General features: G+C 71.8%; 57 protein-coding genes and 6 pseudogenes (2 of these 63 only partly in view). 38 read left to right on the top strand and 25 right to left on the bottom strand.

The genetic code is table 11. The features are described 5' to 3' along the window. The 17 genes and pseudogenes from GGE06_RS38285 to GGE06_RS38210 all read left to right on the top strand — a co-directional run. A protein-coding gene (locus tag GGE06_RS38285; RefSeq protein ID WP_220378565.1) for a DUF6328 family protein crosses the window boundary here: on the top strand, positions 1-134 show its end. Its footprint begins 430 nt before the window's first position; the window shows 134 of its 564 coding nt (coding positions 431-564); its start codon lies off the left edge, out of view; it ends in the stop codon at positions 132-134. After that, positions 131-382 carry a hypothetical protein gene (locus tag GGE06_RS38280; RefSeq protein WP_116164792.1) on the top strand — a complete coding sequence of 84 codons (252 nt, stop codon included), beginning with the start codon at positions 131-133 and terminating at the stop codon, positions 380-382. Before GGE06_RS38285 ends, GGE06_RS38280 begins: the two co-directional genes overlap by 4 nt. Next, a complete protein-coding gene (locus tag GGE06_RS38275; RefSeq protein WP_184932973.1) occupies positions 379-1191 on the top strand; it encodes a metallophosphoesterase family protein in 813 nt (270 codons plus the stop codon). Before GGE06_RS38280 ends, GGE06_RS38275 begins: the two co-directional genes overlap by 4 nt. A 71-nt stretch (positions 1192-1262) precedes the next feature. After that, entirely contained in the window at positions 1263-1748 is a 486-nt protein-coding gene (locus GGE06_RS38270; RefSeq protein WP_184932972.1) for a flavin reductase family protein, read from the top strand. 120 nt (positions 1749-1868) lie between these two features. Further along, positions 1869-3047 (top strand): annotated as a pseudogene (locus GGE06_RS38265) (thiamine pyrophosphate-binding protein); the annotation flags it as partial. Continuing rightward, a pseudogene (locus GGE06_RS38260) lies at positions 3041-3613 on the top strand (enolase C-terminal domain-like protein); the annotation flags it as partial. The pseudogenes GGE06_RS38265 and GGE06_RS38260, both read left to right, overlap by 7 nt. Positions 3614-4364: 751 nt before the next feature. Next, positions 4365-4919: pseudogene (locus GGE06_RS44185) on the top strand (glycoside hydrolase family 15 protein); the annotation flags it as partial. Next, positions 4877-5413, top strand: a complete 537-nt coding sequence (locus GGE06_RS44180) for a glycoside hydrolase family 15 protein (protein ID WP_376773640.1) — start codon at positions 4877-4879, stop codon at positions 5411-5413. The pseudogene GGE06_RS44185 and the gene GGE06_RS44180, both read left to right, overlap by 43 nt. 67 nt (positions 5414-5480) lie before the next feature. Then, positions 5481-6437 (top strand): TIGR03557 family F420-dependent LLM class oxidoreductase, encoded by a 957-nt coding sequence (locus GGE06_RS38250; protein WP_116164798.1) that lies wholly within the window; start codon positions 5481-5483, stop codon positions 6435-6437. A gap of 83 nt (positions 6438-6520) precedes the next feature. Beyond that, positions 6521-7564 (top strand): SDR family oxidoreductase, encoded by a 1044-nt coding sequence (locus tag GGE06_RS38245; protein WP_246533004.1) that lies wholly within the window; start codon positions 6521-6523, stop codon positions 7562-7564. Between the two features lie 417 nt (positions 7565-7981). Beyond that, positions 7982-8404: a hypothetical protein gene (locus tag GGE06_RS38240; RefSeq protein WP_184932971.1), complete on the top strand. Its 423-nt coding sequence runs from the start codon at positions 7982-7984 to the stop codon at positions 8402-8404. 29 nt (positions 8405-8433) lie between these two features. After that, positions 8434-8718 carry a monovalent cation/H+ antiporter complex subunit F gene (locus tag GGE06_RS43170; protein ID WP_312883454.1) on the top strand — a complete coding sequence of 95 codons (285 nt, stop codon included), beginning with the start codon at positions 8434-8436 and terminating at the stop codon, positions 8716-8718. A 45-nt stretch (positions 8719-8763) separates the two neighbouring features. Further along, on the top strand, positions 8764-9069 hold the full coding sequence (locus tag GGE06_RS43165) for a monovalent cation/H(+) antiporter subunit G (protein WP_184932969.1): 306 nt from the start codon (positions 8764-8766) through the stop codon (positions 9067-9069). Continuing rightward, positions 9066-9374, top strand: coding sequence for a Na(+)/H(+) antiporter subunit B (locus tag GGE06_RS43160; RefSeq protein WP_116164801.1), 309 nt, complete (start codon positions 9066-9068; stop codon positions 9372-9374). The genes GGE06_RS43165 and GGE06_RS43160 overlap by 4 nt, the downstream gene beginning before the upstream one ends. After that, a complete protein-coding gene (locus tag GGE06_RS38220; protein WP_184932968.1) occupies positions 9371-10123 on the top strand; it encodes an MnhB domain-containing protein in 753 nt (250 codons plus the stop codon). The genes GGE06_RS43160 and GGE06_RS38220 overlap by 4 nt, the downstream gene beginning before the upstream one ends. Further along, positions 10123-10569, top strand: coding sequence for a hypothetical protein (locus tag GGE06_RS38215; protein ID WP_116164805.1), 447 nt, complete (start codon positions 10123-10125; stop codon positions 10567-10569). The genes GGE06_RS38220 and GGE06_RS38215 overlap by 1 nt, the downstream gene beginning before the upstream one ends. A gap of 382 nt (positions 10570-10951) precedes the next feature. Continuing rightward, positions 10952-12055 (top strand): glutamate--cysteine ligase 2, encoded by a 1104-nt coding sequence (locus tag GGE06_RS38210; RefSeq protein ID WP_116164807.1) that lies wholly within the window; start codon positions 10952-10954, stop codon positions 12053-12055. 186 nt (positions 12056-12241) lie between these two features. Here GGE06_RS38210 and GGE06_RS38205 read toward each other — a convergent pair whose 3' ends face one another. The 3 genes from GGE06_RS38205 to GGE06_RS38195 all read right to left on the bottom strand — a co-directional run bounded on the left by GGE06_RS38205 (position 12242) and on the right by GGE06_RS38195 (position 13553). After that, positions 12242-12430, bottom strand: a complete 189-nt coding sequence (locus GGE06_RS38205) for a hypothetical protein (RefSeq protein WP_116164809.1) — start codon at positions 12428-12430, stop codon at positions 12242-12244. Between the two features lie 330 nt (positions 12431-12760). Further along, on the bottom strand, positions 12761-13108 hold the full coding sequence (locus GGE06_RS38200; RefSeq protein WP_281402411.1) for an STAS domain-containing protein: 348 nt from the start codon (positions 13106-13108) through the stop codon (positions 12761-12763). Positions 13109-13223: 115 nt separating this feature from the next. Then, complete coding sequence (locus GGE06_RS38195; protein WP_116164815.1) at positions 13224-13553, bottom strand: MarR family transcriptional regulator; 330 nt, start codon at positions 13551-13553, stop codon at positions 13224-13226. A gap of 126 nt (positions 13554-13679) precedes the next feature. On the opposite strand from GGE06_RS38195, the gene GGE06_RS38190 reads away from it, so the two are divergent. Further along, positions 13680-14054 (top strand): STAS domain-containing protein, encoded by a 375-nt coding sequence (locus GGE06_RS38190; protein WP_184932967.1) that lies wholly within the window; start codon positions 13680-13682, stop codon positions 14052-14054. Positions 14055-14125: 71 nt separating this feature from the next. On the opposite strand, the gene GGE06_RS38185 is transcribed toward GGE06_RS38190, so the two are convergent. The 3 genes and pseudogenes from GGE06_RS38185 to GGE06_RS43590 all read right to left on the bottom strand — a co-directional run. Then, on the bottom strand, positions 14126-14797 hold the full coding sequence (locus tag GGE06_RS38185; protein WP_116164819.1) for a nucleotidyltransferase family protein: 672 nt from the start codon (positions 14795-14797) through the stop codon (positions 14126-14128). 55 nt (positions 14798-14852) lie between these two features. Next, positions 14853-15179: pseudogene (locus tag GGE06_RS43155) on the bottom strand (iron-containing redox enzyme family protein); the annotation flags it as partial. Positions 15180-15411: 232 nt separating this feature from the next. Further along, a pseudogene (locus GGE06_RS43590) lies at positions 15412-15654 on the bottom strand (CDGSH iron-sulfur domain-containing protein); the annotation flags it as partial. 286 nt (positions 15655-15940) lie between these two features. Here GGE06_RS43590 and GGE06_RS38175 point away from each other — a divergent pair. Next, positions 15941-16174 (top strand): hypothetical protein, encoded by a 234-nt coding sequence (locus GGE06_RS38175; RefSeq protein WP_147321166.1) that lies wholly within the window; start codon positions 15941-15943, stop codon positions 16172-16174. Positions 16175-16441: 267 nt separating this feature from the next. On the opposite strand, the gene GGE06_RS38170 is transcribed toward GGE06_RS38175, so the two are convergent. After that, on the bottom strand, positions 16442-17902 hold the full coding sequence (locus GGE06_RS38170; RefSeq protein ID WP_184932966.1) for a catalase: 1461 nt from the start codon (positions 17900-17902) through the stop codon (positions 16442-16444). A gap of 269 nt (positions 17903-18171) precedes the next feature. Here GGE06_RS38170 and GGE06_RS38165 point away from each other — a divergent pair, with 269 nt between their 5' ends. Continuing rightward, positions 18172-18612 carry a VOC family protein gene (locus tag GGE06_RS38165; RefSeq protein ID WP_116164825.1) on the top strand — a complete coding sequence of 147 codons (441 nt, stop codon included), beginning with the start codon at positions 18172-18174 and terminating at the stop codon, positions 18610-18612. A gap of 39 nt (positions 18613-18651) precedes the next feature. Here GGE06_RS38165 and GGE06_RS38160 read toward each other — a convergent pair whose 3' ends face one another. From GGE06_RS38160 to GGE06_RS38150, 3 genes are all read right to left on the bottom strand, one after another. Beyond that, complete coding sequence (locus GGE06_RS38160; protein ID WP_184932965.1) at positions 18652-19701, bottom strand: mechanosensitive ion channel family protein; 1050 nt, start codon at positions 19699-19701, stop codon at positions 18652-18654. 160 nt (positions 19702-19861) lie between these two features. Continuing rightward, entirely contained in the window at positions 19862-21088 is a 1227-nt protein-coding gene (locus tag GGE06_RS38155) for a PP2C family protein-serine/threonine phosphatase (protein WP_312883452.1), read from the bottom strand. A 361-nt stretch (positions 21089-21449) separates the two neighbouring features. Beyond that, positions 21450-21599, bottom strand: coding sequence for a hypothetical protein (locus GGE06_RS38150; RefSeq protein ID WP_181924802.1), 150 nt, complete (start codon positions 21597-21599; stop codon positions 21450-21452). Positions 21600-22055: 456 nt separating this feature from the next. Between GGE06_RS38150 and GGE06_RS38145 the strand changes: the two genes are divergently transcribed. Further along, positions 22056-22430 (top strand): PRC-barrel domain-containing protein, encoded by a 375-nt coding sequence (locus GGE06_RS38145; RefSeq protein WP_116164831.1) that lies wholly within the window; start codon positions 22056-22058, stop codon positions 22428-22430. Positions 22431-22622: 192 nt separating this feature from the next. Here GGE06_RS38145 and GGE06_RS38140 read toward each other — a convergent pair whose 3' ends face one another. Continuing rightward, positions 22623-22907, bottom strand: coding sequence for a cupin domain-containing protein (locus tag GGE06_RS38140; RefSeq protein ID WP_116164833.1), 285 nt, complete (start codon positions 22905-22907; stop codon positions 22623-22625). 227 nt (positions 22908-23134) lie between these two features. On the opposite strand from GGE06_RS38140, the pseudogene GGE06_RS43145 reads away from it, so the two are divergent. Both GGE06_RS43145 and GGE06_RS38130 read left to right on the top strand, forming a co-directional pair. Further along, positions 23135-23298, top strand: a pseudogene (locus GGE06_RS43145) (isochorismatase family protein); the annotation flags it as partial. A gap of 194 nt (positions 23299-23492) precedes the next feature. After that, positions 23493-25931, top strand: a complete 2439-nt coding sequence (locus tag GGE06_RS38130) for a SpoIIE family protein phosphatase (protein ID WP_184932964.1) — start codon at positions 23493-23495, stop codon at positions 25929-25931. Positions 25932-25998: 67 nt separating this feature from the next. Here the strand turns inward: GGE06_RS38130 and GGE06_RS44175 are convergent, their stop codons facing one another. From GGE06_RS44175 to GGE06_RS38120, 3 genes are all read right to left on the bottom strand, one after another. Next, positions 25999-26277, bottom strand: coding sequence for a VOC family protein (locus GGE06_RS44175; RefSeq protein ID WP_376773638.1), 279 nt, complete (start codon positions 26275-26277; stop codon positions 25999-26001). Positions 26278-26357: 80 nt separating this feature from the next. Beyond that, the gene (locus tag GGE06_RS38125) at positions 26358-27509 is read right to left on the bottom strand and encodes a hypothetical protein (RefSeq protein WP_184932963.1); all 1152 of its coding nucleotides are present in this window, start codon (positions 27507-27509) and stop codon (positions 26358-26360) included. Between the two features lie 194 nt (positions 27510-27703). Continuing rightward, the gene (locus tag GGE06_RS38120) at positions 27704-28903 is read right to left on the bottom strand and encodes a low temperature requirement protein A (RefSeq protein WP_184932962.1); all 1200 of its coding nucleotides are present in this window, start codon (positions 28901-28903) and stop codon (positions 27704-27706) included. Between the two features lie 352 nt (positions 28904-29255). Between GGE06_RS38120 and GGE06_RS38115 the strand changes: the two genes are divergently transcribed. Continuing rightward, the gene (locus tag GGE06_RS38115; protein WP_116164842.1) at positions 29256-29429 is read left to right on the top strand and encodes a CsbD family protein; all 174 of its coding nucleotides are present in this window, start codon (positions 29256-29258) and stop codon (positions 29427-29429) included. 130 nt (positions 29430-29559) lie between these two features. Here the strand turns inward: GGE06_RS38115 and GGE06_RS38110 are convergent, their stop codons facing one another. Together GGE06_RS38110 and GGE06_RS38105 are read right to left on the bottom strand one after the other, a co-directional pair. After that, positions 29560-30552 carry an SRPBCC family protein gene (locus tag GGE06_RS38110; RefSeq protein WP_116164844.1) on the bottom strand — a complete coding sequence of 331 codons (993 nt, stop codon included), beginning with the start codon at positions 30550-30552 and terminating at the stop codon, positions 29560-29562. A 3-nt stretch (positions 30553-30555) separates the two neighbouring features. Continuing rightward, positions 30556-31527 (bottom strand): histone protein, encoded by a 972-nt coding sequence (locus GGE06_RS38105; protein ID WP_184932961.1) that lies wholly within the window; start codon positions 31525-31527, stop codon positions 30556-30558. 234 nt (positions 31528-31761) lie between these two features. On the opposite strand from GGE06_RS38105, the gene GGE06_RS38100 reads away from it, so the two are divergent. Genes GGE06_RS38100 through GGE06_RS38065 form a run of 8 tightly spaced genes read left to right on the top strand, consistent with a single transcriptional unit; the run spans position 31762 to position 35683 of the window. After that, complete coding sequence (locus GGE06_RS38100; RefSeq protein ID WP_184932960.1) at positions 31762-32148, top strand: gas vesicle protein GvpO; 387 nt, start codon at positions 31762-31764, stop codon at positions 32146-32148. A 28-nt stretch (positions 32149-32176) separates the two neighbouring features. Beyond that, a complete protein-coding gene (locus GGE06_RS38095; RefSeq protein WP_184932959.1) occupies positions 32177-32644 on the top strand; it encodes a gas vesicle structural protein GvpA in 468 nt (155 codons plus the stop codon). A 3-nt stretch (positions 32645-32647) separates the two neighbouring features. After that, positions 32648-33358, top strand: coding sequence for a GvpL/GvpF family gas vesicle protein (locus tag GGE06_RS38090; protein WP_184932958.1), 711 nt, complete (start codon positions 32648-32650; stop codon positions 33356-33358). Between the two features lie 60 nt (positions 33359-33418). Then, complete coding sequence (locus tag GGE06_RS38085) at positions 33419-33667, top strand: gas vesicle protein GvpG (RefSeq protein ID WP_116164854.1); 249 nt, start codon at positions 33419-33421, stop codon at positions 33665-33667. Positions 33668-33685: 18 nt separating this feature from the next. Continuing rightward, complete coding sequence (locus GGE06_RS38080; RefSeq protein WP_312883451.1) at positions 33686-34117, top strand: gas vesicle protein; 432 nt, start codon at positions 33686-33688, stop codon at positions 34115-34117. After that, complete coding sequence (locus GGE06_RS38075; RefSeq protein WP_116164856.1) at positions 34114-35070, top strand: GvpL/GvpF family gas vesicle protein; 957 nt, start codon at positions 34114-34116, stop codon at positions 35068-35070. The genes GGE06_RS38080 and GGE06_RS38075 overlap by 4 nt, the downstream gene beginning before the upstream one ends. After that, positions 35067-35276: a gas vesicle protein gene (locus GGE06_RS38070; protein ID WP_116164858.1), complete on the top strand. Its 210-nt coding sequence runs from the start codon at positions 35067-35069 to the stop codon at positions 35274-35276. The genes GGE06_RS38075 and GGE06_RS38070 overlap by 4 nt, the downstream gene beginning before the upstream one ends. Positions 35277-35284: 8 nt before the next feature. After that, positions 35285-35683: a gas vesicle protein K gene (locus tag GGE06_RS38065; protein WP_181924925.1), complete on the top strand. Its 399-nt coding sequence runs from the start codon at positions 35285-35287 to the stop codon at positions 35681-35683. Between the two features lie 171 nt (positions 35684-35854). On the opposite strand, the gene GGE06_RS38060 is transcribed toward GGE06_RS38065, so the two are convergent. Both GGE06_RS38060 and GGE06_RS38055 read right to left on the bottom strand, forming a co-directional pair. After that, positions 35855-36115, bottom strand: a complete 261-nt coding sequence (locus GGE06_RS38060; protein WP_116164862.1) for a GlsB/YeaQ/YmgE family stress response membrane protein — start codon at positions 36113-36115, stop codon at positions 35855-35857. A gap of 76 nt (positions 36116-36191) precedes the next feature. Then, complete coding sequence (locus GGE06_RS38055; protein ID WP_181924804.1) at positions 36192-36362, bottom strand: hypothetical protein; 171 nt, start codon at positions 36360-36362, stop codon at positions 36192-36194. 1228 nt (positions 36363-37590) lie between these two features. Here GGE06_RS38055 and GGE06_RS38050 point away from each other — a divergent pair. The 4 genes from GGE06_RS38050 (at position 37591) to GGE06_RS38035 (ending at position 43319) form a co-directional block, all read left to right on the top strand. Continuing rightward, positions 37591-40074 carry a molybdopterin oxidoreductase family protein gene (locus tag GGE06_RS38050; protein WP_184932957.1) on the top strand — a complete coding sequence of 828 codons (2484 nt, stop codon included), beginning with the start codon at positions 37591-37593 and terminating at the stop codon, positions 40072-40074. Beyond that, positions 40071-40550 (top strand): hypothetical protein, encoded by a 480-nt coding sequence (locus GGE06_RS38045; protein WP_184932956.1) that lies wholly within the window; start codon positions 40071-40073, stop codon positions 40548-40550. The genes GGE06_RS38050 and GGE06_RS38045 overlap by 4 nt, the downstream gene beginning before the upstream one ends. Before the next feature lie 293 nt (positions 40551-40843). Continuing rightward, on the top strand, positions 40844-41569 hold the full coding sequence (locus tag GGE06_RS38040) for a dienelactone hydrolase family protein (RefSeq protein ID WP_116164870.1): 726 nt from the start codon (positions 40844-40846) through the stop codon (positions 41567-41569). Positions 41570-42068: 499 nt separating this feature from the next. Continuing rightward, a complete protein-coding gene (locus tag GGE06_RS38035; RefSeq protein ID WP_181924805.1) occupies positions 42069-43319 on the top strand; it encodes a cytochrome P450 in 1251 nt (416 codons plus the stop codon). Between the two features lie 167 nt (positions 43320-43486). Here the strand turns inward: GGE06_RS38035 and GGE06_RS38030 are convergent, their stop codons facing one another. The 4 genes from GGE06_RS38030 to GGE06_RS38015 all read right to left on the bottom strand — a co-directional run bounded on the left by GGE06_RS38030 (position 43487) and on the right by GGE06_RS38015 (position 47421). Continuing rightward, positions 43487-43720 carry a hypothetical protein gene (locus GGE06_RS38030; protein WP_184932955.1) on the bottom strand — a complete coding sequence of 78 codons (234 nt, stop codon included), beginning with the start codon at positions 43718-43720 and terminating at the stop codon, positions 43487-43489. Between the two features lie 726 nt (positions 43721-44446). After that, complete coding sequence (locus tag GGE06_RS38025; protein ID WP_221518976.1) at positions 44447-46132, bottom strand: alpha/beta fold hydrolase; 1686 nt, start codon at positions 46130-46132, stop codon at positions 44447-44449. 72 nt (positions 46133-46204) lie between these two features. Continuing rightward, complete coding sequence (locus tag GGE06_RS38020; RefSeq protein WP_184932954.1) at positions 46205-46762, bottom strand: TetR/AcrR family transcriptional regulator; 558 nt, start codon at positions 46760-46762, stop codon at positions 46205-46207. 161 nt (positions 46763-46923) lie between these two features. Further along, positions 46924-47421, bottom strand: a complete 498-nt coding sequence (locus GGE06_RS38015) for a hypothetical protein (RefSeq protein WP_116164874.1) — start codon at positions 47419-47421, stop codon at positions 46924-46926. A gap of 270 nt (positions 47422-47691) precedes the next feature. Between GGE06_RS38015 and GGE06_RS38010 the strand changes: the two genes are divergently transcribed. Both GGE06_RS38010 and GGE06_RS38005 read left to right on the top strand, forming a co-directional pair. Next, a complete protein-coding gene (locus GGE06_RS38010; protein ID WP_221518975.1) occupies positions 47692-48651 on the top strand; it encodes a peptidoglycan-binding protein in 960 nt (319 codons plus the stop codon). A gap of 1862 nt (positions 48652-50513) precedes the next feature. Then, on the top strand, positions 50514-51848 hold the full coding sequence (locus GGE06_RS38005; protein WP_376773637.1) for a geranylgeranyl reductase family protein: 1335 nt from the start codon (positions 50514-50516) through the stop codon (positions 51846-51848). Between the two features lie 85 nt (positions 51849-51933). On the opposite strand, the gene GGE06_RS38000 is transcribed toward GGE06_RS38005, so the two are convergent. The 3 genes in view from GGE06_RS38000 to GGE06_RS42170 are tightly spaced (each overlapping or abutting the next) and all read right to left on the bottom strand, a layout consistent with a single transcriptional unit that may run on beyond the window. Continuing rightward, positions 51934-53655, bottom strand: coding sequence for a SulP family inorganic anion transporter (locus tag GGE06_RS38000; protein ID WP_116164878.1), 1722 nt, complete (start codon positions 53653-53655; stop codon positions 51934-51936). Beyond that, on the bottom strand, positions 53655-54425 hold the full coding sequence (locus GGE06_RS37995; RefSeq protein WP_116164880.1) for a cation-transporting P-type ATPase: 771 nt from the start codon (positions 54423-54425) through the stop codon (positions 53655-53657). The genes GGE06_RS38000 and GGE06_RS37995 overlap by 1 nt, the downstream gene beginning before the upstream one ends. After that, positions 54373-54453, bottom strand: partial view of a three-helix bundle dimerization domain-containing protein gene (locus GGE06_RS42170; RefSeq protein ID WP_220378621.1) — the end only. It continues 387 nt past the right edge of the window; the window shows 81 of its 468 coding nt (coding positions 388-468); the start codon falls outside the window, past its right edge; its stop codon occupies positions 54373-54375. Before GGE06_RS42170 ends, GGE06_RS37995 begins: the two co-directional genes overlap by 53 nt.

Here is a 54453-nt window from a genome sequence, read left to right as displayed (position 1 = left end):
TCCTCGGCGGTGCCCTGGCCGCCGGGATCGTCGTCGGCGCCGTGATGCTGTGGTTCGCCCTCTGCTGGTACGCCACCCCTTACCGCCTGCGGCGCAGGGCGCTGTCCCGGGCCCGGGACGCAGGCCCACGATGAACGGCGGCGAGAGCGAGTACCGGATCGCCCGCTTCAGGGACCGGCTCGCCCGCGAGGACGTGGCCGAACTCGGGGTGCGCGTCGAGGTCCGCGGCGAGGCGATCCTCCTCACCGGCACCCTCCCCACGGCCGGCCGCCGCGACGAGATCCTCCGCCTTGCCGGCGCGGAGCTGGCGGGCATCCCGGTCCGCGCGGACCTCCTGGTGGCCTGCGCCGATCCGCCCGACCGGCCCGAGGACCTGTCGTGACCTCCGCCGCCTCCCCTGCCTTCTCCGGCAAGTGGGACGGGTCCGTCGTCCGGGTCGCGGCCGTCGGCGACATCCACCTGAGCCCGGACTGCCGGGGCTTGCTGCGCCCGTCGTTCGAGACGCTGCCGCTCTGCGCGGACCTGCTCCTCCTCGCCGGTGACCTCACCCGGCACGGCACGGTCCCCGAGGCACAGGTGGTCGCGGAGGAGGTGCGCGACCTCGGCGTCCCCGTGGTCGCCGTGCTCGGCAACCACGACTACCACTCCGGGCAGGAGGCCGACGTCACCGGCGTCCTCACCGAAGCCGGGGTCACGGTCCTGGAGGGGGACCACGTGATCCTGCCGGTGGCCGGCGGCACGGTCGGGGTCGCCGGGGCGAAGGGCTTCTGCGGGGGCTTCGCGGGCCGCAGCGCGGGGGAGTTCGGCGAGCGCGAGATGAAGGAGTTCGTCCGCGCCGCCCACCGTGCCGCCGAGGGACTCCACCGGGCGCTGACCGAGGTGTCCGCCGACGGCTGCGCGGCGAGGATCGCCCTCACCCACTTCGCGCCCGTGCCCGACACGCTCGCCGGCGAACCGGTCGAGCTCTACCCCTTCCTGGGCAGCTACCTCCTTGCCGAGGCCATCGACGAGGCGGGCGCCGACCTCGCGGTCCACGGCCACGCCCACCTCGGGACCGAGCACGGCATGACGGCGGGCGGGGTCCGCGTCCGCAACGTCGCCCAGCCCGTCATCGGCAGGGCCTTCGCCCTCTACCACCTCCCGCTCGCCGCGCGGACGCCCGATGCGGGGCAGACGTCGGACCGGACGTAGGAGACCACCGTGGCGGTCCTCGAATCCGGTGCCGTTCCGCGGCGGCCCGTCCCGTACCGGAGGTGTCGACCATGACCGGCCTCGACGGCTTCACCGACGTACTCGACTACCCGATGTTCGTGGTCACGGCGGCGGCCGACGGCGAGCGGGGCGGCTGCCTCGTGGGCTTCGCGTCGCAGTGCTCGATCGACCCGCCGCGCTTCATGGCGTGGCTGTCCACCGCCAACCGCACGTACCGCGTCGCGCGCCGTGCCTCCCACCTCGCCGTCCACGCCCTCGGCCGCGAACAGAAGCCGGTCGCCGAGCTGTTCGGAGGTCGGACCGGGGACGACACCGACAAGTTCGACCGAGTGGCCTGGCGGCCGGGGGACGGCGGGGCGCCGGTCCTGGAAGACTGCTGTGCCTGGTTCGTGGGGCGGGTCGAAGGCCGCGTCGACGGCGGTGACCACGTCGGTTTCCTGCTCGCACCCGTCACGCACAGCCCGCCCGGCCCGGTCCGCCCGCCACTGCTCCGGTTCGGCGACGTGGTGGACCTCTCACCCGGACACCCGGCCTGACACCCTCGCGGATCGTGCCCCGCCGCGGGACGGGCGTTTCAGCCGGGTGCCAGCGGTTAGCCGCGCAACGAGGTCGCCGAGCCCCGAGACGCCAGGACCGCGCAGGGAAGGAGACGTGTGATGAAGGTTTCCGACTACGTGCTGGAGCGGCTGCGGGACTGGGAGGTGGAGTACGTCTTCGCCTATCCCGGTGACGGCGTCAACGGATTGCTGGCGGCATGGGGGCGCGCGGAGGACCGGCCGCGCTTCGTCCAGGCGCGCCACGAGGAGATGGCGGCGTTCGAGGCGGTCGGGTACGCGAAGTTCTCCGGACGGACCGGGGTGTGTGCGGCGACGTCGGGGCCGGGGGCGATCCACCTGCTGAACGGCCTGTACGACGCGAAGCTCGACCACGTGCCCCTGGTGGCGATCGTCGGTCAGACCGACCGCAGCGCGATGGGAGGCTCCTCCCAGCAGGAGGTCGATCTGGCCGCCCTGTACAAGGACGTGGCCTCGGAGTTCTGCGAGGTGGTCACCGTACCCGCGCAGCTGCCGAACGTGCTGGACCGGGCCATGCGCACGGCCGCCACCCGGCGCACGGTCACCGCGGTGATCATCCCTGCCGACGTGCAGGAACTGGACTACGAACCCCCGGCGCACGCCTTCAAGCAGGTCCCCTCGAGCCTGGGCACTCCCCGCTACACCCCGGTCCCGGCCGAGGAGGACCTGGAGAAGGCGGCCGAGATCCTCAACGCCGGCGAGAAGGTGGCCATGCTCATCGGACAGGGCGCGCGGAGCGCCCGCCCCGAGGTCGAACGGGCGGCCGAGCTGCTCGGCGCGGGCGTGGCGAAGGCGCTGCTCGGCAAGGACGCGCTGCCCGACACGCTCCCGTACGTCACGGGGTCGATCGGTCTCCTCGGAACCCGTCCCTCCTACGAGATGATGCGGGACTGCGACACGCTGCTCGTGGTCGGCTCCAGCTTCCCCTACACCCAGTTCCTTCCCGAGTTCGACCAGGCCAGGGCGGTGCAGATCGACGTCGACCCGTTCATGGTGGGCCTGCGTTACCCGTTCGAGGTGAACCTGGTCGGTGACGCCGGCGAGACGCTTCGCCGGTTGCTCCCGCTGCTCGAACCCAAGGCGGACGGCACGTGGCGCAAGACGATCGAGGACAACGCCGCACGTTGGTGGGACGTGATGGAACGCCGTGCCGAGGTGTCCGCGGACCCGGTCAACCCCGAGCACGTCGTCCACGCCCTGGACGCGCTGCTGCCCGAGAACGCGATCATCGCCGCGGACTCCGGCTCGGCGGCGAACTGGTAGGCACGGAGCGGGCCCGGGCGCTGCTCGGCGCCGAACCCGAGCTGTACGTGGACGCGAATGGGGCCTACACCCGCAAGCAGGCGGTCCGGATCGGGCGGGCGCTGGACGACGCGGACGTGAGCTGGTTCGAGGAGCCCGTCTCCTCCGACGACCTCGTCGGCCTCACCCAGCTCCGCCACACGGTCACGGCCGACGTCGCCGCAGGCGAGTACGGCTACGACCTGCCCTACTTCGCCCGCATGATTCCGGCGGTCGACTGCATGCAGGCCGACGTCACCCGCTGCGGCGGCATCACCGTGTGGCTGCGCGCTGCCGCCCTCGCCGAGGCCCACGGCCTGCAGCTCTCCGGCCACTGCGCCCCGCACGTCCACGCGCACGCCGCCGCCGTGCCGAACCTGCGCCACCTGGAGTGGTTCCACGACCACGTCCGCATCGAGAACCTGCTCTTCGACGGGACCCTCGACCCGTCCGGCGGCACCCTCCGGCCGGGCCTGAGCGGAGAGCCGGGCCTGGGCCTGACGATTCGCCCCGATGTCGCGGACCGGCACCGTGCCGGCGGATAGCCGGCCTCGTGCCCGTGCGGCGCATCCGCACGGGGCCACCCCGGAACGGAGCCGCCGATGACACCGCCCGCCGCCGGCCGACCCGATCCGCACGCCCTGCGGGACTACGCCCTGCTCGCGGACGGGGAGCGCGGCGCCCTGGTCGGGCCACGCGGCGACATCGTGTGGATGTGCGCCCGCCTGGGACGACGACGCCGTCTTCGCCGCGCTCATCGGCGGCGACGGCTGGTACGGCGTCACCCCCGAGGGCCCGTTCGTGTGGGGCGGCTACTACGAGCAGGGCAGCCTGATAAGGCGCAGCCGCTGGATCACCACGGGCGGCGTCGTCGAGTGCCGCGAAGCCCTGGTCCATCCCGGTGACCCCCATCGCGCGGTCGTGCTGCGCCGGATCCTGGCCGTCGACGGCGAAACCCGCCTGCGAGTGACGCTGAACCTGGCGGCCCGCTTCGGAAGGTCACGGCTGCGTGACGTGCGCCGCGACGGACAGGGACGCTGGACCGGCCGCGCGGGAGACCTCCGGGTGCGCTTCAGCGGCGCACCGGACGCCCGCCACGACGACGGACTGCACACCACCGTCACGCTGGAGGCGGGGCAGCACCACGACCTCGTCCTGGAGGTCTCCGACGCACCGCTGCCGGCGCCGGAGACCTCGGAGGTGCTGTGGCGGGCCACCGAGGCGTCGTGGGCCGGGTGCGTGCCCGACCTGACCGGCACGCTGAGCGGGCGCGACGCCCGGCACGCGTACGCGGTCATGGCCGGCCTGGCCTCCCCGGCGGACGGCACGGTCGCGGCGGCCACCGCCAGCCTGCCCGAACGGGCCGAGCAAGGCCGCAACTACGACTACCGGTACGTGTGGATCCGGGACCAGTCCTTCGTCGGCCAGGCCGTCGCCGCGACCGGCGGGCAGCGGCTGCTGGACGACTCGGTGCGCTTCGTGGCCGCCCGCCTCCTGGAGCACGGCCCCGGACTCGCCCCCGCCTACACCACCACCGGCCGGGCGGTGCCCGACCGACGCACCCTGGACCTGCCGGGCTACCCCGGCGGCTTCGACGTCGTCGGAAACCACGTCAACCGCCAGTTCCAGCTCGACGTGTTCGGGGAGGCGCTGCTCCTCCTGGCCGCGGGCGCCCGCCACGACCGTCTGGACGCGGACGGCCGACGCGCGGCGCTCACCGCGGCCGACGCGATCGCCGCCCGGCGCCGGGATCCGGACGCCGGGATCTGGGAGCTCCACGACGACCACTGGGCGCACAGCCGTCTGGTGTGCGCGGCCGGACTCCGGGCGATCGCCGCCGTGGCACCCCGGGCGGACGGAGGACGCGCCGCCGGCTGGGAGGCGCTCGCGGACACGATCGTCTCCGACGCCTCCGCCACGTGCCTGCACCCACGGGGCGGTGGCAGCGTTCCCCCACGGACGGAGGAGTCGACGCGGCCCTGCTCCTGCCCGCCCTCCGCGGCGCCCTCACGGCCGACGCCCCCCGTACCGTCGCCACCCTGCGCGCGGTGCGCGCCGACCTCGGCCGCGACCACTACGTCTACCGGTTCCGTCACGACCAGCGGCCGCTGGAGGACGCCGAAGGCGCGTTCCTGCTGTGCGGTTTCGCCCTGGCGATGGCCGAGCACAGCCGGCACGACGACGTCGAGGCGGTGCGCTGGTTCGAGCGGAACCGCGCCGCCTGCGGTCCGCCGGGCCTGTACGCGGAGGAGTTCGACGTCGCCCAGCGCCGGCTGCGCGGCAACCTTCCGCAGGCCTTCGTCCACGCGCTGATGCTCGAGGCGGCCGCCCGGCTCGCGAGGTGATTCCCGTCGGCGGGCGGGGGTAGCCGCACCGACGAGCAGAGGGGGACGACGAGAGGAGCGGACCGCGATGACGGAGTACGGCTACTTCCTGTCGTGTGAGGAGTTCACCCCGGACGAGCTGATCGACCAGGCTCGCCGGGCCCGGCAGGCCGGGTTCACGAGACTGGCGATCTCCGACCACTTCCACCCCTGGAACGACGCCCAGGGCAACAGCGCGTTCGTGTGGTCGATGATCGGCGCTCTGTCGCGGACGGTGGACCTGCCCGTCACCACGCTGGTGACCTGTCCGACGGTGCGCCTCCACCCCGCGGTCACCGCGCAGGCCGCCGCCACGTCCAGCGTCCTCCTCGGCGAGCGCTTCGCCCTGGGCGTGGGGACCGGAGAGGCGCTGAACGAGCACGTCCACGGCGATGCGTGGCCGTCCTTCGACCAGCGGGCCGAGATGCTCGAGGAGGCCGTCGAGGTGATGCGCAAGCTGTTCACCGGCGATCTCGTCAGCCATCGCGGCCGGTACTACACCGTCGACAACGCCCGCCTCTACACCGCCCCCGAAGGCCCTCTGCCGGTCTACGTGTCCGCGTTCGGCCCGAAGGCCGCAGAGCTGGCAGGCCGGATCGGCGACGGCTTCGTCACCATGACGCCCGACTCCGACCTGGTGGGCGCCTTCCGGGAGGGCGGCGGTGCGGGCGGGAAGGTGGTGGGCGGGGTGAAGGTGTGCTGGAGCGGCGACCGGGACAAAGCCGTCCACCTGGTCCACCGGCTGTGGCCGACCGAGCTGCTGCCGGGAGAGCTCGCCCAGCTCCTCCCCACGCCGGCCCATTTTGAGCAGGCGAGCGAGCTCGTCACGCTGGAGGCGGTCGCCGACACGGTGACCTGCGGCGACGACGTCGACGAGCACGTGGAGACCGTGCGTGCCTACGCGCAGGCCGGATTCGACGAGGTCTACGTCGGCCAGATCGGTCCCGACCAGGAGGCCTTCTTCGACTCCTACCAGGAGCTCGTCCTGCCCGCCCTGCGGCGCTGAGTCCGCTTCCCCTCCCGCACGGCCACGGCCGTTTGCGACACGAGACAGCGGAAAGCAGGACGGATATGGACGACATGGAAACCATGCCGCGAACCGTCGTGATCAGCGGAGCCAGCGGCGGCATCGGGCGCGCCTGCGCGGTGACGTTCGCCGCCCGCGGCGACCGGCTGGCACTGATCGCCCGGGGGCGGGCCGGTCTCGACGGCGCGCAGCGCGACGCCGAGCGGGCGGGCGCCGCCGAGGTGATCACCATCCAGGCGGACATCGCCGATGCGCGGGCCGTGGAGCGGGCAGCCGATCGGGTGGAGGAGGAGCTCGGTCCGATCGACGTGTGGGTCAACGACGCGTTCGCCTCGGTCTTCGCCCCCTTCACCGAGATCAGCGCGGAGGAGTTCCTCCGCGTCACCGAGGTCAGCTACCTCGGTTACGTCTACGCCACCCGGGCCGCCCTCCGGCGGATGCTGCCGCGCGACGCGGGCGTGATCGTGCAGGTCGGGTCGTCGATCGCCTACCGCGGGATACCGCTGCAGACCGCATACAGCGGCGCCAAGCACGCCATCCAGGGCTGGCACGAGGCCCTGCGCTGCGAACTGCTGGCCTCCGGCACCCGAGTGCGCACCACGATGGTCCAGATGCCCGCGGTGAACACCCCGCAGTTCGACTGGGTCCGCTCGCGCCTCTCGGAAGGGGCGCAGCCGGTACCGCCGATCTACCAGCCCGAGGTCGCCGCCCGCGCCGTGCTGTACGCGGCCGACCACCCCCGGCGCCGCGAGTACTGGGTCGGTGGCAGCACCGTGGCCACCCTGCTGGCGAACGCCGTCGTGCCCGGCCTGCTGGACCGCTACCTTGCCCGGACCGGGTTCGACGCCCAGCAGGACGGGCGGCGGCGCTCTCCCGGGGAACCGGACAACCTGTTCGCCCCGGCCGACGCGGACGAGGACTTCGGCGCGCACGGCCGCTTCGACGACCGGGCTCGCCGACGCAGCCGCCAGCAGCAGGCCACGCACGCTCTCGGCGCCCTCGTCGGACGGGTGGCAGCGGTCCTGTCCGCCTCCCGCGGCGGCTGCGCGTCGCGGAGGCGGGGGACACGAGCCGCGCGACCGTACTTCAGGAAGGCGAGACCATGACCCGAGGACCGACTCTCGAACCGCAGTGGTGGTACCGCCCCGGGGAACGGGTCCCTTTGACCGCGGGCACCGTGCCCGTGCCGCCCGACCCCGACACCGTGCCGGTGCCCCCGCCCGGAAGGCCCGCGCCCGTGCCGCCCGGGCCCGCGCCCGTGCCGCCCGGGCCCGCGCCCGTGCCGCCCGGGCCCGCGCCCGTGCCGCCCGGGCCCGAGCCGGTGCCGCCCGGGCCGCCGGATCCAGGAGCGCCCGAGCCCGAGCCCCCGAATCCCGGGCCGTCCCCCGGGGAGCCCGGTTCGCCGGAGCCACCCGACTGACAGTCCGCGGCGCCGCTGGGCCGCACGGGTGACCCTCGACGCGCCACCCGTACCGGCGCGCGCAACAGCGGGGACCATGCTCACGGGTGACGGAGGGCCGGGAATGCGCGGTGTGCTGGAGATCGTGGTGTGGTGGGCCGTGCTGACCGCGACGACCGTGGTGCTCCTCAGCACCGTGTCGTCGGTCGAGCTGCTGGTGGCCGTACTCGCCGCGCTGGGAGCGGCGTTCGCGGCCCGCAGGATGCGCCTGGCCGCCGGAGGCCGGGCGAAGGGAAGCCGTGGCGGGGCGCGCGCGCTCGCCGCCCTGCCCGGCTCGGTCGTGCGCGGTCTGGGAGTGCTGGTGGCCGTCATGGTCACGGAACCGGCCGGCGGGAAGGTGCGGCGCGTACGCCTGCGGTCCGGCACGGGGGCGGGATGGGCCGGAACGCTGCTCGCCGCGTCGCCGGACACCTGCGTGATCGACGCACCCCGGGACGACGAGGTCCTCGTGCACGCCCTGAGCCCCCCGGGGGCGGGAGTGGTCTAACGGGCCGTCACCCAAGCGGACGGCACGACGTGAACGCCTGGGCGGTGGCGGCCCTGGTCCTCCTGGCCGTCCCGGCGCCCGCCTGCCTGTGGGTGGCCTCCCGTGGCACCCCGGTGCACCGGCTGGTCGGGGCGTCGCTGCTCTCCAGCGTGGCAGGCGCGGTGTTCCTCGTCCTGCCGCAGGCGTACGGCCGGTCCTCCTACCAGGACCTCGCGCTGGTGCTCGGTGTGCTCGCCCCCGCCGGCACCCTCGTCTTCACCCGCTTCGTCTCCGGCCGCCCCCACGGGACACGCGCATCCGCCACCGACACCTGACCCGACCGCTCCGCACGGCAGCCGGCGTGCGGGAAGGAGACCGGATTGACACCCCCTCACGTGGTCGTCCTCGTCCTGCTGTGGGCCGGAGTGGCCGCCGTGCTCCTGTCCGCCGTCGCGGTGCTGCGACTGCGCGGCACGCTGACGCGGCTGCACGCCCTGGCGCCCGCGTCCTGCCTGGGGATGCCCCTGATCGCCGTGGCGGTGGCCGTCGACCAGGGCGCGGGCCGGGCGGCGGCCAAGACGCTGTTCATCGGCCTGCTGTTCGCGGTCGGCGGCACGGTCACCACCATCGCCGTCGGCCGCGCCGCCGGACGGGCGGGGGAGGCCGGGGAAGGGGGCGGGTCGTGAACGAGTGGCTCGTCGGCGTCGCCCTCGCCTTCGTCGTCCTCACCGCGACCGTCGCGGTCCTCACCCGGGATCCGACGCGCCAGGCCGTCGTCCTCTCCGTCCTCGGTCTGGGACTGGCGATGCTGTTCGCCGTCCTGCAGGCACCCGATGTGGCGATGTCCCAGCTGGCCGTGGGCACCGCACTCACCCCGCTGATGATCCTGCTGACCGTCCGCAAGATCACCCGTGAGCCCGCCCGAGATCCCGCGCGCGAGAACCGCGACCACGGCGAGCACGACGGCACCGGTGAGGAGGAGCGCGGGTGACGGCCCGCGCCCGGCTGGTCCTGTTCCTGGTCGCCGCCGTTGTGGTCGCCGCCTTTTTCACGGACGCCTGCGCGCATCTGCCCACCTTCGGGACACCGGACCACCCCTACGGCGACCGGGCGGTGGCGGCCGCACTGGCCCACCGCACCGCGAACGTCGTCTCCTCGGTCAACTTCGACATCCGCGCCTTCGACACGCTCGGCGAGGAGTCCATCCTCTTCGGCACCGTCCTCGGAGCGACCCTGCTGCTCTGCCGGGCCCACGACGAACGCCGGCGCCGGGCGCGCGCGGAGAGCGTCATGCCCACCACCCGGCTGTTCGGCACGGTACTGCTGCCCGTCGCGCTCGTCGTCGGCGTGTACATCGTCGCGCACGGCCAGCTGAGCCCCGGCGGCGGATTCCAAGGCGGCGTCATCCTCGCCACCGCCCTGCACCTGGCCTACGTCGCCGCCGACTACCGCGCCCTGAAGAGGCTCCGCCCGCTGACCGCACTGGACGTGGCGGACTCGCTGGCCGCCGCCTCCTACAGCCTCATCGGCCTGGCGGGCCTGGTCGCCGGAGGCGCGTTCCTGGAGAACGTGCTGCCGCTCGGCACCTTCAACACCCTCACGTCCGGCGGCACGGTACCGGTGCTGAACGCCGCGGTCGGCGTCGAGGTCGCCTGCGGACTGATCGCCCTGCTCGCCCACTTCCTCAGCCAGGCCGTCGAACTCACCGAGTCCGACCGTCACGAGAACGGAGACGCCTGATGGGCACGTGGCCCTACCTGGCCGCCGGATGGGTCCTGCTGATCGCCCTGTACGCCCTGGTCACCAGCCGCAACCTCATCCACGCCATCGGCTGCCTTCCGGCCGTTGCCGCCGCCCTCGCCCACGGAGCGGAGGTCTTCACCGACCCCGCCCGCTACGCCGACGCGGTCCTCACCGGGCCGGGCACGCCACCGGAGGCCGAGGCGACGCCGACGACCTGGTGGACGGCCCCGGGAGTGCTCCTCGGCCTGCTGTCCGCCCTCCTCGCGACAGCCCTGGCGACCGCGGCGGTCCTCCACCGCGGCCCCGCCCTGTCCACGGACCATCCCGTCGTCCGTACGGTCCGGGCGCTGCGCCGCCTGCACTCCGGCCACCTCGGCGACTACCTCGCCTGGCTCACCGTCGGCCTCGCCGCCCTGTGCCTCGCCCTCGTCACCCAGACCTGACCCGCCGTGAGGACCCGCGGACACCGGGCCCTTCGGGACCCGGCGGCCGTGTCCGCACGTCCCCGTATGACATGCTCCCCGGCGGACAGCAGCGCAGCGCAGCCTGTGGGCCGCGACGGCCGCGCCCACGGCTCGGGCCAGATCCGCGGGTGGCCCTCGGCGAAGTCCGCCCCCTCGACCTCCTCGGCCACCTCGTCGCCGGGACGGACGGCAGGGCGCGGGCCGTCGACCTCGTCCCGCACCCCGCTGCTGCTCCACACCGACGGGTCGGCGCCGTGGCGGGCGGGAGCATCAACCTGGCTCTCCCGGGCATACGCATGACCTGCGGATTTCCGAGGGAGTCGGCAGGGTGGAACGTGCCCGGAGTCGTACAGGAGCATCGATGCGCACCGTAGGGGTCGAAGAGGAACTGCTGCTCGTCAGCGCCACGACGGGCGAGCCGCTCGCGGTGTCGTCCGCCGTGCTCGCCGCAGCGGCGGCAGGGGGCGGCGAGGAGTCGGACGGCGTCTTCGAGAAGGAGCTGCATCAGGAGCAGGTGGAGTTCGCCACCCGGCCCCTGAGCGACATAGGTGAACTGCGCGCGGAGATCGTCCGGTGGCGCGCCGAGGCGGCACGCCACGCGAAGGTGGCCGGTGCCCGCGTCGCGGCCCTGGCGACCTCGCCGCTGCCGGTGGAACCGTCGCGCAACCTCGGCCGCCGGTACCGCTGGATGGCGGAGCAGTTCGCCCTCACCACGCAGGAGCAGCTGACCTGCGGGTGCCACGTCCACGTCGCCGTGGAGTCCGACGAGGAGGGGGTCGCCGTCCTGGACCGGATCCGACCCTGGCTCCCCCTCCTGAGTGCGATCAGCGGCAACTCGCCGTTCTGGGACGGCCAGGACAGCGGCTACAGCAGCTACCGCAGCCGGGTCTGGAATCGCCTGCCCTCCGCCGGGCCGTACGAGCCCTTCGGCAGCGCCGAGGGGTACCACGAGTGCGTGCGCGACATGCTGGCGACCGGGGTACTGCGCGACAAGGGCATGATCTACTTCGACGCCCGGCTCTCCCACAACTACCCGACCGTGGAGATCCGCGTCGCCGACGTGTGCCTGGAGCCGGACACCACCGTGCTGGTGGCGACCCTGGCCCGGGGCCTCGTCGAGACCGCCGCGCGTGCCTGGCGCGCCGGGGAGCCGCTCGCCCGGATCCCGGTGGGACTGTTGCGGCTAGCGTCCTGGCGTGCCGCGCGCTCCGGACTCCAGGGACCGCTCCTCCACCCCCGCACGATGAGTGAGACGCCGGCCGAGGTCGCCCTCGACGCCCTGCTGGAGCACACGGACGAGGCGCTCGGCGCCACTGGCGACCGGGCCGGGGCCCATCGGGCCGTGGCTGACCTGAAGGAGCGGGGCGGCGGTGCCCGGCGTCAGCGGGACCTGCGCGACAGCGGCTGCGATCTCGCGGAGGTCGTACGGGAGTGTGCCCGGATCACCGTCGGCGACGACGGGTGACGCGACCGTCTGCGGCACGCCGGGGCCCCTGTCGGGCGTGGACGGAGGCGGCCCGGGGCGCGGTCGGCACAGGAACGGTCTCATCGAGCTCCTAGTGGATCGTGTGCATGAAGCGGCGGACCATGGGCATGCGCCGGACGAACGTCGCCGTCCGGCCTCCCCCCTCCGGATGGCGGCGTTCCCGGCTCACTGAGCCTGGATGCCGCCATCCCACGGTCGGTCGGGCCGGGTGTCCGGCCCGATGCCTTCGCGGAGGCCTTCGAGGAAGGCCGTGACCGCCTCCGAGCCCGCGTAGTGGTCGTTGAGGATGCAGATACGGAGCAGGCGATCCGGATCCGGGGAGGGGGACCGGGAACGGCCGCGGTCGGAAGACACGTCACCAACTCCCGTTGAAACGACGGCCCGACCGAAAGGACGGACCGTGAACGAAGTAGGGGCGCGGCGCGCGCTGAGGCAGCGGACCACCAGAACTGCCCGGCATGACGCGGCCCGTCGTTCGGCGCCTTCCCCGACCGGGAGCGGAAGAACGGCAAGACTGCTGTTCCGGTCGAAACCTGGTGTGCCGACGCGCGGCGCTGCGGGCCGCCGTCGCGTCAGGCCTCGAACCCGCGGACCCTGCCTCCGCGTCACTTACCCTCCGCAGGAACTCGATCACGTCCCTGTGGCTGTGGGCGAGGTGGTCTGCCGGACGGGTCGGTGGGCGGCTCAGTCCGTCACGACGGGGACGTAGGTGAAGAGATCGTCGGACCCGGTGAATTCCAGCAGCCTGATCATCTGGTGGCTCGGCGCCGCCAGGACGAGGTGGACGCCCCGCTTCAGTGCCTCCAGTCTGACCGACAGGAGCACGTTGAGACCCGAGGAGTCGCAGAAGGAGGAGTTCTGCAGGTCGACGACGATGTCCGAACCGGCGGGAGCCCCGTCCAGGGCCGTCGCAAGCGATGCGTGCAGCTCTTCCGCGTGTTCGTAGTCCATTTCGCCGCTCACGCGGACCACGCTCCGGCCACGGTCTGTGCGTGCGGTCGGGGAGCCCGAGTGGGTGGCACCGGTGGCCATGACGCACCTCCTGTGTGCTGTCTGGCCTCTGCCCTGTGCGGCCCGCTCCATGCCTTGCCGGTCCCGTCGCGCCGACGGGGTGGCCCGTGCGCCGGGCGGAGGGGCCGGCCTTGGACTAGCCGTCACCGGCTTCGGCCGCGCCGTGCGGGTCGGCGAGGAGCGCGAGGAAGCCGGCGATCTGGTGGCCGGCCTCGGCGGGGTGACGGAAGCAGGAGCCCTGGACGATGCCGTAGTGGTTACGGCGACCGTCGTCCGCGCGGCTGCGCGTGAGATAGCCCGCCTCTTCGAGGTCGGTGATGATCGCCTGTACCGTGCGCTCGGTGATGCCGCAGATCGACGCGATGTCGCGGAGGCGTAGACCAGGATCGCGAGAGATCGTCAACAGGACTCGGGCGTGGCTGGTGAGGAAAGTCCACTCCGGGGGAGAGTCTCCGGTCTTCCTCATAGGGACATGGTGCACCTGGGCGTGGGCCCCGGCAATCGTGCGAAACGGATTTCGTGTAATCATTGACGTGTAATCCCTTTTACCTGACAATTCATACCAAAGAGTGCCGTCCTTCCGGGAGGCGTGATGACTCACTTCTCCGATGCTCCTCGCCCCGCCTCCCGCCCGGAGAACGAGGGTGACGGAGAGATCAGCATCTCCGTGAGAGCGACCCCGGGCGGCACGGCCGCCACCATCCGCGGCGAGCTCGACCTCGACAGCGCCACCTACGTGAGAACGACCCTCCTGCAGGCTCTGGAGGAGTGCGTCGCGGGCGGTGTGGTGACGCTTGACCTCTCCCAGGTGACGTTCTGTGACTCCACCGGTCTGAACGCCCTGCTCCGCGCCCGCCGCTGGGCCCTGGAGGAACACCGCGCCCTGATCATCAACTCGACAAGCCCCCAGATGGCCCGCCTTCTGGACATGACCGGGGCCGCCCCGTTCTTCGCGGAGAAGATCTGACAGCTCCCGGCACCAGGCCGAGAACAGACGCCCGCTGCGCGGCTCGATGCCGCGCAGCGGGCGTCGTCGCGTCAGGAGCCGTGCCGTCGGGGCAGGACGTCCAGCAGTTCGAGGAGATACAGGAAGGCCTCGCCCATGGGGGCTCCGACGACGGCTTCGCGCACCTGCTCCCACTCGATCCGCTCGCGCAGCCCCCGTGCCATCGGCAACAGGGGACCGAAGTCGCAGTGGTGCTCGGAGAGTGCGAGGAGACGGCAGGTCATGAGGTCGGTCGGGGCGAGCACCGGCATGTGCACGGAGTCCACCGGCAGCGTCTGAGCGCGGGCGAGCAGTTCGGCCGTGACCGGCCGCCCGGCCAGGGAGAAGATCAGGTCGATCTCCTCTCCGCCCGCCCGGGCCTTCACGAGCCAGTCCTCGGGCGGCTCGACGATCTGCACACCGTGCTCCCGCAGGGACTCCGTGACGACGTCGGCGTCCTCGCGCAGGAGCGCGAAGTCCGTGTCGTGCTGGAGCCGGACGGGGATCCCGTGCGCGTACGCGGCGACACTGCCGACCAGGGCGAACGGGCGTCCCGACGCCTTCAGGACGGCCCCGACCTCCTTCGTGGTCTCCAGGATCGCCTGCGTGTGGTCGGGCGGGAGAGCGGGGGACCTCGCATCGGACACACGAGCCGACGAGGCGTACGGGGAGGGCCCCGTCCCGCCCGTCGCCAGGTGGGCGAAGGCGCCGTCTGTGAGGTTCATGTCCTGCTCCTCTCCTCGCGGTGGGACGCCATGGTCCCCGTGAGGGGACCGGCCCCTACCCACTTCCCGGCGCCCCATCCGCCCCGTCGTCGCCGGGCGGCGTAGGCGCACGTCCCTCATCGGCGGGCCGGCCCTCCCCATTCGTTGCGAAGAGTGGCGGCAGGGGTGTGCGCAGGGCACTCTCGTCACGGGTCCAGGCGTTCACCACGTGGCTGCCGATCCGGTCCTCCAGGAGGCAGGTCGCGGCGATGCGGGAGGCGGCGGGCGGCGAGGCCGTCTCCACCACGGCGAAGTGCCCCACGAGCGCCCCGCGCAGCCTCCTGTGCAGGCCGAACAGCGACATCAGGTTCGAGACGGCCAGGAGCTCCGCACCGGCGGCGTCCGTGCAGCCCCGTCTCGCCGTACGGGGAGCAGCGCGCGACCTCCCCTGCCCGGGGCAGCCGCGCGGGACCGCTGCCGAGGAGCCGGTCCCGTACGGCGCGGGAGAGTTCGCCGCGCGCCTCGGGTGTCTCGGGCTCCGTGGCGGGAGCCGTCAGGAACAGCGTCATGAGGTCTTCGCCTTCCCGGTCGCACGGCGGGAGCGGCGGCCGGTGTATGCGCGGGCGGTGGCTCGCGTCGCAGAACGGCGCCCGCAGGCTCCGCCGGCAGGTGCAGAGGGCCATCACGGGCCGCTCGCAGCGGATCACCGTCCCGTCCGGCATGACGATCTCCGCGGGCCCCTCGACGAGCAGCGGACCCTCCGGCAGCGGCCGGATGCGCGGCGGATCCGAACGGGCCCGTCGGGGCTCGGGCCCTCCCGCTCCGTCGTCCTCCGCGGGCCGCACCTGCGGGGTGTCCTCGTTCGGGGAAGCAGACATCACCCCCACCACCCATCGCGTCGACCGCGTCGGTACCGCGCGACTGCCCGTCCCCGGGCCCGAACCGCGCCCGGGGACGGGGACGGGCCACGGAGCGATGGATTCCGGCCGGCCGCAGCGGGCAGTCGCCAGAGCGAGACCACGACCGGACGGAGACGGAGTCCCTGGACCTGATGACGGAGGCGCGCGCCGAGCTGCGGCGGCGCTGGATCGGCGGGACGCCCCGGGCGGAGCCCGACTTCGGGGCCGCCGCCCACTGACCCGGCGGACCGACCGAGGAGGAACCATGGGTGTGGACAAGGAGACGACCGGGGCGGAGGCACCCCTGCGCTCCGTCGAGAAGCGCGACGGCGCCGCCGGCGGCCGACGCGGCGGGCTCCGTCCCACCGACAGCCCGGCCGGGCCCGGCGCCGAGGCGGGAGACAGCGACGAGGGCGGCTCCGCCCGGCCCGAGCCGGAGCGGCCCGGCCCGTACCCCGGTCCGCTGCCGAGCAGCCCCGACGAAGAGCCCCACGTCTGATCCCGGGGCGGAGACCCCGTCGTGCACGGACGTGGACTCCCCGGGTGTGACGGGGCTCGCCGGCCCGTGGCGCGGTGAGCACCCTCGTCGGCACCCGGTTCTTCTGGTGGTCCCAGAGGCTACTGCCCGGCGGCCACTGGTGGGCGCACTGTTCCACGACGCCGCCCTGAGCGCCCCGCTGCCGCACCGGTGACAGGGCGCCGGAGACCCGTCGGCGAGGGTCGTTCCTCGCCGGCGGGCTCCGGTTTCCGGGGCGAGGGCCGCCCTCTACGATTTCTGCCCGGCGCGGACCCCCTCGGTGATGCGCTTGCCGATGCCCGCGTCGATGTTGCTCCAGTACGCGAAGGCGCGTTCCAGGACCGGTTCGCTCACGCCGTCGAGGAGGTGGCCGACCACGTTGTCCACGAGCCGGTCCCGGGCCGCGTCGTCCATGACCTCGCGCACGAGGGTGCCGGGCTGCCCCCAGTCGTCGTCCTCGGGGTGCGTGACGTACGCCGTCCGGGTGATCTCGCCGTCGACGCTCCAGCTCGGCGGGCTGCCGTACCGTTCGGTGTCCGCTGCGGGCCCGCCCTTGGAGTTCGGCGCGTAGACCGGATCGGAGGTCTTCCGGTACGCCATCGCCCCGTCCTTCGAGTACGTGTGGACGTCGACGACCGGCGCGTTGACCGGAAGCTGCTGGTAGTTGGTGCCGATGCGGGCGCGGTGGGCGTCCGCGTACGAGAAGAGCCTGGCCAGGAGCATCCGGTCGGGGCTGGGCCCGATGCCGGGGACGAAGTTGTTCGGCTGGAAGGCGGCCTGCTCGATCTCGGCGTGGTTGTCGGTCGGGTTGCGGTCCAGTGTCATCCGGCCCACCGGGATGAGCGGGTAGTCGCCGTGCGGCCACACCTTCGTGAGGTCGAACGGGTTGAACCGGTACCCTGCCGCGTCCTCGTACGGCATGACCTGCACGTGCAGGGTCCACGACGGGAAGTCACCGTCCCGGATGTGCTCGAACAGGTCCCGTATGTGGAAGTCCGTGTCGACGCCGGCCATCCGGTCGGCCTCGTCCTGGGGGAGGAACTCGACGCCCTGGTCGGTCTTGAAGTGGTACTTCACCCAGAAGCGCTCCCCGGACGCGTTGATCCACATGTACGTGTGCGAGGTGTAGCCGTTCATGTGCCGCCAGGTCCGGGGGACGCCGCGGTCTCCCATCAGCCAGGTGACCTGGTGCGCGGACTCGGGCGAGAGGGTCCAGAAGTCCCACTGCATGTCGTGGTCGCGCAGGTTGCTGTCCGCACGGCGCTTCTGGGACCGGATGAAGTGCTGGAACTTCATCGGGTCCTTCACGAAGAACACCGGCGTGTTGTTGCCGACCATGTCGTAGTTGCCCTCGGACGTGTAGAACTTCACCGCGAAACCGCGCGGGTCCCGCCAGGTGTCCGGGCTGCCGCGCTCACCGGCCACGGTCGAGAACCGGGCGACCAGATCGGTACGGGCACCCGGCTGGAACAGCGCCGCTCGGGTGTAGCGGCTGACGTCGTGGGTGACCTCGAAGCGGCCGAACGCCCCGCTGCCCTTGGCGTGCGGCTGACGCTCCGGGATCCGCTCGCGGTTGAACTGCGCCATCTGCTCGATCAGGTAGGCGTCCTGGAGGAGGACAGGGCCGCCGGACCCCGCGGTGAGCGAGTGTTCGTCGCTCTCCACAGGGGCACCGGAATCGGTCGTCGTCGCGGGTCGACTCTCGGTCATTGCTCTGCCTTTCGTCGTGGCGCACGCCCACCCACCCTCATTCGGATCGACAAAAGCCGCTACCGGGGAGATCGCGCTGTGTCGCCGCTCCCTGCCCCCTCGTGTCGTGTCTGGCCGGGTTTCGGTTCGAGGGGTGAGGCACTCTGGGGCGGGGCCGGAAACGGGCTTCCGGAACTCGGTCCGGCGACGGACGTCGAGAAGGGGCCGCCGGCTCCGTCCCGGTGTACCGGTGGCCTGACAGGGCCGCGCAACGCAGGAGGAGAACCGTCATGACGCTTCAGCGGATGGACAACATCGGCATCGTCGTCGAGGACCTGGACGCCGCCGTGGCCTTCTTCACCGCACTGGGCATGGAGGTCGAAGGCAGGGCGCAGATCGAGGGCCTCTTCGCGGATCACGCCGTCGGACTCGACGGGGTCCGCAGCGACATGGCGATGATGCGGACCCCGGACGGTCACAGCAAACTGGAGCTCGCGCAGTACCACGCGCCCGCTGCGGTGCGCGACGGTTCGCCCAACCCACAGCCGAACACTCTCGGCCTCCACCGGGTCATGTTCGCCGTCGAGGACCTCGACGACACCGTCGCCCGCCTGCGCTCCCACGGAGCCGAACTGATCGGCGAGGTGGCGCAGTACAAGGACATCTACCGCCTCTGCTACCTCCGAGGCCCCTCGGGCATCATCCTCGCCCTGGCCGAACAGATCGGTTGAGACGCCGCGCACCGAGGGCCCGTCATCGCCGGACGCGCGTCAGGGCTGTGCGGCGTCGGTCGCCCGGGCGGTGACGATGCGGGGGAGCCCGGCCGGGTGCTCCCTGGTGAGCCAGCCGACGAGCTCCTCCCGTACGGCACAGCGGGTCGTCCACAGGTCGTCCGGGTCCTTGGCGGTCACGAGGGCGCGGACGGTGATGCCGGTCGGCGAGGTGTCGGTGACGGCGAGGTCCCAGCCCCGGCCGTCCCAGCCGGGGCAGCTGTCGAGGAACTTGCGCAGGTGGGTGCGCATCAGATCGACGGGCACGGAGTGGTCGCAGTGGACGAAGACCGTCCCCGTCGACTCGTTGCCGCCGCGCGACCAGTTCTCGAAGGGCCGGGAGGTGAAGTAGGAGACCGGCAGGGTGACGCGGCGCTCGTCCCACGTCCGGACGGTGAGGAAGGTGAGCGTCACCTCCTCCACGATGCCCCACTGCTCGTCGACGACCACCGTGTCGCCGATGCGGACCATGTCGCCGAAGGCGATCTGGAAACCCGCGAAGAGGTTGCCGAGCGTCGACTGCGCCGCCACGCCCGCCACGATGCCGATGATCCCGGCGGAGGCGAGCAGCGACGTGCCGAGCCCGCGGAACGTGGGGAACGTGACGAGTACGAAGGCGGCGGCGATCACGCCCACGCCCACCGACACCACCCGGGTGAGCAGCGTGACCTGCGTCCGCACGCGGCGCAGCCGGGCCGCGTCGCGCGTACGCCCCGCGTACCGCGCGTACGCGGACTCGACCAGGGCCGAGACGACGCGGATCGTCAGCCAGGCGCCGCCTCCGATCAGGCACAGCATGAGGATGTGGTCCAGTACCACGGTACGGTCCAGCAGCGGAGGCCACTCGGTCGCGCGGTAGGACCACCGGAACACGGCGCACAGCAGAACGGCGTAGAGCGGTGTACGACAGCGCCTCAGCAACCCCCAGAGGGGGGTGTCGGGGTGGCGTGCGTCCGCGTACCGTGCGAAGAGCTCCGCCGCCCTGCCGACGGCCAGTGCCACCAGCACCGAGCCGCCGAGGACGAGCGCCAGTCGAACAACGCTTTCCATGACTCCCCACTCGACGAAGGAAACGTGGTCCTCCTTCTCGCCTCACCGCCGGCGCGTTCGGCAAACCCACGGGAGCCCGAGGCGCTCGAGGACGTCCGGGAGCCGGGCCGGGGACGCGCCCCCTCGGCAGTTGCGGGAGATCGAGCCGAGAGCCGGCGGCTCACCGGCCCGGCGGATGCCACTCGGCGAGGAGGACCGTGGCGTCGTCGTGCGGACGTTGGTCCTGGTGCACGAGGATCTGCCGGATGAGGCGGCGCAGGGCTTCGGGGGCGGGAAGACCGGCCGTGAGGCAACGGACGACGGCGTCGGCCAGGCGCTGCTCGCCGAAGAGCTCGCCGGTGGAGGAGCGTGCCTCGGTGACGCCGTCGGTGAACAGCAGCAACCGGTCACCCGGCTGCAGCTGCGTGCTGTGGAGGGCCGGGGCCGGGATGTCGTACCCGGTCAGCCCGAGCGGTGGGTGGACCGCGCGGTCGAGCGCTCCGGTCACGACGTGGCCGTCACGGATCAGCAGCGGTGCGGGATGGCCGCAGTTGATCCAGTCGAACCGGCCGGTGGTGGTGTCGAGGTCGGCCAGGACACAGGTCAGCAACCGCTCCGGGATCCAGCGGTCCAGGGTGTGATCGATCTCTTCGGCGACGTCGACGAGCTGCCCGCCGGCGCGCCGGGTGGAACGGCAGGCGGCCAACGCCACGGCGCTGCAGCCGCCGGAGGCGAGGTCGTGGCCCATGGCGTCCAGCAGCGTCAGGTGCAGTACCTCTCCGGCCAGGCTGTGGTCGTACGCGTCTCCTCCCACCTCGTACGCGGGCTCCAGGAGGGCGGTGGAGGTCACCGCCGAGGTGCCGATGGTACGTGGTGGCACGAACGCCCACAGCAGCTCCGCCTGCAGGCTCATCGGCCGGGTGCGCATGGTGTCGGCGAGGAGGTCGTTGTACGGCTGCTTGGTCGCCAGGATCAGAGCGACCAACCCGGCGAGGGCCTCGCACCGGTGCAGCAGCGACGCGTCGAGGTCCGGCGCCGTCACCCGCAGCACCCCCAGCCGGCCGATGCCGTCCACGACCGGGATCCATCCCGTCCGTTCGGTGTCGTCGGCGTCCGGCAGGCTCACCTGAACGGTCTCGGTGCGGTAGGCGCGTCCGGCGAGTGAGTTGTCGATGGGCAGCGTCTCCAGGCCCACGGTCCCACCCTCGGCGATGCGGCTTCGCGTCTGCTCGGAGGTCAGGAGCGCGACGAGGTCGGACTGCTGCAGGTCGGCCACGTACACGCCGGCATCGGTCAGTCCCAGCCGCCGCCCCGCATCCTGTACGAGGTCGGAGATCTCACGGGGTCCGACGCGGTGGGACGCGGCCAGCACGTCGGCCAGGACCGATCCCAGAGTGTCGCTCTCCACCGGCACCCGCCCGCCTTTCGCCACCGGTCACCGGCCGACCCCGGTGACCGTCCCATCATGGGCGGAACAGGGCCGGCCACGGCGGCGCCGCGCGCGACGGGGGCGTCGGGTTCACGACCGGCCGTGACCACCTCCGGAGCCCGCCACGGCGGAGGCCGAAGCCGCTGACGAACGGCGGTGCGGGGCGGGGGAGCGTCGGCCCTGTGGTGACGGAGCTGATACGCGACCCCGGCCACCCCGACGAGGGGTTCGTGCACCGGCCGCCGGTTCACGGGTCCGGTCGTTCCTTCCGTGACCGCGCAGGCGCGCGCGGGGGCGTCGGTCGTAGTCGTACCGGCTCGCCAGGCCGGATGCGCGGCCGTCAGCGGTGGTTGCCGCGCAGCTTGCCGAGGAGGCGCTGGGCCTGGGTGCGCCTGCGGGGGTCGGCGGCGGCCCGACGGAGGGAGGCCGCCGCGTTGCGGCCCTGGGAGCTTCGGGCGAATCGCTTGATACGGGCCAGCAGCGCGGTCATGGGATTCTCCTCCGGTCGAGGGCGTATGTGCCACCGGGCGTGGTGCTCTGTCGCTCCGTGTTGCCCGTCGCGGCCGTTCCACACCCTCCGGATCCGACGGCCCGATCCGCGGGTGCCGCCCGGCGGTACGCGCGCGGGCCGGCGAAGGCCGGGACCCACCCGCTCCGGGGTGAGGCGGCATGTTCCCCGGGAACCCGGGTACGCGGAGGGTCCAACCCCTCGGGAAGGAGCGCCCATGCGTCTGGGGCCGTTCTTCATGACGATCGCCGTCGGATTCCTCGGAACGGCCGTCTGCACGAGCCGTGCTTCGTCACCGCCGCGTGGTGGTGCCGCCCGTGGAGGCGACGGTCACCCACGACCGGCGTGACCTGCTTTGAGGCGGCCCGCACGTTCGGTGCCGCGACGTACACGACGTGCACGACGTGCACGACGCACAGCGATGGAGGAGTGGCAGCGATGACCGAACATCTCTGGTCCTACAGCACGGAGTCCGGCCACCTGGCGGGCACCGACCTCACCGGGTGGCGGGTCGAGGCGGCCGACGGCCACATCGGCAAGGTGGACAAGCATTCGGACGAGGTGGACGACTCGTATCTGGTCGTGGACACGGGCGTCTGGATCTTCGGCAAGGAGGTGCTGATCCCGGCGAGCGCGGTGACCCGCGTCGACCTGGAGAGGCACGCGATCCTCCTCGGCCTGTCCAGGGAACAGGTGAAGGACGCACCCGAGTTCGTCTCCGAGAAGCACCTCGCCGACCTGCGGTACCGCGAGGAGCTCAGCCAGTACTACCGCCCCGATGGTCCCTTTCCGGGCGGCACGGGCGCCCTGTGACGGGCCGTGGTTCCGGAACGGGAGGGAACGGCCGCCCGCATGGGGGGCGGGTGGCGGAGCGCATGGGACCGCCCCCGCCGCGCCCGCAGCCCCCGACGCAGGCCGGCGGACCTGCGACCGCCCCGCACGGGAGTTCTCCGGTGCGGGGCGCTCGGCTGTCCGCGCGGTGCCGAGCCGTGGCCCGCGACGGTGCTACTTCGACTCGATCTCGACGAAGGCCAGCGGGGCGGTGCCGGCGTTGACGACCTCGTGCTCGCCGCCGGCCGGGCGGGCGTAGGACTCGCCCGCCCTGAGCTCGGAGACGGTGACGGTGCCGTCGGGGGCGATCACGTGGGTCCGCCCGTCGGTGACGGGGACGACGACGTAGTCGTACGCGTGGACGTGGCGGCCGGTGGACTGACCAGGTTCGAAGTCCCAGCGGGTGACGCGGACGCGGTCGTCCTCGTGCTGCTTCGTCGCGCGGGCCGTGGTGGACATGGTCGCTCTTCTCGTCGTCGGTTCCGGGAGCCGCGTCAGGCCCACAGCGCCCTGATCCGCAGGTTAGCCGCTCGCCTCGCTCGCCATGAGGGCCCCACCCCTGCACGTCCTCCCCAGCATGCTCACGAAGCCGGCATGACGCACGCGTGCGACCTTGAGAGGGACGGCCCCGTGGGCGTGGGGGAGCTGTGCGTTCCTCCGGTGCGTACGTCGAGAAGGCCCGTGCGGGGCAGGTCACCGAGCAGTGCGTGCTGCACTCGGCACCAGACGCCCGCATCCGGCACTATGACGTCGTCGTTCCCGTCGACGCGGTCGCCCGCATCGACCCCGACCTGGCGGAAGCGGCCCCCGCATGAGGGAGCGGAACGTGTCGGCGCTGCTGTGCACGAGCGACGCGATCACGTTCGGCGACGGAACGGCGGCTGACGGCGAGCGCGCACCCCGCTGTCGGCGTGACGGCACACAGCTCGGAAGACGTCGGTACGCGTGCGGGATCCACCGCGCTCATCCGTGCGGGGGAGGGGCCACGGGTCGGGAGCCCGGGACCGGAGCGCCCGTGCACCAGGGCTGTGGCATGCTCAGCATATGGAGGCTGAGCCGGCGCCCTCGGCCGGCGGCGCGTCCCCCGAGGTGCTGGCGCTGGCGAAGGTGGTGAGCAGGCTGCGGGCCGAGGTCGCGGACCTCGAAGCCGGAGCCGCGGCGGCCGCCGTCCTCGAACGGGCTTCGGGCGTGCTCATGGCCCGCGAGGGGATCTCCGCCGAAGAAGCACGTGAACTCCTGCGGGACCGTGCCGCGCGGCACGACCGCACCCTGGCCGAGGAATGCTGGCTCACGCTGGGAAGTGCCGGCCGGACGCCGGCCTTCAGCCCGGCCTCCCCACCGCCTCCCGCCCCTGTCGACGCCGCGCCGTTCGAAGCCGCCCGGTACGCGGTGCGTCCGGCCGACAACGCCCAGCACGTGCTCCTCGCCCGCCTGGCCGACGGCCTGGCCGTCGCGAGCACCGCGAGCGAGGTGGCCCAGCTGCTGCTGCTCGTCCTGGGCGACGCCGAGCAGGTGGACGCGGTCATGATCTACGCCCTGGGGGGCTCTGGAAGTCTGGAGCTGACGGGCCACGCCGGGTTCGACCCGTCTCTGACCGAACAGTGGAGTCACGTCCCGCCCCTGGCGGGCGTGGCGGCACGGGAGGCCCTGACCGAGGCCCGTGCGGTATGGCTGGAGAACGCCCGGCTGGACGCCGACCGGTACCTGCTCATCGGCGGCCCCTGGCCCTCGCGCGCCTGGATCCCGCTGCCGGGGGAGCGACCGACCCTCGCCGTCGGCTTCTTCCGGACCGTGGCCGGGCCCTTCTCCCACGGCACCCGGAGCCTGCTCCGCCGCGCGGTCCGGCTGTGCGAAGGACGCCTGCGCGACTCCGGGAGGCCGGGCGCTCCCGCGTCGACGGACGAGGACGACAGCGTGGTGGCCGTCCAGGGGATCTTCGACGCCCTCTCCGGCCCCGCGGTCCTGCTGACCCCGATGCGTTCGGCCGACGGCCGCATCGAGGACTTCCGGATCGACGCGGCGGCCCCCGAATCGGTCGACGTCGCCGGGCGGCGCGGCAGGGACCTGGTCGGCCGCAGGATCCTGGAGACGTATCCGACGGTGGCCGGCAGCGACCTGTGGGAGGGGTACCTCGACACCCTGACGACGGGAAAGGTCTACGAAGGGCTGCCGTTCACGTACGAGGAGACGGCCCTGGGGGTGCCTTACGAGTCCGTCTACTCGGTGCGGGCCTCACCCCTGGGCGGCCGACTGGTGGTCTGCTGGATCCGCCACGACACCAGCGAGCGCGAGGCACGCCGCCTGGACGACCTGCAACGCCTGGGCAACCTCGGCTGGGCGAGCTGGAACCTGACGACCGAAACCATCACCTGGTCCGACCAGGTCTACACCATTTTCGCCCGCGATCCGCGGCTGGGACCGATGCCCCTGGAGGAACTCCCCGCCCAGCTCGTCCCGGACGATCTCGCACGGCTCGGCGCGGCCGTTCAGCGCCTGCTGGGCGACGGCACGGCGATCGACGAGCCCTTCCGCATCGCCACCGCGCACGGCGTGCGGCACCTCCGGATCGTCGCCGAGGCCCACACGGACTCGGCCGGCACCCCCGTCGAGGTCCACGGCTTCTTCCAGGACCTCACCGCACAGCGCGGCGCCGAGATCGCCCTCCGCGAGAGCGAACGGGCCAACCTGCTCCAGCGGGGCATGCTCAAGGCCGAACGTGCCCTCGCCGCCCGGCTGCAGGAGACTCTGCTGCCCATCCCCGAACAGTCGCTGGACCTCGCCGACCTGCGCGTCGACGTCGCCTACCTGCCCGCCGACACGGGCGTGAACGTCGGAGGAGACTGGTACAGCGCCATCGAACTCCCCTACGGCGGCGCCCTCTTCGTCGTCGGCGACGTCGCCGGTCACGGCCTGACAGCCGTCGGTACCATGGCTCAACTCCGCTTCACCGCGAAGGGGATGGCCATCACCGGATCCAAGCTCCCCGTCGTCCTGAGCCGCCTCAACGCGCTGCTGCTCCACACCGCCACCGAGTCGTACTCCGGTACCGCGACCATGATCATGGCGCGGTACCGGCCCGAGGACCACCAGCTGACCTGGGTCAGAGCCGGGCACCTGCCACCCCTGCTGATCCGCGACGGCACGGCACGGTATCTGGCCCAGCCCGAAGGATGCCTGCTCGGTGCCTCGTTCGAGGCGCCGTACGGACAGGCCTCGCTCACCCTCGTGCCGGGCGACCACCTCGTTCTCTACACCGACGGCCTCGTCGAAGTCCCCCACGAGGACATCGACGAGGGGTTCACACGACTGGCGGACACCGCGGCCCGCCTCGTACGGGAGGGGAACGCCCGAACCCTCGCCCGCACCCTGGCCGCCGGGCGCCCGCGCCACCGCGACGACATCTGCGTCCTCGACATCCACCTGCCCCGTCCCGAATCCCCGGTCGATGAGGAGCGGATGAATCCGGAGCCGTTTCCTCCGTGACGACCGGCTACGCGCCAGCACCCCGCACCGGCCCGCCGGCGCAGGGTGCGCAACAGCCGGGGTTTCACTATGTGGACACCCGCCGCCGACCGGTCCCCGCGGACCGGCGGGAACGGCACGCCGTCCGCGCCGTCCCGCCCGTCTCCGTCGGAGTGCAACGCCGCCGGAAAGCGGCACCCAGGGAGCGCAGCCGGACTTCCTCCGCGGTCATGTCGCCACCAGGGCAGGGGCGGACATCGAGGTGGACGCGGTTCCACCCGCTCCTGCTGCCGGGAGTACGGAGGACCCCCGGACCGACGCCCTTGGCGGAACGGACGGTCGCGTGGTCGTCGGTGACCTCGTCCACCGTCCACGGGCGTCACGCCGAGGGCCTCCAGGCGCGCGACCGAATCCGCCTGAACACCTGGACCCGGCCGGAAGACCGGTTCATCGGTTGGGGCGCTTGAAGACGTTGAGCGTCTTCGTGAGGGACTTGAAGGGGGAGGTTTCCTGCTCGGCCGGCGTCGACGTGGGCGTCCGGGGCGGCACGTCGCCGCCGGTCGTTTCGGCCAGTGCTGCCAGGGCCGACTCGGCGGCCTCCTGGTACAGGTTGCACGACACCGTCATGGCTTCGAGCGCCTTGGCGTACTTGGTGACCATCGCCCGTGCGTGCACCAGCTCCTCGTCCGGGGTGAGCAGGTGCCAGCCCTGGCGCAGTCGAGTCAGAGCCCGCTCGGCGTCGACCGCGAGCGGCCGCGGCAGCGAGGCGAAATCCAGGATCTTCGAGAGGAGTTCGGTCGGCTCCGTACCGTCCAGGAAGACATCGCGTACCGTGAACCGCTCCGCTTCGTACTCCGGCATCTGCGGCACGGGGGGCAGGATGACGGCGCCACCACGCGGAAGACCCACGCCCAGCTCACGCTTCATCGCGAAGTCGGCGGTCAGTGCCTGGTCCGGCGTGGCACGGTGCTCGACCACCCGGTGCCTGAGGCTGTGCGGCAGGAACGCCGTGACCGGTCGCCGCCCCGGCGCGTCCGGCGTCATCGCCTCGTGCACCACGACGTGGACGTACCAGCTCTGCTGGGTGCAGTCCCGCAGCACGCGGCGCAACTCGCCGTCGTCCTTGGGCAGATGGTTCGTCGTCCGCAGGCGCACGCCCGGCACCGTCTCGTGGTCCCAGGCGACCTGATCGCTGTCGGGCCAGAACATGGTGGCGGGCGAGGGCCAGCCCGCCTCCCACGCCCGCTCCGCCTCAGCGGCGAGGACCCAGGTGACCCCGTCGCGCTCGATACGGCGGGACTCGGGGTCGTACGTGGTCAGTTGAGCGCGCACGGTGACCTCGTCGGCCACGCGCCATCGGGCCTCGAAGACGCGGCGGGCCAGCGGTCCGGGATCGGCGGACCCGTCCCTCGGGAGCAGGTCGGTGGAGCGGGCCGCCTCGACGGGGTCGAGCTCCAGGAAGCCGTCGATCACCCGAGCCGCCTTGAGGGCGCTCAGGTTACGCCGGACGTCCTGCTCCGCCTCGGACCCGAGGTGGCGCCCACGCCCGAGCCACGCGGTGGCGGGGGCGATGGTCGATGAAGTGCTGTTCCTGGCCATGAAACCGTTCAATGGGGTGATCAGGTCGCGACCAGTATGGTCCGTGGGAGCCGGGTCCACCAGGCCGCACCCCGCTTTCACCGGCTGACGGACCGACGCTGTCGAGATGATGCAGGACAGTCTCCGCGACTCGTGGTCGGGCATCCATGGCCGCCGACGCGGCGCCGGCGGCCTGGGGGCCTCGGCGAACGGCCCTAGCCGGTGACCCCCTCCGCACGGCGTGCCATCGCGGCCTTCGCGTACAGCAGGTGGGCGATGGCCTCCGCCGCAAGGAGCAGGACCACGAGCCACGGCGCGAGCACGTCCGAGCCGAGGACCACGAGGAGAGGGACCACCACCCCCGGCACCGCCCAGACGGCCACCTCGCGAGCGGGCCGGCCGAAGCGGAGTCCGATCAGGGCGTGTGCCGCGTGATAGGCCGCGAGCCCGCCGGCGAGCGCCCACACCGTGCCCCGGGCGAGGTGGTCATGGGCGGAATCGTCGACGGCCGTGGCCAGTCCCGCCGCCATGGAGATCACGGCGGCGGTGACGAAGAAGTGGAGGAAGCCGCCGACATCACGGGCGAGGAGATACGCCTCACGGGCGCTCGCGGTGCCGATGACCCGCTCCGCCGCCGTCGACGCGAAGTCGAAGTAGGACCACCACAGCGCGGCCAGCAGGACGAATCCGATGGCCGCGACGACACCGGCCTGGACGGTCCAGGTGTGGTCGGTGGAGGTGATGAGGCCGAGGACCGATTCGCCGAGCACGATGATCACGAACAGGCCGACCCGTTCGACGAGGTGCCCGGTGTGGACCCGCCGCGGGATGCCGCGCCCTCGCGCGGTCAGCAGCAGGACCATCTCCGCCAGCAGCAGGCCCGCCCAGACCGGATACCGCCAGGGCGCGGGAACGGCCGCGGAGCCCGCCCAGAGCAGTGCGGACAGCAGACAGTAGGTCAGCGGCCGCCAGCGCGGGATCCTGCCGGGCGCGGGGAATCGCGTGGCGGGCCACCACAGGGCCAGCAGGACCAGTCGGGTCCCCGCGTAGCCGAGCGCGTAGGCGGGGCCCCGGTCCCCGTCGGCCTCCGGGACCGCCGCGGCCATCACGGCGAGGCAGAGCATGGCGGACAGCATGGCGAGGCGGCGGCGGGCGCTGTCGTCCTGGAAGAGGTTGGCGGAGACGGTGAGGTTGGCCCACATCCACCAGGGCGGGAAGTAGAGCCCGAGGAAGACGCCGAACTCGCGCCAGCCGGGGTCTCCGTGCAGCCCGTGCGAGAGCTGGGCGACGAAGGCGACGAACACCAGGTCGAAGAAGAGCTCCAGCCATCCGGCGTGCCGGGGTTCGCCCTCGGCCCCCGAGGCGCCGGGCGGGGAGGACGGCGGCGACGGGGGCGCGGAGTGCGGAGTGCTCATCGGGCCATCCGGGTGAGAGCGCGGCCGGACACGGACTGTCTGCATCAGACCACGAAACGACCCCGCACGCGCGCGACCCGCGCGCCGGTGAAGCGCCGCCGACACTTCGCCCGGACACGCGCCCGGCTGTGTGTCCGCCGCACCGGCGCCGTTCGGTCCGGCACCTGCTCGCGGGGATGTACGGTCAGGCGGCCCGCACAGCGGGTGTCCTCCCGTTCCACTCGCCGGCGCCGCTCTCGACGACCAGGACGATGTCGTACGGCCAGGAGAACGCGAGTCGACCCTGGGTGAATCGACATGCTTTGTTTCGTCTTATCCGGGTAGCGGGTCAATAGTTCTGGAGGTGACGGGCATGGCCGCTGGCAAGAAGGCCAAGAACATGGGCAAGGCCGCCAAGGGCAAGACGAAGGAGGTCACGGGCAAGGTCGTCGGCAACGAGACCCTGGAGGTGAAGGGGCGCGCCGAGCAGGCAGCCGCCGATGCGAAGCAGGCTGCCCAGAAGTCGAAGGACGCGCTCAAGCACTGATCTTCGGCAACGGCAGGTGAGGAGGCCGACGGCGGGGCCGTCGGCCTCCTCACCTGCCGTGGTAGCGGGACCTAAGCCGGTGGCCGTGCGCGAGCACGGCCACGACGGGACGGGGACGGTCCGGTGGGGTTCAGCGTCGACGCCCTGAGAGGCTGGGCTCCTCGTCCTCGTAGGCGTCTTCCTCGTACTCCTCGTCGTCCTCGCCGAGGTCCTCCTCCGGCTCCTCCTCGCCCTCTTCCTCTTCGGCTTCCTCGTCCCTGCCGCCCTCCTCGTCCTCGTCTTCCGGCGCGTCCTCGTCCGGCTCCTCGCCCTCCTCCTCCAGGGCTTCCTCGTGGGTGAGGACGACCTCGCCGTCCTCGATCTGCCCGCGCCAGCCTTCTGGTTCCTCGTTGGAGAGGGACACGTAGCGGTCGAAGTTCTTCAGGTCCAGGCGCATGCGCCGGCCCTGTGCCCGCCAGAGGTTTCCGGTCTTCTCGAAGAGCCCGGCGGGGTAGTACTCCACGACCAGGAGGATCCGGGTGAGGGAGGGGCCGAGCTCGTGGAAACTCACGCAACCGCGTGTGGTCCCCTTGGCTCCGTCTGAGGTCCAGACGATCCTCTCGTCCGGTATCTGCTCCTGCACGGTGGCTTTCCAGTTGCGGGTGGACGGGCCGACCTTGACCTTCCAGTCGGTGGTCGTGTCGTCACCTTGAGAGACGCTGCGCACACCCTTGGCGAAACCGCTGAAGTCCTCGTATTGCGTCCAGTGGTCGTAGGCGGTGCGCAGGGGCACGCCGACGTCGATGGTCTCGACGATGTTCATGGCCTTGCCGCCGCCCTTGCGGCTCCGCTTCTTGCCGCCGAGCAGTCCCGAGCCCACGTCCTTGACCTTGTCCTTGAGGCCCTCGACGGTGTGGCCCAGCACGGCCTTCACCGGGGAGTCGCCCTGAAGCAGGCGGCCGCCCAGGTCCCCGAGACCGCCCCCGTTCTCGGCGACGTCCTGGAGGCCGTCGGTCAGATCGCCCAGCTTGTCCACGGCCTTGTCCGCGAGATGATCCGCCTGAGTGGCCAGATACGCGGAGGCCTCGTCCATCAGCCGGTCGAACCCGGACCGGTCGTCGCTGTTCGCACGATTGGTGGCCATGGTTCACCTCCGAGCAGTGGTCTTGCGGCTGGTCGTCTTGGCGGTCTTCTTCGCCGCGGTCTTGGACGCGGGAGCGCGCCCCGCAGTCTTCTTCGCCGACGCCGCTGCCGTCTTCTTCGCCGCCGGTTTCGACGCGGCCTTCTTCGCAGGGGCCTTCTTGGCCGGGGTGCTGCGCTTCGTCCCGCTCGGGGAGCGCTTGCCCGTCGTGCCGGTGCCCGTCCGCCGCGTGGGAGTCTTCGTCCCGGCGCTCGAGCTCCCGCCTGCGGTCTTGCTCGGGGCCTTGCCCGCGCTCTTGCCGGCGGTCTTCTTCGCGGGCGCGGTCTTCTTGGCGGGGGCCGCACGCTTCGCAGGGGCGGCCTTCTTCGCCGGAGCGGTCTTACGGGCCGGGGCCCTGCGTCGGGTCGTCTTGGAGGGCGACGCGGAGGCCGACCGGCGGGCGGTGCGGCGGCGAGCCGGCGGTGCTTCCTCTTCCCCGGCCTCGTCCTGCTCCTCCTCGTCGTTCTCGCCGAGGTCCTCCTCCGGTTCCTCCTCGGCGGAGGGTTCCGCGGACCCGGTCTCCTCCTCTTCGGGTTCTTCCTCCTCGGCCCACTCGTCCTCGTAGGGCTCCTCCTCGTAGTCGCCTTCCGCCTCCTCGTACTCCTCCTCCGCGTCGTCCTCGCTGCCCTGTTCCAAGGCGAGAGTGCGTTCGTGCAGGGAGTCGGCGAGATCAGCCATCCGGCGGTTCGCGGTGGCCACGAGCGCCTTGCGTCCGGCGTCGAGTGCCTCGCCCTTGATCTGGTCGCCGAGCTCGGCCACCTGGGGCATTTCGGCCAGCTTCTTCAGGCCTTGAGTCGCGAGCTCCCGCGGGTCGAGGCCGAAACGCCGACCCGCGGCGTACGTGATCAGGGAGAAGGCCAGACGCCCCTTCTTCGCCCGTCCCAGTATGTAGCCCCCGGCGACTGCGGCCGCCAAGGCGATCTTGGTCGTGTCCTCCATGAGCCTTTCCCTTCACCTGGTGCCCCGGCCCTCACCGTGGCTCCGTGCGCCACGGCGGACGCCCTGGTGCGGGCGACGAGACGCCTCCGCTCGCGCCGTCACTACGGGGACTGCTCTGCTAGGTGGGAGATATGCATGAAATGTGGAGAGTAAAGAAATCTCATAGGAATCGCGGTGTTTGGTACGGACATGGGTGGGCAGCCGCACGATTCAGTTCGCGAGGGGAGCAGGCTCATGGCCTCAGCACAGCCGGGCCGCAGCCGACGTCCTCCGCCGGAGGAGGATCAGGACCGAGAGGTGCCCGCCCGGAAGACCGCCGCTCGCGCGAAGCCCGCGCGCAAGACGCCGACGCGCCGGAAGACCTCCGGGGCGGCCGCGGCGATGCGGTCCGCGGTGGAACAGGTCTCGGAGCTCCTGGGGCGCGTCCCCGAGTCCGTTTCGTCTCTCCGGCCGATCGAGGACGGCTGGGAGGCCGAGGTCGAGGTCCTCGAGCTGGAGCGGATACCGGACACCACCAGCATCCTCGCCAGTTACAAGGTCACCGTGGACGCGGAGGGCGAATTGATCTCGTACGAACGCACTCGGCGATACAGCCGGGGCATGATCGACAGGCCGACCTGACCGGGTCGGAGCGTGAAGGGAAGCGGCCATGACCGTGGTGCCGCAGAGTGGAAGCAACGTCAGCAGAAGCACGGGCGGAGGCACGAGCAGTCTCTACGACGTCCTGGAGTTGATCCTGGACCGCGGCCTGGTGATCGACGTGTTCGTGCGCGTCTCTCTGGTGGGCATCGAGATCCTGAAGATCGACGCACGGATCGTCGTCGCCAGCGTCGACACGTACCTGCGCTTCGCCGAAGCCTGCAACCGCCTGGACCTCGAAGCCGGCCGTAAGGCCCCCACCCAGCTGACCGACGTCGTCGGCAACGCGGTCGAGAGCGGGGCGCGCGGCAAGTCCAAAGGGGCCATCAGCGGCGTCGTGGACGCGGTGACGCAGTCCTTGAGCGGCTCGTCCGACGACGACGAAGAACAGGAAGAGCCGGAAGAAGCGGCCGAAGAGGAAGAGGCTCCCCGACGCCGTCGGCCCGCCCGGCGCACCGCCCGCCGAGAGAGGGAGTAGACGATGCCCCTCTACGTGTACTCCATCATCGCCGCCGCGCACCCGTGCCGGCTGGACGGGCTGACGGGCGTCGGAACCGAACCCGCGCCGGTGCGCGCCGTCACCGCGGGACGATTGCGAGCGGTCGTCTCGGACGTCGACGAGGAGATCCGGCCCAGACGCCGCGACCTCGCCGTCCACCAGGAGGTGCAGGACCGGCTCATGACCGACGGCACGGTCCTCCCGCTGCAGTTCGGCTACACCGCCCCCGACGACCAGGCCGTCACTCAGGTGCTCCTGGAACACGAGGACGGCTATCTGGAGGCGTTGGAGCGGTTGCGGGGCTGCGCCGAGTACCAGGTGAAGGCCTCCCAGGACGAGGACGCCCTCCTGCGGGAGATCCTGCACGAGTCGGATCGGGCACGGCAGCTCAACGACCGGATCCGGGGCGGCGACCCCGATCCTCGGCTGCCGCTGGAGCTGGGCGAGCTCGTCGCCGCCGAAGTGGGGGAGCGGCGGGAGGGCCTGGCCGCCGGACTGGTCCAATCCCTCGTCCCTCTCGCACGGGATCACAGCGTCCGCGCCCCGGCCGACGGAGACATCCTCAACATCTCCCTCCTGGTCCACGACGACGACAAGAACGCCTTCCTGGAGGCGGAGGCCCGCCTCACCGAGCAGGTGGAGGACGTGGAGTTCCGGTTCAACGGGCCGCTGCCCCCGTACAGCTTCGTGTAGCCATGCGCGGGCCGGTGCGCTCGGTACGGGAACCGCTCAGGAACACCGAGGAAGAACGCCATGGGAATGCTGACCAAGCTGCTGACCGCGCCGCTGCTGCCCATGCGGCTCGTGACGTGGGTGGCGCAGAGAACCCTGGACCAGGCGAACGAGGAGTACTACGACCCGGCTCCCGTCTACGAGGCCCTCGCCGAACTGGAGCGCAGCCTGATGGACGGAGAGATCGACCAGGCCACGTTCGACCGACAGGAGGACGAACTCCTCGATCGACTCGACGAGATCGCACGATTCCGGCAGAACCCGCAGTGACCCAGGAGGTCGGGTGCCGTGACTGACCCGCTTGCCCACAGGATCGCCCCGATGCCGTCCCGGGCGACGCCGGCGTCGTACCCGCCGTCCTCGTCGGGCAGCCTTGCAGACATCCTCGAACGCGTCCTGGACAAGGGCATCGTGATCGCCGGGGACATCCGGATCAACCTCCTCGACATCGAGCTGCTCACCATCAAGCTGCGGATCCTCATCGCGTCGGTGGACAAGGCCAAGGAGATGGGCATCGACTGGTGGGAGCACGATCCCTCGCTCTCCTCGCGCCACAGCGGCGACCCGCTCGCGGAGGAGAACCGTCGCCTGCGTGCCGAGGTGGAAGCCCTGCGCCGTGAGCGACTGGACGCCGCCCCGCAGAGCCCGGCAGAGGGAGACGCGGAGCGACACGAAGGGATTCGGTCCGGGGACGCCACGAGAGAGGGGCGCGCATCATGAACGGCGAGCCCGGCCTCACCTACGTCTACGCCGTGGCCGCCGGCGCCCCGCGGCTGGACGAGTCACTGACGGGACTACGCGGCGTAGGAGACGCTCCGGTCACCCTCCTGGATCCCGGGCGGTCGGGATCGCCCGCCCCGGTGTTCGTCGTCAGCCGGGTCCCCGCCGGTGAGTGGCGGGAAGAAGCACTCAGATCCCGCTTCGAAGATCTGGGCTGGCTGGAGGACACCGCCAGAGCCCACCACGACGTCATCCAGGCCCTGACCGAGCACACGACCGTCCTGCCCCTCCGACTGGCCACCCTCTACCAGGACGATGACCGCGCACGCGCAGCCCTGCGCGGGCAACAGGCCGCCTTCTCCGCCCGACTCGCCCTCCTGGCCCGCCACGCCGAGTACGGCGTCAAGGTCTACATCGCCGCCGAAGCCGCCACGGCCGACGACATCCCCGCCGAGGCCCGCGCCCAGCCCACTGCGCCTGCGGTCGACGGCATCCGGGCCGAGGCCCCTGCTCAGCCCACGGCGTCAGCAGTCGACGACCCCCACGGCGAGGGCCGAGCCCACTCCACCGCGCCGACGGACGCCCCGAGCCCCGGCAGGGCCTATCTCCGGGCTCGCCGAGCCCAGCACCACGCCCGGGAGGACCGCTACCTGCAAGCCCGACAAGCGGCGGATCGCATCGCGGCCATCGCGGCCCCCCTTGCCACGCACACCGTCCGTCACCCCGCGCAGACCGGACCGCTCACGCGCGGCGAGAACGGCGAGAACGTCCTCAACGAGGCCTACCTCGTCCCCGACGAGAAGGCGGAGGCCTTCCGCATGGCACTCGACGAGGCGGGCCAGGGCCTCCCCGGCATCCGCATCGAAGTCACCGGCCCCTGGGCACCCTATTCCTTCGCCATGTCGTCGGCCCCGGCCGCCGACACGGCCGATCGTCCCGACAGCCGATCATGACCCTCACCGAGCGAGACGACTCGCTTCCCGGCCGGCAGGTGGCCCTCGTCGACCTCCTCGACCGACTCCTGGCCGGAGGCGTCGTCATCACGGGCGACATCGTCCTGTCGATCGCCGACATCGACCTCGTACGCATCTCCCTGCGCGCCCTCATCACCTCCGTCACGAACTCCGACGACCCCTTCGTCCCCAGGAGCCGGCCATGAACGCGGCCATGAACGCGGAGCCCACCGGGCCGTCGTCGCCTCTGGACCCGGACGCGCTCGGCGCCCCGCTGGCGCACGCCTTCCGGCTGCTCCAGGAGCCTCCGGCACCGCCCGGGGAGCGCCGGCCCCCGGCTCACCGCATCCGCACCGATCCCGAGGCCGTCGGCGAGGACCTCCTCAAGCTCGTCCTCACCGTCGTCGAGCTCCTGCGGCAGCTCATCGAACGCCAAGCCCTTCGCCGTGTCGACTCGGGCGACCTCACCGACGCACAGGAAGAGGAGCTCGGAGCCACTCTCCTCGCCCTCCACGACCGCATGACCGAGCTGTGCTCCGAGCACGGATACACGCTCGAGGACCTCAACCTGGACCTCGGCCCCCTGGGCACCTTGCTTCCGCCCGCCGGGTGACACGGAGATCCGGCGGCGGTGGGGGAGGGGCCGTGCCTAACGCGGCCGGGAGCGGCCGAGCGGCTTCACCCTCGACGGAGAGGGAAGCCGCTCGGCCGCGTGGGGTGCGGGTGGGGCGGAGCGGTCTGGCTCGCAGACACGTCACGGGCGTCACGTACGTCCCGTGCGAGGTCACCTGTGCCGCGCGAACAGGCGGAACACCAAGAGCAGGATGAGCGACCCGACGATGGCGGCGATCCAGGTGGAGACTTCGAAGAAGCCGTCGACGGAATCGACGTGGAAGATGACCTTGCCCAGCCAGCCGCCGAGCAGGGCGCCCGCGATGCCGATGAGGGTGGTGACGATGATCCCGCCCGGGTCCTTTCCCGGCATCAGCATCTTGGCGATGATGCCCGCGAGAAGCCCGAGGAGGATCCAAGCAAGTATTCCCATGATTCCTTCTGTCTCCCGATGTGGCGTTCCGATGTGTGGGGACTGATCAGCTCAGCTGCGCGTACCCCCGATCCGATCAGGAAAGCCTCTCCTTCCCCTTCTCCTTGAGGCGCCGGGCCTTGCCACGCATCTGCAGCGCGCCGCCCTTGGCCGCGAGCTTCTCGTTCCCCAGCGCATGGGCGGACTTCCTGATGGCGCTGCCGGCCACCTCTTCCATCTGCCCCTTCGTCCTTTCCCAGGTGCTCATCTCTCGCCCTTCCCCAGGTTCTTGCCACGCCTCGGGCTACCACTTCTGCCGAACCGCCCTCGGCGACACGGTGTGCAGGGCCCGCCGGAACGTCATCCGCACACCCCAGACCATCAGGTGGAGCTCCCACTTCGTGATGCGCACCAGGCTCCGACGTATTACGGCCCGTGGTTTCCAGCGGGAGAGCACCCGGTGTCTGCCGTGACGGTGGCGGCCCACTCCGTGTTTCACCCGACCCTCCTGACGCTCGGCTCGACCAGGCAGCTGTCCCTCGAAGGCGCAGGTGACCGAAGTGATCGTGATGGCCTTCGCTTTCGTCTTCTAGACCTGCGAGTGCACCATAAGTTCGACTTTAAACATTCAGGAACCGGGGCGATGCCAAGAGATCGGAACTGTCGTGGAAGAGGTCAGGGACGGAGGCCGACCCCGTGCGTCAAGAGGTCTCGATCGAGCCCTGAAGCGTGATCAGGGTGGCCCGGAGCGCGTCGGCTGGTGGACGGCATAGAGGGCGCCACGGGCCCGTTCGACCGTCTCCAGAGCCTCGGACAAGGAACCCAGGGCATCGATCGTGGCGTCGCTGACGCCCGGAGGCGCCAGCCGCGGACCGTGACGGGGCCGGGCCCCCTCGTGGCTGGTGCCGCCCGTCGTTCCGCGGCAGCGAGACCGGGGGACGGTCGAGCGCAGCCAGTCCCTCGCTCCAGCGCGCACGACGCTCCGTCTCCCGCGGCCCCACCGCGGCGTGCCGCGCTCCCCGAGGGCGAGCTTCGCCCCCGGTGTTGAGGGCGACGACCCCGATCGGACGCCCTTTCGCGACGACGGTCTGCCAGAGGCGCTCGGCGTCCCCGTACCGTCTCAGGTCGACGCGCACCGCCTCCACCCGGGCGCCCCCCGTTCGAGGTCGGATGCACAGGACGTGGGCGGTGCGCTGATGGGCCCGTGTGTCCAGCCAGACCGGCTTGGGGCCGCATCGGTGGACCGAGTCCGCTTCGACACGGACCAGGTTTGCCACGGCGGCACGCGGGCACCCGCGAGCACAGGAGCGCCGACGAGCGAGCCGAACGTGCGGTGCTGGTCGGCTGCAGAAGAGTTCCGCGTCCGGAAGACATCCTGTGGCGACCGCCGATGGCCACCGTCCCGATGACGCCTTCGTACCGACTCGGATGACATCGACATCCGCGAGACACGGGCAACCGGAGACCGGTCCGCGGACCGTGTCGAGGAGGTCGGCATGGAAAGGTCGGTGGACCGGATCCGCGATCCCTGGGGCGGCAGGGTCCCCCACGGACGCCACCAGCCGTGGCCGGCTCGGGTGGACACGTACCTCACCGAAGGGCTCCGCCCCGAACAGGTGCAGAAGTGGGTGCAGGCGGCTTCCATCCTCCACTCCGACGGGGACGCCATGGACATCGCGGTGGTGGACGGACGGATGGTCGGTGTCCGGGGGCGTGCCACCGACCGGGTCAACCGCGGCCGACTCGGGCCGAAGGACCTCTTCGGCTGGCAGGCGAACGCGTCACCCGACCGGCTCACGCGCCCCCTCGTCCGCGAGGACGGCCGTCTCGTGGAGTCCGACTGGGAGACCGCGATGAGCCGTGTCGTCTCCTGCTCCCGCTCACTCCTCGACGAACGCGGCCCGGGGGCCATCGGCTTCTACACCAGCGGGCAGCTGTTCCTGGAGGAGTACTACACGCTCGCCGTCCTCGCCCGGGCAGGCATCGGGACGAACCATCTCGACGGCAACACCCGTCTGTGCACGGCCACCGCCGCAGAGGCGCTCAAGGAGACGTTCGGCTCCGACGGACAGCCCGGCTGCTACGACGACATCGACCACGCCGACGTCATCGCCCTCTTCGGCCACAACATCGCCGAGACCCAGCCCGTGCAGTGGATGCGCGTCCTGGACCGCCTCGAAGGCAGCGACCCGCCCCGTCTGCTGTGCGTCGATCCCCGGCCCACCCCGGTCGCCCGGAAGGCGACCGTGCACCTCGCGCCCCGGATCGGCACGAACGTGGCACTGCTCAACGCCCTCCTGCACGTGATCATCCGCACCGGGCGGGTCGACCACGATTACGTCCGGAGGCACACGGTCGGCTACGAGGAGCTCGCCGCCCAGGTCCAGGACTGCACGCCGGAATGGGCCGCCCGGATCTGCGATGTCCCGGCCTCCCGGATCGTCGAGGCAGCCGAGCTGCTCGGAGGTGCCGAGCGACTGCTGTCCACCGTGCTTCAGGGCGTGTACCAGTCCCACCAGGCCACCGCGGCGGCCGTTCAGGTCAACAATCTGCATCTGCTCAGGGGAATGCTGGGGCGGCCCGGAGCGGGGGTGCTGCAGATGAACGGGCAGCCCACCGCCCAGAACACCCGCGAATGCGGCGCAGACGGAGACCTCCCGGGCTTCCGGAACTGGCAGAACGACGCACACGTCGAGGACCTGGCCCAGATCTGGAACGTCGAACCCGCGGTGATTCCGCACTACGCACCGCCCACACACGCCCTGCAGATGTTCCGGTACGCCGAGCAGGGTTCGATCCGCATGCTGTGGGTCAGCGGGACCAATCCCGCCGTGTCCCTGCCGGAACTGTCCCGCATCCGGACGATCCTCGCCCAGGAGCGGCTGTTCCTCGTCGTCCAGGACCTGTTCCTCACCGAGACCGCCCAGTACGCCGACGTCGTACTGCCCGCTGCGACCTGGGGAGAGAAGACCGGCACCTTCACCAACGCCGACCGCACCGTCCACCTCTCGGACAAAGCCGTGGAACCGCCGGGAGAGGCGAGGCCGGACCTCGACATCTTCCTCGACTACGCCCGCCGCATGGACTTCCGCGATCAGGACGGAGAGCCGCTCATCACGTGGCGGGATCCGGTGTCGGCCTTCGAGGCGTGGAAGCGATGCAGCGCGGGCCGTCCCTGCGACTACACCGGCCTGACCTACGAGATGCTGCGCGAGGGCACCGGCATCCAATGGCCGGTCGGCCGACAGGCGCCCCGGGGAACGCCGCGCCTCTACACCGAGGGCATCAGCTGGGCCCATCCGGACATGTGCGAGGCCTACGGCAAGGACCTCGTCACCGGGGCGGCCGACGGCGAAGACGACTACCGGGCCCATAACCCCGAGGGCAAGGCCATGCTCAAGCCCGCCGCCTACACGCCCGCGCACGAGACTCCCCGCGAGACCTATCCCTTCCAGCTCACCACCGGCCGCACCCTCTACCACTTCCACACCCGCACCAAGACGGGCCGCTCTCCCCAACTGAACGCGGCGGCACCCGAGGTGTGGGTGGAGATGTCGGCCGACGACGCGACCCGCCTCGATCTCGCGGAGGGTGACGTCGTGGAGGTCACCACCCCACGCGGCGCCCTGCGAGGACAGCTGCGCATCACCGGACTGAGGCCAGGCGTGATCTTCGTACCCTTCCACTACGGATACTGGGACACGCCGTCAGGCACCGGTCCCGACGCCTCCACTCCGGGCCGGGCGGCGAACGAAACGACCATCACCGACTGGGACCCCGCCTCCAAACAGCCGCTGTTCAAGACCGCCGCCGCGGCGGTCACACGCGTCGCCCGCGGCCACGGACAACCCTCACCCGCCCCCACCACCACGGCCTCCGCCCCGACCGGCCGGCGCCTGCCGGCCACCACGGGCGGACCGACGGCGCGGGTGACCCAGGTCCCCGACCCCGCATGGGACCGGCAGGAGGAGCACCGGTGAACGGCGTCGAACTGGCACTGCGCACCCTGGACCAGGGCGAGAGGCACCTGACCGGCGAACTCGCGGACCTTGCGGAGCGCTATCGTGCCGAGCACGAGATCCACCACGTGGCCGCCGACCTCGCCACGTGGTCCGAGGAGCACGTCGAGCGTCTCCGCGAGGCGGCGGCCCGCCATGACCTGGACCTCGACACGCCGCAGGACGCGCACTTCGCCGCGTTCGGCACCAGCCATCCGGCCACCCTCGCCACCCTGCCCGACCCCGGCCTCCTGCTGCTGCGTGACCTGCGCGAGGTGCACCTGGCCGCGACCCGCAACTCACTGCACTGGGAGATGCTCGCCCAGGTCGCGCAGGCGTCCAAGGACACCGCACTCCTGTCCCTCGCCTCCTTCTGCCACCCTCGGACACTGCGGCAGATGCGCTGGACCAACACCATGATCAAGAACCTCTCGCCGCAGGTCCTCGCCGCCCTGTGACGCCTGTCCGAAGCGCTCGGACAGACCGTATGGGAAGCCTCCGGGCCCGGTGCCCCCGCCGACGTCGAAACACTCACCCGCCGGATCGGCGAGCCGGAGCAGCGGATCCTCGACCTCCGCTCCGAACTCGCAGAGCGCGACGAGGACCTCGCCGCCGCACGCGCCGCGAACCGGGACTTGATGGCTCAGCTGAACAGCTGACGGGGTAGTTCCGGAAAACGCCGGAGACGTGTCTTCTGCCAGCGGCAGAACACCGACCCCACCGGGCTCGGCGATCACTACAGTCCAGGCTCATGACGACAGTTACCACGCGCACGGTCGCATACGCGGCCGACGGCCTGACGATGATCGGGCACCTCGCGCTCCCGGCCGGTGCCGACCGCCGACCTGCGGTCCTGGTCGGTCCCGAGGGCATGGGACTCAGCGACGTCGAGCGCCGCCGAGCCGATGCGCTCGCCGAGCTGGGATACGTGGCGCTGGCCTTCGACCTCCACGGCGGGCGCTATTTGGGCGACCCCGAGGAGATGCTTGCCCGTTGCATGCCGCTGCTCGCCGACCCCGACCGGATGCGAGGCATCGGCCACGCGGCGCTCGACGTGCTCCGCGCCGAACCGCGGACCGACCCCGACCGGATCGCCGCCGTCGGCTACGGCACCGGGGGCGCAATCGCGCTGGAACTCGGGCGCGACGGCGTCGACCTGTGCGCGATCGGGACGGTCAACGCACTGACCACGGGCCGACCGGGCGAGGCGGCGCGCATCCGCTGCCCGGTGTGGGCCGGGGTCGGGTCGGAAGACCCGATCATGCCGCCCGCGCAACGGGAAGCATTCACCGCCGAGATGCAGGCCGCGGGCGTCGACTGGCGCCTCGTGGTCTACGGTGGCGCCTTGCACGCCTTCCACCACCCACCGGTCGACCACACCGTGGTCCCCGGCGTCGGCTACCACCCACGGCACGCGCAGCGAGCTTGGGGCGACGTCGTCAACCTGCTCGCCGAGTGCCTGCCCATGACGGAGTGATCTGGTCGGCAACCGCGACTCCGGACCGCATGCCCAAGCCGCTCGACCGTCACCATTTACCAAGCTCGCCAACCCACTGCCAGCCCAAGCGACCCGACGCGAGGCAGGCGCCAGCAGGCTCTCGTAGAACAACATCAGGCGGCCACCGCCTCGGTCCGCGACGCCTGTCGCTCACCCAACAACCACATACACACGCCCCTGGACTGCACGCTCATCGTGCTCCCCGGGCTCGAACTTCGAGCAACCCCGAGAGAAGCGACGTGCCGCACGTAGCCGTGCCCTGTGGGCACGGACGCGACACGGAGCTCGTCAGGCGTGGACGAACACGGCGACCGCGTGCGCTGCGCAGTCGCGGGAGAAACTTGCGAAGACGTCACGCCGGGCGCTCAGTCTGCGCCTTCTGCCGACGCGGCGAAAGCGGGCCGTCGCACGGACACCCGCGACTGGGTTGCCCCGCAGTCCCATCGTTACGCCGCGCATCTTCGGGTAGCCGCACTGCATGATTCCTTCCAAGCCTTTCGCGGCACCCCTGCACGACAGCACCCTGGGCGCGCTGACGCGCGGATACGCGTGGCTTCCCGACCGGATGCGGTCGGCCGACGGCGCGGTGTACCGGACCCGCCTGCTGGGCAGGCCCGCGGTCGCCGTACGAGGTCCTGAGGCGGTGCTGTTCTTCTACGACGAGGAGCACGTCGTACGGAAGCAGGCGCTGCCCGGGCCGGTTCTCGACACCCTCTTCGGGCGGGGGGCCGTACACACGCTGGACGGGGATGCGCACCGCGCCCGAAAGGCGCTGTTCATGACCCTGCTCAAGGACGACGAGAGCGTCGCGCACTTGTGCACCCTCGTCAGGCGTCGCTGGCGCGACGCGATGGAAGAGGCGTCTCGGGCGGGAGAGCCCGTCGTGCTGTTCGACACGGCGGCCGAGGTTCTGGCCCTCGCCGTCCGTGATTGGGCGGGCATCCCCCCGCCCGACGCGGAGGCCGCAGGTCTGGCCCATGACTGCGTGGCCATGGTCGACGGCTTCGCCGCTCCCGGGCTGCGCCACCTGCGAGCCCGCAGGGCCCGGACGAGGCAGGAGAACGCGATGGGCGGGCTCGTCGGCGCCGTGCGCGAGAGTCCGACGGACGACGACAGTCCGACGGCGCTGGAGGCCGTGGCTCAGCACCGGAACCTGGACGGCGAACTCCTCGATACGCACACTGCCGCGGTGGAACTGCTGAACATCGTCCGCCCCACGATCGCGATCGCCTGGTTCGTGACCTTCGCAGCGCACGCCCTGCACCGCTGGCCGCACCACCGAAAGCTGTTGCGCGCGGACCCCACCGGCAAGCACGCCTTGGCCTGCGCCCACGAAGTGCGGCGCTTCTATCCGTTCGCGCCCTTCGTCGGTGGCCTCGCCGCCCGGGACCTGACGTGGCGAGGCGAGCGGATCGAAAAGGGCACGATGCTCCTGCTCGACCTCTACGGTCAGAACCACGACCCGGATCTGTGGGCCCATCCGTACCGCTTCGAGCCGCACCGCTTCAGTCGCGCGCCCCGCCTCCCTGACGGACTCGTCCCCCAAGGAGGCGGGGACCCGGCCCGCGGGCATCGCTGCCCTGGCGAGGACATCACGGTCGCCGTGCTCTCGACACTCGTGACCGAGCTGGCCGAGCTCGAGTACAGCGTCCCACCCCAGGACCTGACCATTCCGCTGTCCCGGGTACCGACGCTGCCGCGCAGTGGCTTCGTCCTCAGCCTCGCATGACGGACTTTCGCCTGATCGATCCTCATCTCCACAGGCGCCCGGCTGCGGAACGTCTCCAGCCAAGGGACCCAGTTCGAGGAGTTCGCGAACTTCATGGAGGGTGCGGATGGCTGCTTAGGTTTCAAGCTCCAAGCTTCAGCGAGAGCACTTGTCGGCGGGTTTCGGCATCACACCGCGACCGAAGAGCGCGTGAAGTGGGTGAGAAGTAGGAGTATTCCCTTCAGAGAGGTGGCCTCCTGGCCGCCGCTGCTACCGGGCGGACGGTCCGTCACCTCGACATCGCCCCTGACGACTTCGCGGACCGCTTGGTCGTTGATGGCTTGTGCGCAGACGTCCCTGGACTGCTCACCGGTGTGCTCGTGGACATCCGCGATGGCGTGCGCGCCCACGTCTTCGAGCACCTTGGTGTCGTCAACGGCGTGCTGATCGTCTACGAGTTGGGCTTCCTGAGGAAGGGCACCGCATCGGCGGGCGTCCAGCGGCAGTGCACCGGCATCGCCAGCCGGATCGAGAGGACCCAGGCAGGCCTGCCGCCGTACATGTCGTGGTCGAGCAGCAGACCGAACTGGCGATTGCGAGCGCTGAGAGCAGAAGGCCGAGCAGGTGGTAAGGGAAGGCCGTCGGCCGGCCCTCCTGCCTTGCATCTGATCCGGGTGTCCGTCCGCCGCCGACACGGGCAAGCCCATGTCGGCGGCGGTTGAGGGTTACGAAATCCCGCTCCCGCGACCGGGCTGCGGCGGCACATGAGGACCCCGAGCAGCCACACCAGGACTCGGATTCGGCGCCACGCGTCACCACCAGGCTCGTCACTGCCGCAACACCGGTCACTGCGTCGATGGTGGGGGGCTGGGGGCGACAAGCTGCCAGGAGCAGCCAATCCTTCGCCCCTGTGGGACAGACGGTTTCGGTTGTCCCACAGGTGTCGCTCCGGGGCGATCGCCCGGATCGGCATCTGCTCCGCGCGGCGGCGTTGGTGGATCGTAGGCCTCGTAGCTTCGCCTTGCCGGATGCTGTCGAGGAAGCGCGCTCCTACGTACTGATCTTGAATTCTCTCCCGTGCAGGATGGATGCGAGAGATCCGTTACTCGGGGGAGTCGGCCGGTTAACACCGCGGCCCCGCACTGGAGTCATCCCCCGGTCGCAGCGGAGACAGCGCCGAGGTGGTGGGCGACCTGTGACGGATGGGTCAGCTGGGGATAGTGTCCGGCCCCGGTGATCTCAGCCACCGGGAAGTCGACGGCCTCGACCAGCGGGTCGGCTGAGCCCACGATGAGCTGGACCGGGACGCTGACCCGGTCCAGCAGTTCCCGTGCCTGTCGGCGATCGGCCACGGTCGTGCGCAGGGCCCTGGCCGCCCGGCGCGCGACCCCGGGGCGACGGAGGTCCTCTGCGGCGCTGTGCACTGCCGGCCCTTCGGGGACGCCGAGCGCCCGAGCCAGCCGGGCGGCGGTCATGCGGCGCATCAACGGCGCTGCCAGGAACGAGCGTTCCAGCCGCGGGGCGGGCGCTTGCAGGAATGCCGGCGATACGAGGACGAGGCTGCTGATCCGGTCCGGATGATCGACGGCGAAACGGAGCGCGGGTCCGCAGGCCAGGGAGTGCGCGACCAGTGCGGGGCGCGTCTGGACCGGCCGCATCAGGTCGGCCAGCCACGCGTCGACCGGCTGGGGCGTGGCGGCCGAGCGCCCCAGGCCCGGCAGGTCGGGTGCCAGGATCGGGCCGGGGAGGCGCGCGGCGAGCGGGGCCCAGACGTCGGCGTTCATCGGTAGTCCGTGCAGCAGGACGTGCGTGGGGCTCTGCCGCTCTCCGGTCACCCAGGTCGGTCTGCCGGACACGACGTGGAAGCCGTACGGGCTCAGCCCGGGCGATGCGGCACCGAAGCGGGCGGCCACCAGGTCGCCGGCCCACGCGCGCAGGGCATCGGCTGCTGGAGGCATCTCCAGGCCGGTGCGCGAAGCGAACGCGCGGGCGGAGGCTGTGGGGTAGCGGTCGGCCGACAGGAACGACAGCGTTTCGGGGTCGGCGCCGGTCAGCCTACGCGGCAGCCGCCGCAACAGGCCGGCGGGAACGGTCCGGCGAGGCGCTCGCACGCCCATGTGGTCGGCGAGCGTGCCGATCAGCTCGGGCAGGAGCGGGGTGGTGTCGTCGAGCACCCAGTAGTGCTCACCGGCGGGCGATGCCGGGATCTCCGCCAGAAACCGCACGAAGTAGTCGATCGTGACGACGGGCAGGAAGGTGTCGGGGCCTCCGGGCAGCGCGGGGAGCCGCCCGTTCCACAGGCCCTCGACGAGGGCGGCCAGGCCGATGTGCTGGCCAGCCCCGATCACGGTGCTGGGATTGGCGATGGTCAGCGGGACCGACAGCGTGTCCGCCCGGGCGCGCACCGCGAGATCACCCTCGAGCTTCGACGCCTCGTAGGCTCCCAGCCTGGCGTAGTCGGGGTGGGAGCCGGTCGCGCTCACCCGGTACCCGCTGATGTGTACCAGTCGTCGCAGCCCGGGCAGCGTGGCAGCCCATTCGAGTACGTTGAGCGCCCCGGTGACGTTGGTCGCTCGCGCCTCCTGCTCGCCGAGTCCGAAGGCGAAGCGACCGGCGGCGTTGTAGACGTCGCGGACCTCGGGCAGCCCCACCAGCGGTCGTGTGATGTCGGCGGTGACGATGCAGAGCCCACCGATGTCGACGCCCTGGGAGGTCAGCCAGGGGGTGAGCGTGTCGTTGCGTACCGCCGCTGCCACCCGCTGACCCCGAGTGAGCAGCTCGGCGACGAGGGCACGGCCGATGAAGCCGGTCGCACCGAAGACGATCGCATCCATGGGCAACTCCATAATAGATCGGTCTACATATTTTTGAGACAGTAAAGAGCCCGCCGGTTACGGCGGGCCATGTCAGCGCAGCAGGACGCCGATCTGGCGGGCGACCCCGTCCAGCGGCTCCCTGCTGCGATGCGTCCGGGCCAGTAGGAGCGCTCCCTCCACGAGGGCGAGGATCAGAACGGCGAGGTCGTCGGCGTCCGGGCGGCCCGTCAGCCGTGCGCGCAGGGTCGCTTCCCATGAGGCATAGACCTCGGAACAGGCTTCCTGCAACGGGTCGTTGGTGGAGGCCGTCTCCAATGCGACGGTGGCCACCGGACACCCCTTGCGCCACCCCGACTCCTCCAGCCGGTCTCCCAGGCTCCGCAGCACCGCGTCGACGAACTCCGCCGCCGACGCACTGGAGTCGGCCAGGCCTTCCAGCGCATCGCCGATGGTCCGTCCGGCCCGCCGGACGGACTCGCCGACCAACTGGTCCTTGCCGCCGGGGAAGTGGAAGTACAGCGAGCCGCGAGGCGTGCCACTGGCCGCGATCACCTGGTTGAGTCCGGCGCCGAAGTACCCTCCGGTCTCGATCAACTCCTGCGTCGCGTCCAGCATGCGGTCCCGCGTCTCGGCGCCCTTCACTCCCATGCGGCCACGGTAGACCGATCTACATATTTCTTCAATCCTTTCGGTCGGGGTTCAGGTTCGTCGTGCACGAACGGTCGACTGTCCGCACCGGACGGGCGTTCTGCGACCGGGGCCGGGGCCGGGGCCGGGACCGGACCGGTCCCAGCCCCGGTGACGGCCGGTCAGACCTTGCCGTTGTAGTACGTGATGTCCCAGTGGTGCTTCTCGCGGGCGTACACGTTGCCGTTCGGGGACTTGTAGAGCCGGGCCCCGTCGCCGCGCGTGCCGGCCTTCTTGTAGTGCTTCGTGATGTACGTGTCGAGGCAGGACGTCCGTACCGACATGTCGACCTTGTAGCCGCTGCGGTGGGTGTACGTGCCCCGGGTGCTGTGACCGACCTCGGTGCCGCCGGTGATGACCACTGTGCAGCGGCTCGCCTTCTTGAAGGCGATGGCCCCGGCGACGGTCGCCCGGTTGATGTTCGTGAAGGACGTACAGCCCTTCCGGTTCCAGTCCGAGCAGTTCTTGCTCGACGTCCAGGAGACACCCGCCGCGCGGAACTGCTGGGAGGCGGCCGAGTGGGTGTACTTGGCGGGGGCCGCGTCGGCGGATGGCGCGACCGCGAGGAGCGGGGCGGTGACCGCGGCGGCGAGGAGGGTGGGGCCGGTCCACTTGCGCATGACTGTCTGTCCTTTCGTCAACACGCCACCTCACCGGTTCGGGTGAGGCGCGGAGATGAAGTCGTCCCCCGCATCGGAACGGCGGCACGCGGACGTACCGCGGCGGGAGCGGTCGGGACGCCGGGAGCGGTGACACCCTCCCGGCCCGCACACCGTGCCGCGCCGAGGCCCCGGGCCGCTAGCCTCGGCACCCGCCAGCGCTCATGCGTCCATGCACGCATGGATGCACCCGGCTGGCCTGCGACGATGCACATGCATAGGGGATGCGACATGGACCGCACACGGGCCGGCGCGGAGGAACCCGCCCTGATCGATCCGGCCGCGGCGCTCACCTCCGTACTCCGGGCGTGGTGGGAGGGATGCCCCGGGGTGCGTCCCACACAGAAGGCCCTGGCCCGCCGGGCCGGGGTCGATCAGGCGACCATGTCCCGCTATCTGAACCCCGGGCGGCCGATGGCCGCCCCGCCGCCGGTCGTCGAGGCCCTGCACGAGGCCCTCGAAGCACCGGACGGCGAGCTGGGCGAGGCGCTGCTGCTCGCCCGCGCGGCCCAGGAGGCGCGACGCGTGCCACGCGCGCGCGTGCCGCAGGCGCCAGGCGAGGCGATGGGCTCCGGCGCCCCGGGCGCGGTTGCGGTCGCGAGGCCGGCCGCTGTCGCCGTACCCGTAGCCGTCCCGGTGTCGGTACGCCGGATTCTGTGGTTCCTGTTCGCCTGCGGGGCTTTCGCGGCGGGACTCTGGCTGCGGCCGGTGATCGCCCCGCCCGGCACCGGCACGGGCACAGGCGGAGCCGACATGGTGGCCGTGCGCGACGACTGGCCGGTCGTGCGCCTCGGCGACGTGCTGTGGGAGGCCCGCACGGTGCAGTACCTGCTCCAGGCGAAGGGCCACGAGGTGGAGGTGACCGGCACCGTCGACCAAACCACCGTCACCGCGATCACCGACTTCCAGAGGTCCCTCGGCCTCGTCCGGGACGGCCGCGTCGGCCCCCAGACCTGGCCGAGGCTCGTCGTCCCCCTCGGTGGGGGCGACTACGGTCCGGCGGTCGAGGCACTCCAGTCGCTCCTCACCGGTGCCGGCCATCCGACCGTGGTGAGCGGCACCTTCACCTCCGAGACGGAGGACGTGCTGCGCATCTACCAGGCCGAACGGGGACTCCCCGTCACCGGCAGGGCGACCAACCGCGACTGGCTGTCCCTGGTGAGCCACCAGGGCCCGCACCTGCACGGCTGAGACGACCGAGCGCCCGGGGCAGGACCGTCTCGACAGCTGACACGGCCCCTTCCGGATCCCGCGGCGCAACAGGCAGGTGCGGTCAGAGGAACGGGGCGGTGGGGCAGGGGCCGGCCCCTTCTTCCATCGCCCGCAGCGCCGGCGCGGTCTGCTCGGCCCGGCGGGCGTCGGTGACGGCGGTGAACAGGTCGACGGCGTGCCGGTACGCTGCGGCTGCCTCGGCCTGGCGGCCGAGCCCCTCCAGCGCGCGGCCGATGACCTGGTGGGCGCCGGCGGGCCCCAGGCGTCATCGAGTGCGTGGAACGCATCGAGCGCCGCCCGCGCGGTGGCCAGTGCCTCCGTGTGGCGACCTTGGTCGGCGTAGGCGACGGCGGTGCGATAGTCGGCCATGGCGATCCCGCGCGGACTGCCGAGACCGGTCCAGATCTCCCGTGCCCGGCCCAGCGCCGCTGTCGCCTCCTCGGGCCATCCCCCGAGGCGGGTGACAGCGCACCGGCGGCCCGGTGCCAGTGGGTGCAGCCGCTGGGCCGCCGCGGTCCGAGCCGCGGGCCGGTTTTGCGCGGCGGACTGCTCGGTGGCGTACAACCGCAGCAGATCATGGATCTGCCAGCGGCCGGGCACGGGGGCGGGGGTGAGCAGCCCGGCCTCGGCCAGGCCGTCGAGCACCGCGGCGGCATGCCGCCCGTCGCGGCCGAGGAGGGCCGCAGCGGCCTCCGTCCCGGCATGCCGGGACGGTACGAGCGGGAGGAGGCGGAAGAGCCGCGCCTGCAGGGGCGTCAGATGCCGGTAGGTGCAGGCGAAGGCCTGCCGGACGTCGTTGTCCCCGGCCTTGAGCAGGGACAGCCGGGTGCGCTCGTCCCGGAGCCGCGCCGACAGGTGCGCCAGGCTCCAGGTCGGGGAGACGGCCAGGGGCAGCCCGCCGCAGGTGGCGAGCAGGTGTCGTGCGTCCTGCTCGGGCAGTGGGTCAAGGGTGAGGCGGTGGACCCCGGCGAGTCCGGAGAGGCGCGAGCGGCTGGTGACCAGCGCCCGGGAGCCGCCGCGGCCCGGCAGGAGCGGTCTGACCTGGGCCTTGCTCGCGGCGTCGTCGAGGACGAGGGGCATCCGCCGCTCGGCGAGGAGGGGGCGCAGGAGTCCGGAGCGCGCCCCGATGTCGGCCGGGATCCGCTGGTCCGGGACGCCGAGTCCGGACAGCAGGGTGTGGAGCGCGGCGGCGGGGCCGGCATCGGCCTGGGTGCCCCGCAGATCGGCGAAGAGATGCCCGTCGGGGAACCGGTCGACCGTCGCATGTCCCACCCGCAGAGCCAGGGTGGTCTTGCCGACGCCGGGCGGCCCGGATACCAGCACGGGCGCAGACACCGGGCCTGCCAGCAGGGTGCGGAGTCCGTCCACGTCGTCGGCGCGTCCGCTGAAGTCGCTCGGCGCGGGCGGCAGCCCGGCGGTCGTCGGGCGGACCGGCGCGGGGCGCTGCCGGTGCGGCCGGCTGAGCGGCTGCCCGAGCGACCGCGGCTGACTCTGCGGCTGCCGAAGCGATGGCGGTGGCGACGTTCCGCGCGGCCTCGGCGGCCAGCAGCTCGCGCCGGGCGACCCGTAACTCCCCTTCCGGTAACCCCAGGCGGCGCTCATAGAGGCTCAGCGACGGCAGCTACGTCTACGACTGGTGGATCGGCCCCCCGACCGTCGCCGAGGACGGCTACTCGCCCGGGATGCCGGCCTGCGTCTTCGGCCCGTGATCCGGAGGGCGAGCCGGGCCTGAACCGGGGGACACGGCATGGGGTCTGTCCGGTCCTGCTCCGTCGGGCGGACCCTGGTCCTCCGCCGCGCCGCACGGACTGCCGGCGCCCTGCGGCGGGCATAGTAGGGGGGTGATCACCAAAAGTGACGGGAACGGCGGGGGTCGTGACGGCGGCCGTGGGGGATCTGAAGGCGCCGGTGACGAGGAGGCGCAGGTCATCGTGGTGGGGGCGGGACCGGCTGGTTCCGCCGCCGCGGTGCACCTGGCGCGAGCCGGTGTGGACGTGCTGCTCCTGGAGAAGAGCGGTTTCCCGCGGGAGAAGGTGTGCGGTGACGGGCTGACCCCGCGCGGCGTGCACCAGTTGGTGCGGCTGGGCATCGACATCGACGCGCCGGGCTGGATGCGCAACAAGGGAATGCGCTGGGTCTGCGGCGGCCACCAGGTGGAGCTGGACTGGCCGCGCCTGGGCGCCCTTCCCGACTTCGGGCTCACCCGCAGCCGGCACGACTTCGACGACTTGCTCGCCGCCCGTGCGAGCGCCACCGGAGCGCGCCTGCGCACCCATGTGAAGGTGACGGGCACCCTGACCGACCGGGCGGGGTACGTCATGGGCGTGACCGCCTCCCGCGGGCCGGACGCGGAGCCGGTCCGCTACCTGGCCCCTTTGGTGGTCGCGGCCGACGGCGCCTCGGCGCGTACGGCTCTCGGCCTCGGGTTCGAACGGGACGCGAAGCGACCCGTCGCGGCGGCCGCCCGCCGGTACTACCGCAGCGAGGCCCGCACCCACGACCCCTACCTGGAGCTGTGGGCCGACCTGCGCTGTCCCCGCACCGGACTCGACCTGCCCGGATACGGATGGGTGTTCCCCATGGGGGACGGCCGGGTCAACGTGGGCCTCGGCGCCCTGCCGCAGCAGCGGCGGCGCCGGCCCGTGGACCTGAAGGCGGCGCTGGAACACTGGCTGCCCCGCCTGCCCGAGGAGTGGGGCGTGCACGAAGGGAACGCCGATTCCCCCTTGCGCAGCGCGCCGCTGCCGATGGGGCTGAACCGGCGACCGCAGTACCGCCGGGGCCTGCTGCTCGTGGGCGACAGCGCCGGCATGGTCAGCCCGTGGAGCGGCGAGGGCATCGCCCAGGCGATGGAGGCCGCCGAGGTGGCGGCGGAGACCATCGCCCTGGCGCTGGCCCGGCCGGCCGGGCCGCGCCGGGAACACGCGCTGCACCAGTACCCGGCCGAGATCCAGCGCCGATGGGCGCGCTACTACCGGCTCGGGAACCTCGCGGGCGATCTGCTCTTCTCCCGGTTCGGCTACCGGCCGATCCTCCACCCCCGGGTGATGGCGTCGCCGCATCTCCTGCGGGTCCTGGCCCGCCTGCTGACCCATGTCAGCGACGAGCCCGCGCAGGACACCGTCGACGCCGTCCTCCACGCCCTCCTGCGCCTCGTCCCCGTACCGCGGCGATAGCCCGTGCCCGGTGTGACCGGCACCCGTCGCGCGGGCCGCGACGCGAGACGGGTATCCGGCACCGCCATCCCGTACGGAAGCCGTCTCACCGGTCCTCGTCGGCCCCGGGCGTCCACTCCGCCCCCGTGTTCCGGAGGTAGGCGGCGACGGCCGCCTCCACGGTGGGGAAGAACCGCCGGGGATCGAGCGTGCGGGTGAGCCCGTACCGTTCGAGCTTGCGCCGTACGGGGTCCTTGAGTTCGGCGAACACCAGGTGCACGCCCTTCGCGTCGAGCGTCTCGTCGAGCTCCTCCAGCATGTCCGCCGCGGTGGTGTCCACGTCGGTCATGGGCTCCGCCGCGACCACGATCCAGCTCGGCTGCGGATCCGCGCCGGCCAGGCGCCTGATCTCGTCGCGGAAGGCCCGGGCGTTCGCGAAGATCAGTGGGGCGTCGAACCGGTAGATGACCAGGCCGGGCAACCGCTGGGCCGCCGGGTGGGACCGGATGTCGTGGTAGCCCTCCAGATCCCGCACCCGGCCCAGCACGGTGTGGTACGGCCACCAGGCGCGGCGGAAGACGTTCAGGACGGACAGCGCCACCGCGACGGCGATCCCGGCGAGTACGCCCACCAGAGTCACGCCGAGGAACGCCGCGCAACACAGCAGGAACTCCGTCCGGCGCTGCCGCCACAGCCGCACGACACCAGGGACGTCCGCCAGCGACAGCGACGCGGTGATGACGACGGCGGCGAGGGCCGGTTGGGGGAGGTTGCGGAAAAGGCCCGGCACCAGCACGAGCATGAGGACGATGAGGACCGCTCCCACGACTCCGGTCAGCTGGCTCCTGGCCCCCGCGCGCTCCGCCACCGCCGTACGGGATCCGCTGGTGCTGACCGGGAAGCCCTGGAAGAGGCCGGCCGCCAGGTTGGCCACGCCGATCGCGGCCATCTCCTGATTGCCGTGCACCTCCTGCCCCTGGCGGGCAGCGAAGGCCGAGGCGTTGGAGATCGTGTCGGCCAGGGACACCAGCGCGATGCCCAGGGCGCCGCCGAGCAGCGGGGACACGTCGGCGAGCCGCACGTCCGGGATCGTGAACGGCGGGAACCCCTTCGGAAGCTCGCCGACCAGGGAGACCCCGTGCTCGCCCAGGGAGAAGACGGTGGTGGCACCGGTCGCGAGGACGACCATCACGAGCACCGCGGGCACCTTCGGCAGGAAGCGCTGGAGGACCAGGATCACGGCGATGCCGCCGCAGCCGACCGCGGCGGCGGCCGGCACCGTCGCCCCCTCGCCGAGCCTGCGCACGAAGCCGGTGAGCTCGCCGACCAGGTCGTCCGCCTCGACCTTGAAGCCGAGCAGCTTGGGCAGTTGACCGATCAGGATGGTCAGCGCGAGGCCGTTCATGTAGCCGATCATCGTGGGTTTCGAGATCAGGTCGGCGACGAAGCCGAGCTTCGCGACCGAGGCGAGGATCATGACGGCCGCCACCATCAGGGCGAGCATCGACGCCAGCGCGACGGCTCGTGCAGGATCCCCGTCGGCCGCCACCAGGGGCAGCACGGTCGCGGCGATCATCGGCCCCAGCGAGGAGTCGGGGCCCAGCACCAGGATCCGGGAGGGTCCGCACACCGCGTACCCGAGAAGACACAGGACGGTCGTGTACAGACCGGTGATGGGCGGCAGCCCCGCCAGCTCGGCGTACGCCATGCCCTGCGGGACCAGCAGCGTGGTGAGGACGACCCCCGCGACCAGGTCCTTGACCAGCCACTCGCGCCGGTACGCGGACAGGGTACGGACCCCGGGGACGGCCCTCAGCCGGGACGGCATCACGCGGCTCGGATCCGCCCGGCGAGGGGCCTGCCAAGCCCCCATAGGACGTGGAGCACGAGCGCGGCCGGCACCGTCCCCCAACCGGACCGGCGGGCGCCCGTCCGTGGCGAACCGATCAGGCGTGGGGAGCCGTCCATCCCGCCCACCACCTCGTCGGCCGCCGACCTGGCGTCCTTGGCCACCGGGCACGGCAGGATCGTCGCCTCGCCGCCGGCGGCGGACCCGGCCGCGTCCGTGCCGGAGGCGGTGCATCTGTCGATGGGATTCACCACCTCGACGACGGTCAATCGGTTCATCGGCAGGGTATCGGTCTTGTCCGAGATGATCACCGACGTGAACCGCGGGGTTTCGACCGACAGCGGCTCCTTGACGATGGCGTTCCGTTCGACCGGGCCGAAGCCGCCGACGGACATGTGGGCATTGCGCTCCTGGTGCATGCCGCCGACCGCGTTCAGGAGGGCCGGTCCGACCGGCAGGATCGCGGCCGTCCATGCCTGGGTGATCAGAGGTGCGACCGCAGTGGCCACGAGCACGAGCTGAACGGAGCCGTGGTGCTGACCGAGCAAGCGGCGCCAGGCAGGATCCGGCGTCTCCTGCGAAAGCGCGTGATGCCTGTGCACGGCGAGAAGCTCCGCGGCCCGGGCCGCGGAAAGACCGCGCTCAGCGTCGATGCCCATGGCCCGGAGGACCTCGGCGGGCGCACGCGGGTCCCCGTCATCCCCCGAAGCCCGTCGCGGCCCTCCCGCGCATTCCGACGGTTTCGTCATCCTCCTGCCTCCGATCACCGACCGGCTC

Origin of the sequence: Streptomyces nymphaeiformis (assembly GCF_014203895.1) — a bacterium.
In the GTDB taxonomy this organism is placed as follows: Bacteria; Actinomycetota; Actinomycetes; order Streptomycetales; family Streptomycetaceae; genus Streptomyces; species Streptomyces nymphaeiformis.
This window is presented reverse-complemented; position numbering and strand designations above follow the sequence as displayed.

Coding starts and splice junctions, on each gene's coding strand:
- GGE06_RS38280 (WP_116164792.1), top strand. CDS start 131: ATGAACGGCGGCGAGAGCGAGTACCGGATCGCCCGCTTCAGGGACCGG.
- GGE06_RS38270 (WP_184932972.1), top strand. CDS start 1,263: ATGACCGGCCTCGACGGCTTCACCGACGTACTCGACTACCCGATGTTC.
- GGE06_RS38250 (WP_116164798.1), top strand. CDS start 5,481: ATGACGGAGTACGGCTACTTCCTGTCGTGTGAGGAGTTCACCCCGGAC.
- GGE06_RS38245 (WP_246533004.1), top strand. CDS start 6,521: ATGCCGCGAACCGTCGTGATCAGCGGAGCCAGCGGCGGCATCGGGCGC.
- GGE06_RS38240 (WP_184932971.1), top strand. CDS start 7,982: ATGCGCGGTGTGCTGGAGATCGTGGTGTGGTGGGCCGTGCTGACCGCG.
- GGE06_RS38215 (WP_116164805.1), top strand. CDS start 10,123: ATGGGCACGTGGCCCTACCTGGCCGCCGGATGGGTCCTGCTGATCGCC.
- GGE06_RS38210 (WP_116164807.1), top strand. CDS start 10,952: ATGCGCACCGTAGGGGTCGAAGAGGAACTGCTGCTCGTCAGCGCCACG.
- GGE06_RS38200 (WP_281402411.1), bottom strand. CDS start 13,108: ATGGCCACCGGTGCCACCCACTCGGGCTCCCCGACCGCACGCACAGAC.
- GGE06_RS38195 (WP_116164815.1), bottom strand. CDS start 13,553: ATGAGGAAGACCGGAGACTCTCCCCCGGAGTGGACTTTCCTCACCAGC.
- GGE06_RS38190 (WP_184932967.1), top strand. CDS start 13,680: ATGACTCACTTCTCCGATGCTCCTCGCCCCGCCTCCCGCCCGGAGAAC.
- GGE06_RS38185 (WP_116164819.1), bottom strand. CDS start 14,797: ATGAACCTCACAGACGGCGCCTTCGCCCACCTGGCGACGGGCGGGACG.
- GGE06_RS38175 (WP_147321166.1), top strand. CDS start 15,941: ATGGGTGTGGACAAGGAGACGACCGGGGCGGAGGCACCCCTGCGCTCC.
- GGE06_RS38170 (WP_184932966.1), bottom strand. CDS start 17,902: ATGACCGAGAGTCGACCCGCGACGACGACCGATTCCGGTGCCCCTGTG.
- GGE06_RS38165 (WP_116164825.1), top strand. CDS start 18,172: ATGACGCTTCAGCGGATGGACAACATCGGCATCGTCGTCGAGGACCTG.
- GGE06_RS38160 (WP_184932965.1), bottom strand. CDS start 19,701: ATGGAAAGCGTTGTTCGACTGGCGCTCGTCCTCGGCGGCTCGGTGCTG.
- GGE06_RS38150 (WP_181924802.1), bottom strand. CDS start 21,599: ATGACCGCGCTGCTGGCCCGTATCAAGCGATTCGCCCGAAGCTCCCAG.
- GGE06_RS38145 (WP_116164831.1), top strand. CDS start 22,056: ATGACCGAACATCTCTGGTCCTACAGCACGGAGTCCGGCCACCTGGCG.
- GGE06_RS38140 (WP_116164833.1), bottom strand. CDS start 22,907: ATGTCCACCACGGCCCGCGCGACGAAGCAGCACGAGGACGACCGCGTC.
- GGE06_RS38130 (WP_184932964.1), top strand. CDS start 23,493: ATGGAGGCTGAGCCGGCGCCCTCGGCCGGCGGCGCGTCCCCCGAGGTG.
- GGE06_RS38125 (WP_184932963.1), bottom strand. CDS start 27,509: ATGGCCAGGAACAGCACTTCATCGACCATCGCCCCCGCCACCGCGTGG.
- GGE06_RS38120 (WP_184932962.1), bottom strand. CDS start 28,903: ATGAGCACTCCGCACTCCGCGCCCCCGTCGCCGCCGTCCTCCCCGCCC.
- GGE06_RS38115 (WP_116164842.1), top strand. CDS start 29,256: ATGGCCGCTGGCAAGAAGGCCAAGAACATGGGCAAGGCCGCCAAGGGC.
- GGE06_RS38110 (WP_116164844.1), bottom strand. CDS start 30,552: ATGGCCACCAATCGTGCGAACAGCGACGACCGGTCCGGGTTCGACCGG.
- GGE06_RS38105 (WP_184932961.1), bottom strand. CDS start 31,527: ATGGAGGACACGACCAAGATCGCCTTGGCGGCCGCAGTCGCCGGGGGC.
- GGE06_RS38100 (WP_184932960.1), top strand. CDS start 31,762: ATGGCCTCAGCACAGCCGGGCCGCAGCCGACGTCCTCCGCCGGAGGAG.
- GGE06_RS38095 (WP_184932959.1), top strand. CDS start 32,177: ATGACCGTGGTGCCGCAGAGTGGAAGCAACGTCAGCAGAAGCACGGGC.
- GGE06_RS38090 (WP_184932958.1), top strand. CDS start 32,648: ATGCCCCTCTACGTGTACTCCATCATCGCCGCCGCGCACCCGTGCCGG.
- GGE06_RS38085 (WP_116164854.1), top strand. CDS start 33,419: ATGGGAATGCTGACCAAGCTGCTGACCGCGCCGCTGCTGCCCATGCGG.
- GGE06_RS38075 (WP_116164856.1), top strand. CDS start 34,114: ATGAACGGCGAGCCCGGCCTCACCTACGTCTACGCCGTGGCCGCCGGC.
- GGE06_RS38070 (WP_116164858.1), top strand. CDS start 35,067: ATGACCCTCACCGAGCGAGACGACTCGCTTCCCGGCCGGCAGGTGGCC.
- GGE06_RS38065 (WP_181924925.1), top strand. CDS start 35,285: ATGAACGCGGAGCCCACCGGGCCGTCGTCGCCTCTGGACCCGGACGCG.
- GGE06_RS38060 (WP_116164862.1), bottom strand. CDS start 36,115: ATGGGAATACTTGCTTGGATCCTCCTCGGGCTTCTCGCGGGCATCATC.
- GGE06_RS38055 (WP_181924804.1), bottom strand. CDS start 36,362: ATGAGCACCTGGGAAAGGACGAAGGGGCAGATGGAAGAGGTGGCCGGC.
- GGE06_RS38050 (WP_184932957.1), top strand. CDS start 37,591: ATGGAAAGGTCGGTGGACCGGATCCGCGATCCCTGGGGCGGCAGGGTC.
- GGE06_RS38040 (WP_116164870.1), top strand. CDS start 40,844: ATGACGACAGTTACCACGCGCACGGTCGCATACGCGGCCGACGGCCTG.
- GGE06_RS38035 (WP_181924805.1), top strand. CDS start 42,069: ATGATTCCTTCCAAGCCTTTCGCGGCACCCCTGCACGACAGCACCCTG.
- GGE06_RS38025 (WP_221518976.1), bottom strand. CDS start 46,132: ATGGATGCGATCGTCTTCGGTGCGACCGGCTTCATCGGCCGTGCCCTC.
- GGE06_RS38020 (WP_184932954.1), bottom strand. CDS start 46,762: ATGGGAGTGAAGGGCGCCGAGACGCGGGACCGCATGCTGGACGCGACG.
- GGE06_RS38015 (WP_116164874.1), bottom strand. CDS start 47,421: ATGCGCAAGTGGACCGGCCCCACCCTCCTCGCCGCCGCGGTCACCGCC.
- GGE06_RS38010 (WP_221518975.1), top strand. CDS start 47,692: ATGGACCGCACACGGGCCGGCGCGGAGGAACCCGCCCTGATCGATCCG.
- GGE06_RS38000 (WP_116164878.1), bottom strand. CDS start 53,655: ATGCCGTCCCGGCTGAGGGCCGTCCCCGGGGTCCGTACCCTGTCCGCG.
- GGE06_RS37995 (WP_116164880.1), bottom strand. CDS start 54,425: ATGACGAAACCGTCGGAATGCGCGGGAGGGCCGCGACGGGCTTCGGGG.